57 protein-coding genes and 1 riboswitch (2 of these 58 running past the window's edge) are annotated in these 57,671 nt (G+C 49.2%); of the genes, 48 read left to right on the forward strand and 9 right to left on the reverse strand.

Translation table 11 applies throughout. The features are described from left to right. The 3 genes in view from preA to MH144_RS15340 are tightly spaced (at most 5 nt apart) and all read left to right on the forward strand, a layout consistent with a single transcriptional unit that may run on beyond the window. A protein-coding gene (preA, locus tag MH144_RS15330) for an NAD-dependent dihydropyrimidine dehydrogenase subunit PreA (protein ID WP_239301818.1) crosses the window boundary here: on the forward strand, window positions 1-442 show its final stretch. Its footprint begins 854 nt before the window's first position; the window shows 442 of its 1,296 coding nt (coding positions 855-1,296); the start codon falls outside the window, past its left edge; its stop codon occupies window positions 440-442. Further along, window positions 439-1,878, forward strand: a complete 1,440-nt coding sequence (gene hydA / locus MH144_RS15335; protein ID WP_239301830.1) for a dihydropyrimidinase — start codon at window positions 439-441, stop codon at window positions 1,876-1,878. The genes preA and hydA overlap by 4 nt, the downstream gene beginning before the upstream one ends. Window positions 1,879-1,883: 5 nt before the next feature. Next, window positions 1,884-2,111 (forward strand): hypothetical protein, encoded by a 228-nt coding sequence (locus MH144_RS15340; RefSeq protein ID WP_239301832.1) that lies wholly within the window; start codon window positions 1,884-1,886, stop codon window positions 2,109-2,111. A 12-nt stretch (window positions 2,112-2,123) separates the two neighbouring features. Here the strand turns inward: MH144_RS15340 and MH144_RS15345 are convergent, their stop codons facing one another. The 8 genes from MH144_RS15345 to MH144_RS15375 form a co-directional block, all read right to left on the reverse strand. After that, the gene (locus MH144_RS15345; RefSeq protein ID WP_239301843.1) at window positions 2,124-3,827 is read right to left on the reverse strand and encodes a PucR family transcriptional regulator; all 1,704 of its coding nucleotides are present in this window, start codon (window positions 3,825-3,827) and stop codon (window positions 2,124-2,126) included. Between the two features lie 374 nt (window positions 3,828-4,201). Beyond that, the gene (locus MH144_RS15350; RefSeq protein WP_239301845.1) at window positions 4,202-7,414 is read right to left on the reverse strand and encodes an efflux RND transporter permease subunit; all 3,213 of its coding nucleotides are present in this window, start codon (window positions 7,412-7,414) and stop codon (window positions 4,202-4,204) included. A gap of 35 nt (window positions 7,415-7,449) precedes the next feature. After that, window positions 7,450-8,382: a TetR/AcrR family transcriptional regulator gene (locus MH144_RS15355; RefSeq protein ID WP_239301847.1), complete on the reverse strand. Its 933-nt coding sequence runs from the start codon at window positions 8,380-8,382 to the stop codon at window positions 7,450-7,452. 219 nt (window positions 8,383-8,601) lie between these two features. Next, the gene (locus MH144_RS30795) at window positions 8,602-8,733 is read right to left on the reverse strand and encodes a hypothetical protein (RefSeq protein WP_275440120.1); all 132 of its coding nucleotides are present in this window, start codon (window positions 8,731-8,733) and stop codon (window positions 8,602-8,604) included. Window positions 8,734-8,844: 111 nt separating this feature from the next. Then, window positions 8,845-9,159 (reverse strand): DMT family transporter, encoded by a 315-nt coding sequence (locus tag MH144_RS15360; protein WP_095291169.1) that lies wholly within the window; start codon window positions 9,157-9,159, stop codon window positions 8,845-8,847. After that, the gene (locus MH144_RS15365; RefSeq protein ID WP_239301849.1) at window positions 9,159-9,506 is read right to left on the reverse strand and encodes a DMT family transporter; all 348 of its coding nucleotides are present in this window, start codon (window positions 9,504-9,506) and stop codon (window positions 9,159-9,161) included. The genes MH144_RS15360 and MH144_RS15365 overlap by 1 nt, the downstream gene beginning before the upstream one ends. Beyond that, a complete protein-coding gene (locus MH144_RS15370) occupies window positions 9,503-10,126 on the reverse strand; it encodes a TetR/AcrR family transcriptional regulator (RefSeq protein WP_239301861.1) in 624 nt (207 codons plus the stop codon). Before MH144_RS15370 ends, MH144_RS15365 begins: the two co-directional genes overlap by 4 nt. Window positions 10,127-10,251: 125 nt before the next feature. Continuing rightward, complete coding sequence (locus MH144_RS15375) at window positions 10,252-11,622, reverse strand: phospholipase D family protein (protein WP_481857369.1); 1,371 nt, start codon at window positions 11,620-11,622, stop codon at window positions 10,252-10,254. Between the two features lie 371 nt (window positions 11,623-11,993). On the opposite strand from MH144_RS15375, the gene MH144_RS30990 reads away from it, so the two are divergent. From MH144_RS30990 to fni, 9 genes are all read left to right on the forward strand, one after another. Continuing rightward, window positions 11,994-12,926, forward strand: a complete 933-nt coding sequence (locus MH144_RS30990) for a MerR family transcriptional regulator (protein ID WP_239301865.1) — start codon at window positions 11,994-11,996, stop codon at window positions 12,924-12,926. A gap of 313 nt (window positions 12,927-13,239) precedes the next feature. Next, complete coding sequence (locus tag MH144_RS15385; protein ID WP_239301867.1) at window positions 13,240-14,790, forward strand: phytoene desaturase family protein; 1,551 nt, start codon at window positions 13,240-13,242, stop codon at window positions 14,788-14,790. Continuing rightward, on the forward strand, window positions 14,787-16,250 hold the full coding sequence (locus MH144_RS15390) for a phytoene desaturase family protein (protein ID WP_239301878.1): 1,464 nt from the start codon (window positions 14,787-14,789) through the stop codon (window positions 16,248-16,250). The genes MH144_RS15385 and MH144_RS15390 overlap by 4 nt, the downstream gene beginning before the upstream one ends. After that, window positions 16,247-17,119, forward strand: a complete 873-nt coding sequence (locus MH144_RS15395; protein WP_239301880.1) for a phytoene/squalene synthase family protein — start codon at window positions 16,247-16,249, stop codon at window positions 17,117-17,119. The genes MH144_RS15390 and MH144_RS15395 overlap by 4 nt, the downstream gene beginning before the upstream one ends. Beyond that, window positions 17,119-17,886: a carotenoid biosynthesis protein gene (locus MH144_RS15400; protein WP_239301882.1), complete on the forward strand. Its 768-nt coding sequence runs from the start codon at window positions 17,119-17,121 to the stop codon at window positions 17,884-17,886. The genes MH144_RS15395 and MH144_RS15400 overlap by 1 nt, the downstream gene beginning before the upstream one ends. Beyond that, entirely contained in the window at window positions 17,855-18,616 is a 762-nt protein-coding gene (locus MH144_RS15405) for a lysophospholipid acyltransferase family protein (protein ID WP_239301884.1), read from the forward strand. Before MH144_RS15400 ends, MH144_RS15405 begins: the two co-directional genes overlap by 32 nt. Window position 18,617: 1 nt before the next feature. Further along, window positions 18,618-19,766 (forward strand): glycosyltransferase family 2 protein, encoded by a 1,149-nt coding sequence (locus MH144_RS15410; RefSeq protein ID WP_239301886.1) that lies wholly within the window; start codon window positions 18,618-18,620, stop codon window positions 19,764-19,766. Next, the gene (locus MH144_RS15415; RefSeq protein ID WP_239301888.1) at window positions 19,763-21,241 is read left to right on the forward strand and encodes a phytoene desaturase family protein; all 1,479 of its coding nucleotides are present in this window, start codon (window positions 19,763-19,765) and stop codon (window positions 21,239-21,241) included. Before MH144_RS15410 ends, MH144_RS15415 begins: the two co-directional genes overlap by 4 nt. 229 nt (window positions 21,242-21,470) lie before the next feature. Further along, window positions 21,471-22,538: a type 2 isopentenyl-diphosphate Delta-isomerase gene (gene fni / locus MH144_RS15420; RefSeq protein ID WP_239301899.1), complete on the forward strand. Its 1,068-nt coding sequence runs from the start codon at window positions 21,471-21,473 to the stop codon at window positions 22,536-22,538. A gap of 79 nt (window positions 22,539-22,617) precedes the next feature. Here fni and MH144_RS15425 read toward each other — a convergent pair whose 3' ends face one another. Next, a complete protein-coding gene (locus MH144_RS15425; RefSeq protein ID WP_239301901.1) occupies window positions 22,618-23,052 on the reverse strand; it encodes a hypothetical protein in 435 nt (144 codons plus the stop codon). A gap of 158 nt (window positions 23,053-23,210) precedes the next feature. On the opposite strand from MH144_RS15425, the gene MH144_RS15430 reads away from it, so the two are divergent. From MH144_RS15430 to MH144_RS15605, 36 genes are all read left to right on the forward strand, one after another. Then, the gene (locus MH144_RS15430; RefSeq protein WP_239301903.1) at window positions 23,211-23,681 is read left to right on the forward strand and encodes a GNAT family N-acetyltransferase; all 471 of its coding nucleotides are present in this window, start codon (window positions 23,211-23,213) and stop codon (window positions 23,679-23,681) included. Between the two features lie 107 nt (window positions 23,682-23,788). Then, window positions 23,789-24,889 carry a redox-regulated ATPase YchF gene (gene ychF, locus MH144_RS15435; RefSeq protein ID WP_095291196.1) on the forward strand — a complete coding sequence of 367 codons (1,101 nt, stop codon included), beginning with the start codon at window positions 23,789-23,791 and terminating at the stop codon, window positions 24,887-24,889. Window positions 24,890-25,115: 226 nt separating this feature from the next. Next, window positions 25,116-25,721: an SUKH-4 family immunity protein gene (locus MH144_RS15440; RefSeq protein WP_239301905.1), complete on the forward strand. Its 606-nt coding sequence runs from the start codon at window positions 25,116-25,118 to the stop codon at window positions 25,719-25,721. Between the two features lie 392 nt (window positions 25,722-26,113). Then, a complete protein-coding gene (prfA, locus tag MH144_RS15445) occupies window positions 26,114-27,181 on the forward strand; it encodes a peptide chain release factor 1 (protein WP_239301907.1) in 1,068 nt (355 codons plus the stop codon). Window positions 27,182-27,206: 25 nt separating this feature from the next. Then, window positions 27,207-28,091 carry a peptide chain release factor N(5)-glutamine methyltransferase gene (prmC, locus tag MH144_RS15450; protein ID WP_193723718.1) on the forward strand — a complete coding sequence of 295 codons (885 nt, stop codon included), beginning with the start codon at window positions 27,207-27,209 and terminating at the stop codon, window positions 28,089-28,091. Window positions 28,092-28,176: 85 nt separating this feature from the next. Further along, window positions 28,177-29,397: an FtsW/RodA/SpoVE family cell cycle protein gene (locus tag MH144_RS15455; protein WP_239301909.1), complete on the forward strand. Its 1,221-nt coding sequence runs from the start codon at window positions 28,177-28,179 to the stop codon at window positions 29,395-29,397. A 247-nt stretch (window positions 29,398-29,644) separates the two neighbouring features. Continuing rightward, the gene (locus MH144_RS15460; RefSeq protein ID WP_239301911.1) at window positions 29,645-30,865 is read left to right on the forward strand and encodes an FtsW/RodA/SpoVE family cell cycle protein; all 1,221 of its coding nucleotides are present in this window, start codon (window positions 29,645-29,647) and stop codon (window positions 30,863-30,865) included. 238 nt (window positions 30,866-31,103) lie between these two features. Then, complete coding sequence (spoIIR, locus tag MH144_RS15465; RefSeq protein ID WP_239301925.1) at window positions 31,104-31,766, forward strand: stage II sporulation protein R; 663 nt, start codon at window positions 31,104-31,106, stop codon at window positions 31,764-31,766. Window positions 31,767-32,003: 237 nt separating this feature from the next. Continuing rightward, a complete protein-coding gene (locus MH144_RS15470) occupies window positions 32,004-33,227 on the forward strand; it encodes an L-threonylcarbamoyladenylate synthase (protein ID WP_239301937.1) in 1,224 nt (407 codons plus the stop codon). A 215-nt stretch (window positions 33,228-33,442) separates the two neighbouring features. Continuing rightward, complete coding sequence (locus tag MH144_RS15475; RefSeq protein ID WP_127537248.1) at window positions 33,443-34,003, forward strand: manganese efflux pump MntP; 561 nt, start codon at window positions 33,443-33,445, stop codon at window positions 34,001-34,003. Between the two features lie 125 nt (window positions 34,004-34,128). Further along, window positions 34,129-34,701: a low molecular weight protein arginine phosphatase gene (locus MH144_RS15480; RefSeq protein WP_239301939.1), complete on the forward strand. Its 573-nt coding sequence runs from the start codon at window positions 34,129-34,131 to the stop codon at window positions 34,699-34,701. A gap of 137 nt (window positions 34,702-34,838) precedes the next feature. After that, window positions 34,839-34,920, forward strand: a riboswitch (ZMP/ZTP riboswitch). Window positions 34,921-35,062: 142 nt separating this feature from the next. Beyond that, window positions 35,063-35,656, forward strand: a complete 594-nt coding sequence (locus tag MH144_RS15485; RefSeq protein ID WP_239301951.1) for a TIGR01440 family protein — start codon at window positions 35,063-35,065, stop codon at window positions 35,654-35,656. A gap of 230 nt (window positions 35,657-35,886) precedes the next feature. Beyond that, a complete protein-coding gene (locus MH144_RS15490; protein ID WP_095359965.1) occupies window positions 35,887-37,134 on the forward strand; it encodes a serine hydroxymethyltransferase in 1,248 nt (415 codons plus the stop codon). A gap of 230 nt (window positions 37,135-37,364) precedes the next feature. Beyond that, window positions 37,365-37,994, forward strand: coding sequence for a uracil phosphoribosyltransferase (gene upp / locus MH144_RS15495; protein WP_053782842.1), 630 nt, complete (start codon window positions 37,365-37,367; stop codon window positions 37,992-37,994). A gap of 38 nt (window positions 37,995-38,032) precedes the next feature. After that, complete coding sequence (wecB, locus tag MH144_RS15500; RefSeq protein WP_239301964.1) at window positions 38,033-39,190, forward strand: non-hydrolyzing UDP-N-acetylglucosamine 2-epimerase; 1,158 nt, start codon at window positions 38,033-38,035, stop codon at window positions 39,188-39,190. Window positions 39,191-39,377: 187 nt separating this feature from the next. After that, window positions 39,378-39,632, forward strand: coding sequence for an AtpZ/AtpI family protein (locus MH144_RS15505; RefSeq protein ID WP_024632723.1), 255 nt, complete (start codon window positions 39,378-39,380; stop codon window positions 39,630-39,632). Continuing rightward, window positions 39,625-40,002: an ATP synthase subunit I gene (locus MH144_RS15510; protein WP_095291219.1), complete on the forward strand. Its 378-nt coding sequence runs from the start codon at window positions 39,625-39,627 to the stop codon at window positions 40,000-40,002. The genes MH144_RS15505 and MH144_RS15510 overlap by 8 nt, the downstream gene beginning before the upstream one ends. 45 nt (window positions 40,003-40,047) lie before the next feature. Beyond that, on the forward strand, window positions 40,048-40,866 hold the full coding sequence (atpB, locus tag MH144_RS15515; protein WP_095291222.1) for a F0F1 ATP synthase subunit A: 819 nt from the start codon (window positions 40,048-40,050) through the stop codon (window positions 40,864-40,866). A gap of 79 nt (window positions 40,867-40,945) precedes the next feature. Next, on the forward strand, window positions 40,946-41,170 hold the full coding sequence (gene atpE, locus MH144_RS15520; RefSeq protein WP_017691934.1) for a F0F1 ATP synthase subunit C: 225 nt from the start codon (window positions 40,946-40,948) through the stop codon (window positions 41,168-41,170). Window positions 41,171-41,284: 114 nt separating this feature from the next. Further along, window positions 41,285-41,773, forward strand: coding sequence for a F0F1 ATP synthase subunit B (gene atpF, locus MH144_RS15525; RefSeq protein WP_095291225.1), 489 nt, complete (start codon window positions 41,285-41,287; stop codon window positions 41,771-41,773). Beyond that, a complete protein-coding gene (locus MH144_RS15530; RefSeq protein ID WP_239301975.1) occupies window positions 41,770-42,318 on the forward strand; it encodes a F0F1 ATP synthase subunit delta in 549 nt (182 codons plus the stop codon). The genes atpF and MH144_RS15530 overlap by 4 nt, the downstream gene beginning before the upstream one ends. Window positions 42,319-42,334: 16 nt before the next feature. Beyond that, on the forward strand, window positions 42,335-43,849 hold the full coding sequence (atpA, locus tag MH144_RS15535; RefSeq protein ID WP_095291229.1) for a F0F1 ATP synthase subunit alpha: 1,515 nt from the start codon (window positions 42,335-42,337) through the stop codon (window positions 43,847-43,849). Between the two features lie 130 nt (window positions 43,850-43,979). After that, window positions 43,980-44,852 carry an ATP synthase F1 subunit gamma gene (atpG, locus tag MH144_RS15540; protein ID WP_095359963.1) on the forward strand — a complete coding sequence of 291 codons (873 nt, stop codon included), beginning with the start codon at window positions 43,980-43,982 and terminating at the stop codon, window positions 44,850-44,852. A gap of 95 nt (window positions 44,853-44,947) precedes the next feature. Beyond that, window positions 44,948-46,351: a F0F1 ATP synthase subunit beta gene (atpD, locus tag MH144_RS15545; protein WP_095291232.1), complete on the forward strand. Its 1,404-nt coding sequence runs from the start codon at window positions 44,948-44,950 to the stop codon at window positions 46,349-46,351. A gap of 63 nt (window positions 46,352-46,414) precedes the next feature. Continuing rightward, window positions 46,415-46,819, forward strand: a complete 405-nt coding sequence (locus MH144_RS15550) for a F0F1 ATP synthase subunit epsilon (protein WP_239301977.1) — start codon at window positions 46,415-46,417, stop codon at window positions 46,817-46,819. Between the two features lie 600 nt (window positions 46,820-47,419). Further along, window positions 47,420-47,677, forward strand: a complete 258-nt coding sequence (locus MH144_RS15555) for a DUF1146 family protein (RefSeq protein WP_095291312.1) — start codon at window positions 47,420-47,422, stop codon at window positions 47,675-47,677. A 517-nt stretch (window positions 47,678-48,194) separates the two neighbouring features. Next, the gene (gene murA, locus MH144_RS15560) at window positions 48,195-49,541 is read left to right on the forward strand and encodes a UDP-N-acetylglucosamine 1-carboxyvinyltransferase (RefSeq protein ID WP_239301988.1); all 1,347 of its coding nucleotides are present in this window, start codon (window positions 48,195-48,197) and stop codon (window positions 49,539-49,541) included. A gap of 401 nt (window positions 49,542-49,942) precedes the next feature. Then, on the forward strand, window positions 49,943-51,286 hold the full coding sequence (spoIID, locus tag MH144_RS15565) for a stage II sporulation protein D (RefSeq protein WP_239301999.1): 1,344 nt from the start codon (window positions 49,943-49,945) through the stop codon (window positions 51,284-51,286). Window positions 51,287-52,132: 846 nt separating this feature from the next. After that, complete coding sequence (locus MH144_RS15570) at window positions 52,133-52,867, forward strand: M23 family metallopeptidase (protein ID WP_239302001.1); 735 nt, start codon at window positions 52,133-52,135, stop codon at window positions 52,865-52,867. Between the two features lie 171 nt (window positions 52,868-53,038). Beyond that, complete coding sequence (gene spoIIID, locus MH144_RS15575) at window positions 53,039-53,326, forward strand: sporulation transcriptional regulator SpoIIID (RefSeq protein ID WP_024632710.1); 288 nt, start codon at window positions 53,039-53,041, stop codon at window positions 53,324-53,326. 218 nt (window positions 53,327-53,544) lie between these two features. Beyond that, complete coding sequence (gene mreB, locus MH144_RS15580) at window positions 53,545-54,543, forward strand: rod shape-determining protein (RefSeq protein WP_095291319.1); 999 nt, start codon at window positions 53,545-53,547, stop codon at window positions 54,541-54,543. A 102-nt stretch (window positions 54,544-54,645) separates the two neighbouring features. Then, window positions 54,646-55,530: a flagellar hook-basal body protein gene (locus MH144_RS15585; RefSeq protein ID WP_239302003.1), complete on the forward strand. Its 885-nt coding sequence runs from the start codon at window positions 54,646-54,648 to the stop codon at window positions 55,528-55,530. 30 nt (window positions 55,531-55,560) lie between these two features. Beyond that, window positions 55,561-56,400, forward strand: coding sequence for a flagellar hook-basal body protein (locus tag MH144_RS15590; protein ID WP_239302005.1), 840 nt, complete (start codon window positions 55,561-55,563; stop codon window positions 56,398-56,400). Window positions 56,401-56,411: 11 nt separating this feature from the next. Further along, window positions 56,412-56,639, forward strand: a complete 228-nt coding sequence (locus tag MH144_RS15595) for a DNA-directed RNA polymerase subunit beta (protein ID WP_239302007.1) — start codon at window positions 56,412-56,414, stop codon at window positions 56,637-56,639. Window positions 56,640-57,104: 465 nt separating this feature from the next. Beyond that, entirely contained in the window at window positions 57,105-57,536 is a 432-nt protein-coding gene (gene fabZ, locus MH144_RS15600; RefSeq protein ID WP_239302251.1) for a 3-hydroxyacyl-ACP dehydratase FabZ, read from the forward strand. Between the two features lie 111 nt (window positions 57,537-57,647). Further along, window positions 57,648-57,671 carry the 5' end (the start) of a phospho-sugar mutase gene (locus MH144_RS15605; protein ID WP_239302017.1) on the forward strand. 1,698 nt of this gene lie beyond the right edge of the window, so only the first 24 of its 1,722 coding nucleotides appear in the window; its start codon is at window positions 57,648-57,650; the stop codon falls past the right edge of the window.

The raw sequence follows: 57,671 nt of genomic DNA on the forward strand, positions 1-57,671 counted from the left end.
TCATGGTTTTCGCATCGTGGAGGATATGATCGATGGGCTGAATGATTATTTGGATGAGAAGGGCCTGAGCAGTGTGGCAGAACTTGTGGGCCAGACGGTACCCCGATATTCGGACTGGGGTAATCTGGATCTCAATTACAAAGTGGTCGCCCGCATCAACCGTGATGTCTGCATTAACTGCAACAAGTGCCATATCGCTTGTGAGGACACATCGCACCAGTGTATCGATATGCTGACCGATCCTTCCGGCGCCTATCTGGAAGTGGTCGAGGAAGATTGTGTGGGATGTAACCTATGCTCGATTGTATGTCCGGTGGACGGAGCTATTGAGATGGTCGAGGTAGCACCTGAACAGACCCCATTAACCTGGAATGAACGTCAATCTGCGATTGCTGTGCTGCAATCGATTAGAGATCAATCAACCAAGGAGGCGATATCATGAGTGGGCGCAAACTGATTCAGAATGGCGTGTTGGTCACGGCAGCGGACACATTTGAAGCGGATATACTTATCGAGAACGGGAAAATCATGCAGATTGGCATGGGCATGGTGGCGGATGACCGAACGGAGATCGTGGATGCTTCCGGCTGTTATGTCATTCCCGGCGGTATTGATCCGCATACACATCTGGATATGCCTTTTGGCGGGACAGTGACCGCGGATGATTTTGCAACGGGAACCGCAGCTGCAGCGTTTGGCGGAACAACGACGATCCTTGATTTCTGTCTGACCCAGAAAGGCAAACCGCTCACCGAATCCCTGAAGGAATGGCATGCGAAGGCCAAGGGTAAGGCTGCCATCGACTATGGATTTCATCTGATGATCGGAGAGATGAATGACCAGGTATTGGAGGAACTGCCGCAGGTCATTGAGGAAGAAGGGGTGTCTTCCTTCAAAGTGTTCATGGCCTATAAAAACCAGTTCCAGGCAGATGATGGCATCCTCTATCAGACGCTGCAAAAGGCCAAGGAATACGGTGCACTGGTGATGGTGCATGCCGAGAACGGGGATGTCATCGATCTGCTTGTACGACAGGCGCTCGCCGAAGGGCGGAATGAGCCGATCCATCACGCACGTACCCGTCCTTCCATCCTGGAAGGAGAGGCGACAGGACGCGCTGCACGTCTGGCTGCCCTTGCGGATTCACAGCTGTATGTCGTGCATGTGACGTGCGCCGAAGCGGTAGAGCAGATTGCTCGCATGCGTGACATGGGCTACCGGATCTGGGGGGAGACGTGTCCGCAGTATTTGACGCTGGATCAGTCCATCATGGATCAGCCTGATTTCGAAGGGGCGAAGTATGTCTGGTCCCCGCCTCTCCGGGAAGCCTCCCATCAGGATGTGTTGTGGAACGCACTGAAGAGCGGCCAGTTGCAGACCATTGGGTCCGATCACTGCTCATTTAATTTCAAGGGACAGAAAGATCTAGGGAAGAATGACTTTAGCAAAATTCCGAATGGTGGGCCTGTCATTGAGGACCGTCTTAGCATTTTATACTCGGAGGGAGTTGCGAAGGGACGCATTTCATTGAATCAATGGGTAGATCTGTGTTCTACACGAGCGAGCAAGCTGTTTGGGATGTTTCCGCAGAAAGGGACGCTTGCAGTCGGTACCGATGCGGATATCGTTATTTTCGATCCTTCCCTTTCCCGGGAGATATCGGCCAGTACACATCATATGAATGTGGATTATAGTGCCTTCGAAGGCATGCAGGTACAGGGATGTCCCATCACCGTATTGTGCCGGGGGGAGTATGTCATTAAGGATCGTCAGTTTGCAGGTGCGGCAGGATCAGGCAAGTATGTGAAGCGTGCCAAATACGATGCAGGTGCCCCTATGCCTGGGCGGCAGACGGTTACAACAGTGACAGGAGGTTAAGGCGGATGATGGAGAATGAAGCATTTGAAGCGGAGAAAGTGGAGATAGAACGAATGGTTGCGCTGGGATATCGGATCTATTCGGTACAGGAACATTTGGAGGGTGCCAGTGTCGTGTGGGAACATCCGGATCATCCGGGCGAAAAGAAAGAGCAGCATGTGGGTACAGCGTCCGGACGAAAGTGGTTCGTCCACTTTCTGATCCGGCAGCTTCAGGAACAGCGGGGGGCATAGTCCTCTTGCCATTTATGCAATTGGACCATGGACGTATTCATAAGCGTAGATGGCGAGTTCGATAGCGACGCGTTTCTCGGGGAGGATATAGTCTTCTCCGAGCAAAGCTTCGATTTTGTCGAGCCGATGATAGAGAGTCTGTCTGACAATGAATAGGGCAGTAGCGGTTTCCTGTTTGGAGCAGCACAGCACAAAATATTGCTTGAGTGTGCGCAGCAGCTGCCCGCCTTTCTCTGCATCATGCCGGATGACGGGGCCGAGGTATTCCTCAATAAAATCGTCCAGATTACCGCTCTGCTTCATCCCGGCGATGATGCGGTAACCGTGGAGATTACTGTAAAACGGCTGCTGCATGGGTCCGGTATCCTTTTGAATGCGCAGTGTTTCCTTGGCCGTATCCAGGCTGTCCTTGAGTCGTGACAAATCGGCACAGCTGTGACCAATGCCCAGCAGACCGGAGAACAGACGGTGGGTCTGGTCCGTTTCGTGATGCTGGAGCTGCTCTATGCAGCGCCAGAGATGGCTTTTGCGCTGAGGGCCTGGCTGAGGATCGAGGATGATCAGAATAATCTGATGATTCAATACCGTGCTGAACAGGGAGAACCCTTCCCTGGAGAATACAGAGCGGGCGACGATATTGCGCTGTATGAGCAGCTTCTGCAGCTTGAGGCTGTCGGTATAACTCGGATTACTGTCAAACAAAACGACGGTGCCTTTACTGGCAGCAAGCAGGGGATTTGCGGACAGGTACTCTTGAATTTCCTTGGCCGTGTGATGTCCGTTCAGCCAGTCGATGACCCACATGTCTTCCTTGTAACGGCGCTTTTCCTCCATGTATTTGGTTCGCATCCAGTCCTGTGCAATAGCAGCCGCGCAGCGCTCCAACGCCTGAATGACAAATTCACCAGTAGGCTTGTGACGCAGTGAATCAGACTCGTGTTCGGGAAGTTTCTCCAGAAAAAGTACCAGGTCCGCGAAGGTGTAATCGAGGGCCTGAACAGGCAGGGTATAGGCATCCATGGGTTGCTCCAGATGATGGGAATGGCTTGATTGTCCTGATTCAGGTGAATGGTTGCGCTGGGTTAACCAAGCCATTCTACGGTTCTCCAATTGCTCTGGCGGGCAATAAGGGACAGCACTGGCTTCTCCCTCAAGAGGATATAACGCAACCGGGTAGCCGGTTGTACGTGATAACAAGCGAAGCAGCGGCTGCACACCGTCTCCGTTTAACAGGAGCTGGTTGAACGAGGTGGTCAGATTGTCGAGTTCGGCAAGCATCCGCTGATGACTGCGAATCAGGGCGAAGTGCAGGTCTTGTGTAATATCAATATAGCGGACTTGTTCATGGAACCAGATCAGTGGAAAATCATCCGCTGCTGCGATTTCCTTCATCGCTCCAAGTTGTGACTTGGTGTGAGTCCCCAGTTCGATACAGAGACCAGCCGCGCCTCGGGCAATTAACTGCCGCAGGAAAGACAAACCTTGCTGCTCATCAGCCTGCCAGCCGATGCCGGTAGTCAGTACCAGTTCTCCTCCGTTTAACAGATCGCCCACATCCGGTACCTCCATAATATGGACCCAGCGGACATATCTCTCCAGTGCCCGTTCACTGGCCAGTACCTCTGCCTTGCGAAATACAGGCCGTTTCAACATGTCTCTCATCTGAAGCTGGAGCGTCGCTTCCCCCATACAACCACCATCCTTCCCCAATTGCATGCCGATTGCAATCCCGCCTCATGATGCAGGTTTCTGAAGAGCGTCTGTTATGTTGGGATGTACGAGCTGGATGACCTGTCTAGAATCCCGTTAACTTACATAATTAAGCTATATTATAAGTGTATTTACTGATGATAGACTGAAATCTAACGCTGATTTGTTTGACTTAACAAAACAGGCTCCTTTTTTTGTAATCTGGTATAATCCGGGTTCGAATTGGTGTCGTTTTACCTGACATTTAGGAAGGAAGCCCGTTAATGGTCAACAAAAAACCTCCTGATCTCATTGAAATGGACAGTCATTCCAATGGAGAACTAGGAGGTTTATTATAATTCCGTATTGCTCTTAATGAATCGAAATCTCAAACGAGCAGTTTAATCTTCGATTCTTTTCTTCTTGAATTTCATCAGGAATTCATACACGATCGGCACAATAACCAGGGTGAGCAGCGTAGAGCTGATCAGACCGCCGATAACGGTAATACCGAGGCCTTTCGAGATGATTCCCGCACTTGCTTCCAGTCCAGTGACGAGTGGCAGCAAGGCGCCAATCGTTGCAAGTGCGGTCATTAGGATTGGACGCAGACGTGTTGCACCTGCTTCAAGCAAGGCTTCACGCGTAGACATGCCGTCTTTCTCCATGTGAATGACACGGTCGATCAGGACGATCGCATTGGTGACTACGATCCCGATCAGCATCAATCCACCCATCATGGCAGAGACGTCAATGGTGCCGCCAGCCAGGAACAGGCCTACCATGATACCAATAACGGTAAACGGCAGGGAGAACAGGATGGCGAATGGTGCGAGTCCGCCGCCAAATGTAACGACAAGTACAAAGTATACAATGGCGATGGCTGCCAGCATGGCAAGACCCAGTTGGGTAAAGGTGTCATTGATCTGTTCGGTTGTACCGCCAAATTTCACCTCAACGCCATCTGGAAGGTCCAGCTTGTCGATGTTATCCTGCAGGGTTTGTGAAGCCTTTTGTACATCGGAAGCCAGGATGGTCGCCGAAACTTGGGCAACGACCTTGCCGTCAATGCGCATAATCGAGTTCGGAGAAGTACCTTCTTCAACGTTTGCAACATCCTTGATCGGTACTTGGATGCCGAGCGGAGAAGTCACTGTCTCATTTTCGATGTCAGTGATGCTGTCGAAAGTTTTCTGATCTGTCTCGACATACACTTTATAGGTTTTGTTATCAATATCCACTTCCGTCAGTACCGGACGTTCCTGTACAGGGCTCAGTGCCATAGCCAATTGGCCTGCAGTCAGACCGAGCGAGCTCAGCTTTTCCTGATCCGCAACGAGAGTATATTGACCATATGTGTCAGAGAGCGTGGTGTCTGCTTTTTCAAAGTTTTCGGTATCTGCTTCAACCAGCTTGAACACTTCATCCGTGACAGGCTTGAGCTGTTCCACGTTGTCGCCGTAAATGGAGATGCTCAGGCTACTGCCTCCCAGACCGCCGGACATATCCAGCTCACTCCAGGTACCAACGGGAACTTCTTTCCGCAAACCTTCTACAAGCTGTTCCTTCACTTGTGTGAAATCCTTGGTATCTTCATTGTATTCAATATAGAAGAGTGCCGAGTTCGAGCTTCCTCCACCCATGCTGCTCAGTGGATTTCCGCCGCCGATGGAATACTGCATTTTCTCCAGGCCAGGCTGCTTCAGCAAATATTTTTCAGCAGCAAGTGCTTCTTTTTCAACGTCTTCACGCAGGGAGCCGGTTTCCGGGCTGTATGTGATCGTCACATATTTGTCCTGCTGTTCTGGCAAGAAGCTTGCACCGATGAACGGATACAGGAACAAACTGCCGACGAGCAAGACCACGGCGATGCCGACGGTAATAATTTTGTGCGAAAGTGTCCAGTTCAGCAGGCGTTTGTAGCCCTCAGCCATCTTCCCTGGTTTTTCCTCATGATTTTGTTTGTTCTTCAGGCCTTTGCGGAACAGGGTATGAGCCAGCATCGGAACGATGGTGATAGCCACGAGCAATGATGCCAGCAGCGCAAATACCATAGTTAATGCAAATGGCATGAAGAGCTCGCCTACCATGCCGCTAACGAGTGCCAGTGGCAGGAACACGGCGATGGTTACAATCGTGGAAGAGAGGATCGGAATGAACATTTCACGAGTTGCTTCCCGGATCAGTTCACGGCCTTTCAGTTTCTCTCCCTTAAGGGTCAATCTGCGATAGATGTTCTCGATAACGACGATGGAGTCATCCACGACCCGTCCGATGGCAACGGTCATGGCGCCCAGTGTCATCATGTTCAGTGTGATGTCCATGAGCAGGAGCGCAGTCAATGCCATAAGCAAGGAAAGCGGAATCGAGATAATCGAGATAATGGTTGAACGAATATTGCGCAGGAACAATAGGATAATCAGGATGGCAAACAGGGCACCGAAGACTGCTTTGCCAAGCATCGTATTGACGGAATCCTCAATTGGCTTACCTTGGTCAAGCAATACCGTCAGTTGGGCGTTTTTGAATTGAGACTGCAATTCTTCCGCTTTGTCTTTAACGGCATTCACGACATCCACGGTATTGGCGTCATTGGATTTCACGATGGAGATACCAATGGACTCCATGCCATCTGTACGTGAAATGGATTCAGCCTGACCGATAACCTCAATGTTCGCGATCTCGCTTAATTTTACTGTAGGAATTCCTGCTGCATTGGCAGCACCGGAAGCACTGCCTGCACTCGCATTTCCACCCGCGGATGGTGCGGCAGATGGGGTCGATCCCTGTGCGGCATCCGGAGCTGTTGCTTGGCCGGCAGCGCCGCCTGCTTGAGCAGATGGATCTGCTGCTGCACCTGCACCACTAGGTACCACAGGAATGGCAAGGTTCTTCAGGTCATCGAGATCAATGATGTTACCATCAACCACAACAGCTTTCTGTGCTTCATCCAGTTCGAACAATCCGAGTGGAACGCGGACAGAGGAACCTTGAACGATGCCGTTAACGGTATCTTCCGTCAGGCCGAGTTCATTCATTTTGTCCTGGTCGAACTTCAGTTGGACTTCCTTGACATACTGTCCGGAAACCTGTACTTGTGCTACACCGTCGATATCTTCGAGTGCAGGCTGAATATCGGATTCAACGAGTCTGGTCAACTGCTCCAGATCTCCGCCGTCCTTATCGGACAAGCTCAGTGAGACAACCGGGAATGAATTGATGCTGAATTTGGAAATGGTCGGTTTCTGTACACCGTCCGGAAGCTGCACTTCATTCAGCGCCTCACGAACAGCTGCAGTAGCGTTGTTCAGATCTGTTCCATAATCAAATTCCAGTGTGATGGAAGCAGCATTCTCCATGGATGTGGAAGTGAGTGTCTTGATTCCCTCCACATTGCGCAGAGTCTGTTCCAGCGGCTTGGTCACATCTTCTACGATACCTTCCGGAGCCGCTCCGGGATCAATCGCCGTAACACTTAGAAATGGCACATTGATGTTTGGAATGGTTTCCTGTTTCATCGTCAGTCCGCTGTACAAACCAGCGAAGGAAACGATAATGGTCAGAATCCAGATCGCAAACTTGTTGTTCAGTGAAAAATTAATGATTCCTTTCATACGATGGTCTCTTCTCCTCTCTGTTCTCCCTGTTTCTATTTGTTTGACGAGTCAGCCTGGATGAACCGGCTATACATGGCATCCAGAATATGCTGAAGCTCGGAGTGCAACGATTCAATGGCTGGAATGTTCTCCAGGTTGCGCATCATGCCCAGGATAATAGCCCGGCGCGGCGTGAATTCCATCATTTCCTGCTTGAGAATGGCGATGGTTTCTAACGCATCGTTTCGGGATTGTCCTGCGGACAGATCGGTAGTCACGATATCCTGCATCTGTTTGATGATATGAATGGGATGACGCATCATGGTGGAATCCGTTTTGGATTCGCTGGTCCATGCCGGCCAGTTTTCCAAGCTAATCAAAGGCTCAGGTCGCTGCTCCAGCAAACCGTACGCTGCATAATCCATCGTTTGCAGCAGATTCGCAGCCATTTTGGATACGGTAAGGGAAGGCATCTCCGTAAACCAGATTTTGACGTAGGACAGGAAAAGGCCGTGTGTCAGCAAAATAAGATCCACAGTATATGGCTCAATCTCGGGACCGTACAGATCCTCCAGCTTATCCTTGAACCAGTGCAGGGTTTTGATCTCCATATCCCTGTGATGCGGGTCACATTTCCTGCTGGGATGTTGCTGCTCATCATCCATCATCATGCTGCGCAGCTGCACCCGAAGGAATTCTTTTAGTTCGGATACATGGAGTAGCAGCGTCTCAATCTGCTTGTGCAGACGTTCTCGTGATGTGAGGCCAGCCTCATGTTCAATCTGTGACATCTCATCCAGCAGGGTATAGATGCAGTACTCCATCGTACTGGCTTCCAATTCCTCTTTGGATTTGAAAATCAGATAGAGGCTTCCCTTGGACATGCCGCATAGCTCTGCAATTTCCTGCATGGACGTTGCAGCACTGCCTTTGGCAGAAAACAGCTTGAGAGCTGTCGTTATAATGAGTTTTTTCTTCTCATTCATTTCATGAATTGGGTTCATTAACGATACCTTCACCTCATCTGCGGAACTTATGAGTTCTTGAATTGACTTTAGGGTCAGAACAAGTATAAACGAAGTGGAAGGGCGAATTCAAATGGGAGGGAATTGGAAATTCGAAGAAACAGAGCAGTTCAGTTTTCAAGAAGGAGAGAGAGGTGGAAATGGGCATTGGCATGAATAAACCTAAGAACGCTTAAAGAGCTATGCTCCATTCCCGAAGGCATGTATGGCCAAAATAATGATGGCTGTCAGTGCAACCAGATAAAAAGCAGCCAGGAGAGTAAGGAATGAATAGCCTGCAAGCGAGCTGAGACGTACCAACCATTTTTTCATACAAGTCATCCTTTCCGCATTCACAGAGTACATATGCCTATTTACATGATATACCAAAAAGACGACTTCCAGATGGAAGTCGCCCTAGTTTATACAGAATGAATACTATTTTTACGTAATCAGTTTCAGACCGACTGCAGCCACCAGAATCATGGCAATGAACAGCAGCCTTTTGGCCTCCTTGCGCTCGCCGAACAGGAACATACCCGTTAATGTGCTGCCAACGGTACCAATGCCTGTCCAGACAGCGTAGGCGGTGCCCATCGGAATGGAGGTCATGGCATAGGACAGCAGTGAGAAGCTGAATACAAAGGAAATGAGCATAAGCACGATATAAGGCCAGCCCTTTTTGGTCGAAGCTCCGTTGATTCCGATTACGCCAAAAATCTCACAGATACCTGCGCCTACGATTGCTAACCATGCCATTATGCCACACCTTCTTTCGCTTCTTCTTGTTGTTGATCCGTCACCAGTTTCAGTCCGATTACACCACAGAGCAGCAGTCCGATCAGCAGGATTTTGGCCAGACGGAATGGCTCTCCGAACAGCAGCATTTCCGCAAGTACGGTGCCTGCGGTGCCGATTCCGGTAAATACGGCATAGACCGTGCCCACCGGCAATCTCTTGGAAGCTGCGATGATCAGGGCGAAGCTGATGATGATAGCTGCAGCGGTTAGCGCCCATTCCCATAGATTGGAGGCATGCTTCAGTCCGCTTACCCAGACAATTTCGATGATGCCTCCGATAAATACGTATAACCAATTGCGGTTCATGATGATGTTTCTCCTTTCGGCACGATCTTCTGTGCCTCTTCGTTCAAATGATGAATGCCATGCCAAAAGACAGGCCATGCCGCTTCAAGGCGTCTCTTATAACGACGCGAGCTTCCATAGATAATCTCCACGGTAATCCCATCGAGAGAAGTCATAAAGGCAATGGCAGCTTGTTCCGTTGGAATCGAAGGTAATTCTCCATGACGTACCGCTCGCTGCAGGAGCCGGTTCAGTGATCTCTCCATGCCATCAAGAAATGGATGCACGATGTCCATGACTTCGTTGTACAGCCCGGGAGGGGGGAAGTAGGACATGCGCAGCATCAAGCGGGTAGAAGCGCTAGCGTTATATTCCTGTTCGAACCAGGGAAACACACCCTTGAGTCTGTCTTCCAGGGGAAGTTCGGCATGATCGCGGAAATATTCCAATGTATGGCGTTTTACTTCTTGAAAAGCATGAGCCAGTGCCTGGAGGAACAAGTCTTCCTTGCCGCTGAAATGGGCATATATGGACGGTTTCTTAATTCCTACATCGTCAGCGATAGCCCGAAGGGATGCCCCTTCGTATCCATCTCTGGCAAAGTGAAACAAGGCCGCGTTTCGTATGGATTGTGCTGTCATTTTGTTCACCTTCCTAACGGTCGTTAGGAGACCATATTTTCATATTTCACATTAGATGTCAAGTCTATTCAAAAAAAGCCGCCTGCAATAATCTCACAGGCGACCAATACACAGCTAAGGGTAGATTAGAACGTGGTAAACCCCAGTATGAGCTGCAATTTATAGAGAATGCCCTTCAGGAACGTGGTTTTCTCCTGGAATTCGTCCAGATCCAGAGTGAACTCGGCATCCTCATTATTCCACACGCGTTCAAAATAATCGGCCACACTGCGGCTGAACTCATTATCTGCAGGCGCAGCTACCCATAGTTCATTTTCAAGATTATAGTCATTCATGTTTCGGGGCGTAAGGTTGGTTGATCCGCCAAGCACAATATGATCCCCGGTGGCCTTGGCAATATACAACATTTTGGTGTGATACTGCTCCTTGGTTGTGTTGTACCAGCGGATTTGGATTTTGCCATCCGATTTATCATGCAGCTCGGCGGCTACAGGCCGATTCGGAATACCGATTTTCTCCTGGCCAAATGCATTCTCGTTTGGATCGAGCACAAGCCGGATATCTACTTCTCGTTTGGAAGCATCAAGCAATGCGTCCAGTACTTTAGGAGAAGCGATGTAGAACATGCCCATCCACAAGGTATCCCCTTTTTCCGTCAGATTGATCTCATGCAATACGGCATCATTCACTTTTCCTTCGGTCAGATAGCGAATCCGCAGATCGCCTTGGTTTGGATCCGTGGAAGGAGCTATGTAGGAAGGGACTTGACCTCCCCCTGATATGTCCAGTACGGCTTGTTCTGAATGAAGTATATCTCCAATGACCGGTCCCGTAACCTCAAACGCCACATTGGAGTGGTAGGCACTAGCATCATGGATATTGCCGGAGGAGACAATTGCTTTTTTCTCACTGGCTACGACCTTGCGGTGATTGGCCTTTACATTAAGCAGCTTAAGGTAAGAGCGCATGGTAACGTCCGGGCCATCGCTTGCCATCAGGTTCGGAATCCAGCCATCACCCGACTGGCCAAACCATTGGAAGAATGTACGCCAGACTGCCGAGTATACAGGCGTCGAATCCCGGAGTGGATCCACATTGGTAATCACAACTTCAATGCCAGCCTGCTTCATTCGCTCCAGAAGTTCATTGGGTGCAGAATTATAATTGGTGTTCACTTCATCCGTAATGAACAGAATCTGCATGTCGGGATGCTGCTTTTTTTTGGCGACCAGAGCATCTGTGAATTCAACGCTAACCGGTGGAAAGTGCTGACCTTTATGCTGATAGTTGTTGAACAGGAACATATCCACCACAACAAATTGCTCCGCCTCTTCCACAATCTGAAGCATGCGCTGAAAAATCTGCTGCTCGTGTTCCATCTGCCCGTCTGCGGACGGATACGTGAGATCATGAAGGAATGCGACCTCGTCTACGCGATATTCCGGGCTTTCATAGGAGATGCCTGCGGGCAGTGATTTATAGGTTTGATATAACATGACGGCCACAAGCCATAGAATAAGTAGTCCAAGAGCTGTTCGTATGTATGGAAAACGACGTCTGGATGTTTGGTGTTCTGATGATGAGCGCCTTGTATTAAACAACGGCATATCCCCTTTCTGTAAACGTGCTGACTACTATTACCACTCTGTCATGAGCATTGACGCAGGATGCGTAGGGGACAGAGAGAAATGTAATTTATGCATATATGATTTGCCTGAATGCAATCGACAGGTGTGTGGCCGTTGTGTATAATGAGTGTATTATTTTTGTAGAATGTTGGGATTTCCATATACCTGACAAGGGCGGAGGAAGTATTCGTTAACCTATTGACGGTCGGGATATTTCAGAAAAGAGAGTAGGTAATCAAGTGTATTCCATCAAACAAGTCGCTGCCATGCTGGACATTCCAACGGTTACGCTCCGGGCTTGGGAGAATCGGTACAGTGCGGTAACCCCTGAACGGACGGATTCGGGTTATCGGTTGTACACGGATGAAAATGTTGAAGATTTGCGTTGGCTGAAGGAGCAGGTTGAACAGCATCAGACCAACATATCAGAAGCCGTACGCATGTTAAAAGAAAACAAGGCAAAAACGCCAGAAGCGGCCATTCCGGCTCCGCTCACCGCGCCTGTTCCTACAATGGAAGAGGCCTACTTACGCATGGCTGATCAGATATACGACTCGCTCTACCATTTCCAAGGTGAACGTGCCAACGGGTTAATTGATTTTGGTTTCACCATGTATGGATATGATTCAATGTTTTACCATGTGCTTGTACCCATTCTCGTTCGCGTGGGGGATGCATGGGAGCAGGGTAGAGCATCAGTTGCACAGGAGCACTTTATGACCCAGTTGATCTCACAGCGGTTCTATCAGTTTTTCCATCTGTTCCCGATCTATCCGCATCTGCCTAAAGTTCTGGCACTCTGTCCGGAGGGGGAGCATCATCAGGTGGGATTGCTGTTGTTCTCATTGTTCATGCGGAAAAATGGAGCCGAAGTATTATATCTCGGTGCCAATACTCCTGAGGAAGGGGTATTTCCCATTATCCGGGAGCAAAAGATCAAGCTGGTCTGTCTCTCCATTACGAATCCAGCCTTAAGCGAGCAGAGTGACCGGCTTGTCGATCGCATTATGACCGAGTTTCCGCATATGCGCTTTATCCTTGGAGGCAAGGGTTATGAGCGCAATGAGAAGGCAGCTTACCCGGAGTGGATCATGCCGGAGGATTCATCAGACTGGCAGGCATGGCTTGAGCGCGAGTATCTGACGGATAATTCAACCCGAACACAGGGCTAAGCCGACGTTTATTGGCCGACAAGTGTGACCGAAGAGCTGAACGAGCGAATGTTCTTCCGTGATAACGTAGGGGCTATTCATGATAAGACATCCTTTGACGCAAGTGCGTTAGGGGGTGTCTTTTTTTTGATATTAACGATAATTTCACAGTTATTTGACCCGTGAGTCATATTTATGTTTACAAGCTCGTATAATATTTGTATTATATTTGTATAACGTTTCGGGTATGATCCGCTTCGATGATTCTTCAATGGTTTAATAATAGATTAAGAATGGTAGAAGTGCGTTTTCGACCATAAGAAAGGTGAGTGGCATGATATCTAATCAGCAACGTAAACGTGCGGCTGTTATTGGTGCTGGTCCAGGCGGGCTTGCAGCGGCCATGTTATTGTCCGGTCAGGGATACGAAGTGGACGTTTATGAGAAACAACCGGTGATTGGTGGACGCTCTGCCAGGCTGGAGCTCGGTGAGTACCGATTCGACCGGGGCGCGACGTTCTTGATGATGCCCGGGCTGCTTGAAGAGATGTTCGAGTTGGTAGGACGCAAACTATCCGATTACGTGGATCTGAAGGAACTGACACCCTTGTATGCCCTGAACTTCGGCGATAAGGTGTTCACGCCGTCTCGTAATCGTGAAGATACTGCTGCTCAGATCAAGGAACTGTTCCCTGGTAATGAAGACAATTACCTTAGGTTCATGCAGGATGAGGAAGTCAAGTTTGGTAAAGTTATGCCTTTGCTGCGCCGGCCTTTCGGCAAGCTGACAGACTATCTGTGCAAGGATGCGGTAACGGCTCTTCCGAAGCTGGACGTGAACAATACAGTCTATGGCATCCTGTCCCGTTATTTTACGGATGAGCGTTTGCGCTGGGCCTTTACGTTTCAATCCAAATATTTGGGCATGTCTGCCTGGGATTGTCCGGGTACATTCACGATTCTGTCATTCATCGAGCATCATTATGGGCTGTTTCATCCAATTGGCGGTGTGAATCGCGTATTCCAGGGCATGGCTGACATTGTAAATGAATATGGTGGACGTATACATACATCCTGTCCAGTGAAGCAGGTCATCGTGCGCAACGGCCGAGCGGAAGGTCTGCTGCTTGAGAACGGTGAACGTATTGAAGCGGATCACGTGGTTGTTAATGCAGACTTTGCCCATGCGGTGAACCATCTGTTCGAACCAGGTGTGCTTAAGAAATATACGCCGGAGAAAATGAAACGCAAGAAGTATTCCTGTTCTACTGCAATGCTCTATCTGGGAGTGGACGGCGAGATTGATCTGCCGCATCACTCGATTTATTTTCCCGAAGATTACCGATTGAACGTGGATGAGATCACGAAGCATAAAGTGTTGTCCGCTGACCCGTCTCTATATATTCATAACCCTTCCAAGCTCGATTCGACACTCGCACCTGCAGGAAAATCTGCATTATATGTGCTCATGCCGTCTCCGAACCTTACAGGGGACATTGATTGGGATGTGGAACGGGAGAATGTACGCGAGGCGATGATGCAGCGGCTTGAGGCGATCCCGGAGCTCGCAGACATTCGGAGCCGCATTGAAGAATCCATGATGTTTACCCCACTTGACTGGGAAAATGAACTGGATGTGTACCGCGGTGCGACATTTAACATGGCCCACAATCTGGGTCAGATGATGTATCTGCGTCCGCATAACCAGTTCGAAGAGCTGAAGGGGGTATGGCTGGTCGGCGGCGGAACCCACCCGGGCAGCGGACTGCCTACCATATTCGAATCTGCTCGAATCAGTGTCAGGTTGATCCAGGAAGAGGATGCCAAAACCCGCTCGAACCGGTCGCCTTATGTGAAGACGGCTGAAGCCGGAGGTCATTCATGAAGCGGGCAGCCATTGTAGGAGCAGGAATCGGTGGGCTGACCTCGGCACTGCTGCTGAATCGGCAGGGCTGGGACGTCACCGTTTACGAACGGGGTTCCCGAGTTGGCGGACGCATCGGCTATGAGCAGAACGGGGAATACCGCATTGATCAGGGGCCAACCATCGTACTTCTGCCCGACATGCTGCATGGCATTTTGGAGGAGGCTGGCGTGGATCGCTCCAAAGTGGAGCTGCTCCGCTGTGATCCGTTATACAGGGTTCATTACAGCAGCGGACGCGTCATGACCAAGATGACAGACCGCGGTCAGCAGGCCGAAGAGATCGAGCGGTTATTTCCGGGTGAGAGCGGAGGATTCACAAGATTCATGAAGGACATGGATACCCTGTTCCCGGCAGGACGGTCTGCTTTCCTGGAAAGAGCCTTCCCGCGGAAAAGGGATTTCTTCACACCATCTCTCATGTCCCTGATGGGCAGGCTCCGAGCACACAAAAGCGTACGTAAAGCCGTAGGAGATTATTTTCATCATGAGGAACTGGTTGATGCCTATTCCCTTCAGAGTCTGTATATTGGCGGTTCGCCGTTCGGGACTCCGGGAATCTATTCCCTTCTTCCTTATGCAGAGCATGAATATGGAATCTGGATGGTGAAGGGCGGATATGCTGCACTACCGGGTATTCTGGAATCAGAACTGATCGCGCGTGGCGGGCGTGTTGTGCTGAATACGGAAGTAACGGGTCTGCGTATTGAAAATGGCGTTTGCCGAGGTGTAGAAACGGCTGCAGGTTCGGAAGAGGTGGACGCAGTCCTCTATAATGGCGATTTCCCCCATCTGACAGGTTTACTGGGAGCCATACCGGAAGCACCACGCAAAAAGAAACCGTATCGTCCCTCATCCGGTTGTGTATTGATATATATTGGGGTCGACAAAACTTGGAAAGATGCAACGACGCATCAATTTTTCCTGCCACCCAGTCTTGATGGAAGCTTGCGGGAAGTATTCAATCAGCGCCGTATTCCGGAACAGTCATCATTTTATGTATTTAACCCGGTAGCTGTTGATGATTCCGCTGCGCCAGCCGGTCAAAGTGTATTGTATTTTCTTATTCCGGTGCCAGACGCGGAAGGTGTGGACTGGTCCAGGGAAAGTGGGGCTCTGGTGGAAAGAGTACTGGAGGAAGCGGAACAACGTGGTTTTCCTGGACTTCGTGCAGCGATCAGGTGGAAGAAGGTACGCACGCCAGCAGATGCCGAGCGGGATGGACTCTACGGCGGTGGAAGCTTCGGTATTGCGCCGATCCTGTTTCAATCGGGCGTGTACCGGCCACAGCCGAAGCCGTTTCCGGCGATACGCGGATTGTACGCAGCAGGAGCATCGGTACATCCAGGCGGTGGCGTTCCGATCGTAATGCAAAGTGCGCGTATGGCCGTCAATCTACTCATGAAGGAGATGGGAACATGAATGAAATGATTTTGAACAGGTGCGAAGAGTTGATGCAGAAGGGATCTTCTTCTTTTTATCAGGCTTTCAGAGGTTTGCCCAGTCCGCGCCGTGAAGCGGTGTATGTGATCTATGCGTTCTGCCGCATCATTGATGACAGTGTGGATGAACCGGAGAATTCCATGTATACCATACATGAGATTCGGGATCATTTTGAATACCTGGAAGAGGCAGAGGGCCACTTTATCTGGCCTGCATTGAGATGGTTATTCTCGAACTTTCCCCACCTGGACAAAGGACCTTTCTTTCGGCAGATGGATGGACAGATGACCGATCTTGAGGTAACTCACTATGCAACGATGAAGGATCTTGAACATTACTGCTATCTTGTAGCAGGAACTGTTGGGGAGATGCTGCTTCCTGTGCTGCGTGATGACAATGGTGCTGAAGTGGCCGTCAACGGCATTGCGCTTGGCAAGGGCATGCAGATCGTCAACATTATTCGTGACGTGGGGGAAGATCGGGCAAGAGCACGCCGTTATGTTCCACTCGAAATCATGGATAAGCATGGGTACTCCGAACAGGATTGGGCAGATGGTATTGTGGACGAACGGTTTGTAGCCATCATTCAGGAATTGAAAGCATCAGCCCTCGAATGGTTCCGTCTTGGCATGGATCGGCTCGAGACTTACCCTACGGAAAGTGCATTTGCCATTGAACTGGCGGCAGCCTTCTACTCCACCATATTACATGCGGTAGAACGTAACGACTATGACGTATATAACAAGCGGGCATTTGTGACCGATGAGCTCAAACTGGAGATGCTAGGAGCCATTGTGAAACGTTATCCGGTACTCGCCTATCAGGCTTCCCGTACGGCGGTCTCCTGATGATTCAGGGGCTGTATTGGGCATGGTACATCATCGGAGCCATCCTGATGCTAACCATCGGAGTACCTGACCTATTATCGTTTTCCAACGGATTGTTTCTTGTGTTCTATGCCCTTTATGTCGTGGAACTGATCTATCAGGGACGAAGAAGAAACGGAATGTCCGACCAGTCAGTCATATGGAAGAAGCCAGGACTGTGGGTATCTTCTGCCATTCTGTGGCTGGGTGGCATGGGGATAGAGTGGATTGGTGTCCATACGAATTGGCCCTTTGGTGAATATGGCTATTCAGACTTCTTCGGTGTTCACTTGTTCAGTGTGCCGGTTACCCTGGGATTTGCCTGGATTGCCGTCGTCGGGAATTCTGCACTGTTAAGCGGTGGGGGTTCGACCTGGAAGGGGAAATTGATTCGGGCAATCAAGACTGGTTTCTGGGCCATTTTGCTGGATCTGGTACTGGATCCGGTTGCGCACGCCAGAGGTTTCTGGCATTGGGAAGCCCCGGGTGGCTTCTATGGCGTCCCTTGGACCAATTACATCAGTTGGTTCATTATGGGTGCGTTCCTGTCGCTCTTTCTTCCAGCCATGCCTGCTGACCGCAGTTCGTTGCTGCGGGCCAAGTGGTTGTATCAGCTGTTCATCCTGCTATTCGGTCTGCTCGCATGGAAAGAAGGCATCACAGGCAGTTTCATCATTGCGCTTGTGGGCATGCTGCTAGCAGAAGGGAGCTGGTTCTATGATTCCCGCCGCAAAATCAAGATCGTTTAACCGAATGTTTTATTTATACAATCAGTATTATTTGCTGCGTCGTCGCTTTCGTTCGTTCACGTTATCGGGGACACTGGATCCACAGTTTGACAGCGTGTCAGGCTCTCCCATTGACCCGAACCGGCCTGTTCTCTATTTCATGAATCATAGCTCCTGGTGGGACGGACTGCTGCTCTATCATGCATCCCGCCGTACTTCAACGGGGGACCATTACGTCATGATGGAAGAGAGGCAGCTGCAGCAATATGCCTTCTTTCGCAAGCTCGGCGCATACTCCATCAACAAGGAGAGTGCTTCGGCGATCCGAAAGACCATGCAGTACACAACAGGGCTGCTTCAATCGGGTAAAAGGGTGTGGATCTTTCCTCAGGGTGAAATTCTGCATCAGGATGCAAGACCCATTCGGTTTCGTCCAGGCATCGGGTTACTGCTTCGCCGTTCTCCGGAGACGCTCGCCGTTCCTGTGACCCTGTGTCATGGTATGGTTCAGCATGATATGCCGGAGGTTTCGATGCTCGCGGGTGCGCCTTTAATGGAAGACTGGCATGTATGGAAGAGCGAGGAGATTGCAGCCAGACTTGGCCGGGTGCTGGAACAGCAGTTAGACGAGCATAAGTCTCAGCTGGTCCGCATCGGACAAGGGATTCTGCCGGGGGCCGTTTCCCTGATCCGTAACGGAAGATCCACAAGTGAAAAATACGATGCAGCACGAAAGCGGGGGGTCCGTTAACATGAGTGCATCCGAAATATTATGGATTATACTGACAACTGCTCTCGGTGTGCAGTTGATTTTTGCTCTCTGGAATGCGACCTGTCTTCCCAGAATTCGTTCGTTCTCTGCAGACCGGCTGCTGCACCAGGATAAGCTCGTATCTGTCCTGATTCCGGCTCGGAATGAAAGACTACATATTGAAGGATGTCTGGAGAGTGTGCTCGCAAGCGACACAACCGGCTACCGGATGGAAGTGCTGGTACTGAATGATCGTTCCGAGGATGAAACGGCGGCCTTGGTTCAGGAGATTGCGAATCGGGATACGCGCGTACGACTGCTTGATGGGGTGGAGCCGCCGGCTGGCTGGATGGGCAAGTCATATGCGTGCCACCAACTGGTTCAGGAGGCTAAAGGCGAGTGGTTTATGTTCGTTGACGCTGATGTAAGGCTTGAGCCAGAGGCTATTCGGCAAACCGTAGCTGCCGGCTGTGAGTTGGGGAGAGGTCTTGTGACCGGGTTTCCCTATCAGGTGGCCAAGACCTGGATGGAGAAGCTGGTTGTACCGATGATGGTATTCACGATCATCAGCCATCTTCCCATCTTCATGATACGCAGATCATCAAGTCCGCTATTTGTAGCAGCAACCGGAGCCTTCCTGCTGATTCATCGTTCGAGTTACGAAGCTTCCGGTGGCCATGCAGCCATCCAGGGAGACCTGGTGGACGACATGAGTCTGGCGAAGGCGGTCAAGCGTGCAGGTCATCCGGTTATGCTGGCTGATGTGCATGAATTGGTCAGCACGCGGATGTATCAGAACGGTATCGAAGTATGGAACGGGTATAAGAAAAACATGTACGAAGGAACGGGACGCAGGGATGTACTCCTGCTGGGTACCCTAGTCATGTATACATTAATGTACCTTGTCCCTCCCCTTGGATTGCTGTTTGGATTACTGTCAGGAAGCTCTGCAGCCATCATGTATGGACTCATTGGCACTCTGCTGGGTATGGGGGTAAAAAGGGTGGCAGATCAGACGGGAGGGCAACCCTGGTGGCTTGCATGTCTGCAATCTGTCAGCATGGCCTGCGTGATTGGTATTGGAATGGCATCCTGGCGGGCTGGTCGCTCAGGGAAAGGATACGTTTGGAAAGGCAGGCGGTATAGTTGAGCAGAAAAGTGGTCATTATTGGCGCGGGCTTCGGTGGCTTGTCCTGTGCCATTCGACTTGCATCACAAGGCATACAGGTAACCATGCTGGAGCGTCAGACACATGTGGGTGGCAAGCTGCAGCAAGTGGAACGGAACGGATATCATTTTGACCGCGGTCCAAGTACGATTACGATGCCTTCCACCTTCCGCTCTGTCTTTGAGCATGCCGGTACCAAAATGGAGGATTACGTCCAGCTGTATGAGCTGGAGCCCCGAACACGCAATGTGTTTGCAGACGGTACCGTGGTGGATCTGTCCGGCAAGCGTGAATGGATGGAGGAACAGATTGCAGCGTACAGTCCGGAAGACGCACTGCGTTATGATGCATTTATGGATGAATCTGCGGCGCTTTATGCGGAAGCCGATCGTCGTTTTCTTGGCAAACTGCTGCTGACCACAAAAGACAAGTACAATCTCCAGATGCTTCGCAGCTTGCTGCGCGTGCGCCCGGCTGTGAAGCTTAATCAGCTGCTGCGATCCTATTTCAGTCATCCCAACACCTTGGCGCTGTTCGGTCGTTACGCGACCTACGTCGGATCATCGCCTTATCAGGCTCCATCCATCTTCGCGATGATGGGCCATGTAGAGGCAGATGAAGGGGTATACGGTGTAAAAGGCGGAACCTATGAGCTGATCAAAGCCATGGCGAAGCTTGCTGAGGAAAAAGGAGTACGGATCATGACTGGCACCGAGGTCCGTCAGATTATCGTTCGGCATGGGAAAGTCATCGGTGTGGATACGGATCGAGGCTTCCATGAGGCCGATCAGGTGGTGGCCAACGGTGATGTGCTCAGTGTAAACCGTCTCCTGATTGCACCGGAACATCGAAAGCAGATGAGTGATGGCAGGATTCGCAAATATGAGCCGTCCATTTCCGGCTATGTGACTCTGGCAGGTGTGCGGAAGCAGTATGACTCCCTGCTGCACCATACTGTCTTTTTCCCGGAAAGGTATGAACCGGAGTTCGAACATATTTTCCGTGAACGCAGGATGCCTTTGGATCCGACCATCTACATCTGTTATTCCGGTTATTCGGAGGCAGGTATGGCTCCGGCAGGAGCGAGTAATCTGTTTATCTTGGTAAACGCCCCGTATCTGTCGGATGCATGGAATTGGGAAGAGCAAACGGAACGCTACGGCGAGTTGGTACTGGATAAGCTTGAACAGCGGGGAATTACAGGATTAAGTCAATCAGATGTGTTAATCCGATATACACCACAGGATATTGAACACGATACATTGGCGCATCAAGGGTCAATTTACGGGATTTCCTCCAATTCAGTGAGGCAGACCTTCTCTCGCCCCGGGAACAAAAGCAGGGATGTACAGGGGTTATGGTACGTGGGTGGAACGACGCACCCGGGAGGAGGAACGCCGATTGTAACGCTATCCGGGCAGCTGGTGGGCGAGCAGCTGGCATCCGTGCTCTTATGATTCATCAGAGATGAACGGGTGCGCCCTTTCATTAGCATGTCCGGAACGGTATACTGGGTAGAGTTGACGGTGGAGGATATCACCGACGACTCTATAGCAATTTTATACATGCAGCATTGTCCGTTACATATAAGCGAAAAATAAGAAAAAAATGGAGTGTTTCAATTGAACGGAACCGGCAGGGGGGCCCTGTCCATCCGCACAATTTCTCACATAAGGAGGTCTCATCATGAATGAACAAGAGCGAGCCGGCAAGCGGCTGCTTCCCGAGGTGGCTACGGGGGAACGGAAGCTGGAGCATGTGCGCCTCTGTCTGGAAGAGAATGTGGCAGGAGAAGGGATCACGAGCGGAATGGAGCGGTACGTATTTCGTCATAATCCCCTGCCTGAACTGAATTTTGATGAGGTCAGTCTGAACACGATGTTTTTGGGAAAAAAGGTTCGTACACCGCTGCTCATCAGCTCGATGACGGGTGGAAGCCAAACGACAGGTGCCATTAACGAGCGGCTTGCCCGTGTGGCCAATGCCAGAGGCTGGGCGCTGGGCGTGGGTTCCATACGGGCAGCAGTGGAACAACCTGAACTGGCGCCGACCTTCGATGTACGGCGCTGGGCCCCTGACATCCCGGTGATTGCCAACCTGGGTGCAGTACAGTTGAATTACGGCTTCAACACGGCTGACTTTCAACGTGCCGTTGAGATCGCTGGTGCGGATGTGCTGGTACTGCACCTGAATGGTTTGCAGGAGATCTTCCAGCCGGAGGGCAATACGGACTTCAGCGGGTTGTTGAACCGGATTGAAGATCTGTGCCGTACGCTGGATGTACCCGTTGGAGTGAAGGAAGTAGGCTGGGGCATTGATGGAATAACGGCACAGCGATTGTATGAAGCAGGTGCGGCATTTATCGACGTGGCCGGAGCGGGAGGCACCAGCTGGGTGCAGGTGGAGAAATACCGGAACAACAATCCGGTTCGCCGGGCTGCGGCCGAGGCCTTTGCTGATTGGGGCATTCCGACTGCCGAGTGTATCCGGGAAGTCAGAGCATTGAATCCCGAAGGGGTTGTGATTGGCAGCGGAGGACTTCATCATGGGGTGGATGCAGCCAAGGCACTCGCGCTGGGTGCAGACCTGGCAGGGTTCGGCCGCTCCCTGCTCGAATCCGCAGTGGCTTCGGATGAAGCGTTGGATGGGCGGCTGGAGCAGGTGGAGTTCGAACTTCGTACGGTCATGTTCGGTATCGGAGCCGGGCGAATCGAAGATTTGCAGCAGACAGAGCGATTGGTCGAGCGGCGTTAATACGGAAGAGGGGCATCCCGTCATGTTCATGCTGATGACATCGGGAAGCCCCTTTTTTGATGTTGAAAAGACAGAAGGATTACAAACACTCTTGTTTAACCGTGATATTGTCATTGGTTACGGTGACGTAGGAATTGCCGGATAGATACTCCGTATAACCACAGACGATTTTGGTATGAATTTCCCCTCGGCTATCTGTAAATTGCAGGTTAACGGATGATTCCCCGGAAGGGCTAAGCCTAGGAGCGAACTTCACTTTTTTACCACTTACGATATCCTTCTTCAGTTTGTACACGGAGCCATCTCTTTCGCTGTTAACCGAGCCTTCACCTTGAACCAGGCTTGCTTTAACATTTGTGAGATCGAAGTCAGATTGATTGTGAATGGTGATCCTGAGCGATCTGAATTGGTCTATGGTTGGGTAAGCCATACCGATGATGATTCCAATAAAAATAACTACACCCGCCAAGAGAAAGATGATTTTCCTTGAAGGTCGTTTGCGACGTCTGTTCATCTTATATGTGCTCCTCTCGTTATGGTTAATAAACAATGGAAGTCTGATAAAAGTTATGCAGATTTTTTTTTACTTCATGTATGATGAACAATAAAACGTTTCAATAAGATAAACCGTTAGAAGATTGAAAACGGAATTGGAACCCGGGAGGGAATACTTTGGAGCTTGTATCCATGAATGATCAGGAGTTTGCGAATTTCCGAAAGCGTTCAATTACGGATTTTGCAGTTGAGAAAGTAGAAGCAGGGGCATGGGCGGAGGAAGAAGCGCAGGAGCTCGCTGAGGCATCCTATGAGCGCTATTTGCCTGAAGGACTGAATACACCTGGGGCCTACATCTATAACCTGGTGCATCCGGTAGACGGTAATGTGGGGTACATCTGGTTTAACATTACGGACAATCGCCGGGGTAAGGAAGCCTTCTTGCTCGATATTGTTGTCGAAGAAGCATATCGGGGCAAGGGGTATGGTACCGAAACGATGGAAGCACTTGAACAAGCGGCACGCCGTCTTCATGTGGATCGAATTGGTTTGCATGTGTTTGGACATAATGTGCGGGCGAGCAGCTTATATCGCAAGATGGGGTACGAGATCACTGATCTGACGATGTACAAGGAACTTAAACGGTAGTCAGGCAGAAACGAAACCCGAAGTTCCTTGATGCCTCCGGGTTTGTCATATATAATGTATAGGATTATCCATACCGAACAAGTAATGAATGAGGAGTTGTCATATACATGGCTTTGAAAGCTGGAATCGTGGGCCTGCCTAACGTTGGTAAATCCACTCTGTTTAACGCAATTACACAAGCAGGTGCCGAGTCGGCAAACTATCCGTTCTGTACGATTGACCCGAACGTGGGGATCGTTGAAGTACCGGACGAGCGTTTGGACAAATTGACAGAACTCGTTGTACCGAAGAAGACGGTGCCAACAGCGTTTGAATTCGTAGATATCGCAGGTCTTGTGCGCGGCGCAAGTAAAGGCGAAGGTTTGGGTAACAAGTTTCTTGCCCACATTCGTGAAGTCGATGCGATTGTTCATGTGGTACGCTGCTTTGTTGATGAGAATATCACACACGTAGATGGCAAAATTGATCCGGTAAGCGACATCCAGACGATTAATCTGGAGCTGATCCTGGCTGATATCGAGAGTGTTGAGAAAAAAATCGATCGCTCCAAGAAAAACATGAAGGGCGGCAACAAGCAGGCTGCTCAAGAAGTGGAAGTACTGGAGAAAGTGAAGGCTGTTCTGTACGAAGATAAGCCAGCACGCAGCATGGAATTGACAGACGAAGAGCGTCTGATCGTACGCGATCTGCACCTGCTTACCCTGAAGCCGGTTTTGTACGCAGCAAACGTAGCCGAGGATGAGATCGGTGATGTGGCGAACAATGCCTATGTGCAAAAAGTAAGAGAATTTGCGGCTGCTGAAAATGCAGAAGTGGTGCCGATCAGTGCAAAAGTCGAAGAAGAAATCTCCGAGCTGGAAGGCGAAGATAAACAAATGTTCCTGGAAGAGCTCGGTATCGAGGATTCCGGCCTGAACCTGTTGATCAAAGCTGCTTACAAACTGCTGGGTCTGTACACATACTTCACAGCAGGTGTACAGGAAGTTCGTGCGTGGACGATCCGCAAAGGTACGAAAGCACCGGGCGCAGCGGGTGTCATTCATACGGACTTCGAGCGCGGATTCATTCGTGCTGAAGTGGTTTCCTACGAAGACCTGGTTGCAGCTGGTTCCATGAACGGTGCCAAAGAGCGCGGACAGCTTCGTCTCGAAGGTAAAGAATATGTTGTCAATGACGGAGATGTTATGCACTTCCGTTTCAACGTATAATCGTTATAACCAATCCAAGCAGTACATGATAGACATTAACAGCCCTGCTGTCTTCTATGAAGATGGCAGGGTTTTTAATTGGGATGAAGGGTGGAACGGCAGATTAGAGGGAGTAGGGTACATAGGAGGGAATGATCCGTGAGGGCAATCCGCTTGTTTTGCTTATACTGGATTGTTTGCGCAGTGTGGATATAATAGAGGAAAAGGGCATGGGGGAGGACGGACAATGGAGGATGCAGTAACTCGTATTCAATATGATGAAGCATATGTGAAAGCGATGCATTTACCGAGAGAGATTACCGATTTGCTTCTTATTGAGGGAATACCCCAGTTTGGTTATAAGGGCAACGATCTGCTGGGTGTCCATTTTCGGTCCATGCCGGAACGAGGCTTGGTTCAGGTACAACATGATGACGGCTTCATAATGCTTCTGCCGATCGGATATGAGTGGGAGGAAACATCCGCCTTGCTCGGTGTGGAGACAGGGACGGGCGCAGTTTACTCGGTAGACGCATCGTCAGGGGAACACGGATTGATTAACACCAGTCTGGTTCGGTTTCTTGAATTTCTCGAGCGTTATGCTCAATTCATTGAGAACTTTTCGGAATTGCATGAGCCCAGTGTTATGACACTGGAAGAAGCCCAAGCCAAACTGGCAGCTTTTCAAAGGGGAGAGCTTACACCAGGAAAGAAAAAGGTTCATGTATCTGGCCGAAAAGAGGCCATAAGCGAACTCCGGTCTTTCTTTGCCGAACAGGATCCGGGTAGTTTATCGAATGAAAAAGCTTGGTGGAGCCTGGTTCTTGAACAGCTTGAAGATGGCTTGTTGTAGCTGATATCCATTGAAGAGTAATGTAATAATGCCATTGTCAGTTGTGCCATAATCTAAAGCAAGCCTGTAGGCAGATGGAAAAGCATCTGTTCAGGATGAGAAGAATATGCTATAATTAAGAGTCGTGTACCTAGGTTGACTCAGCTCGCTTTTTGTCAGACTTAAGCGGGGCTTCTCGTAATGTACATGAGCTCTTTTATATAACTAAAAAGTAAAGGATTTGATGACGTTGTAGCGATGTTGCGTCGGTCATTAATGAATGTTACGGTCAGGGTTCGGTTGGACTGAGAACCTATGCGTTATGAAAATAGATGATATAGATAAATAAACATGGAACGCCTGCTCGGAGACGTGCAGCGTATAACCGAAAATAAATCGTGAGGTGACTATATATGTTGGATAAATTACAGGCATTGGCCGACCGTTATGACAAGCTTAGCGAGCTGCTCTGTGACCCGGATGTGGCAAGCGATAACAAAAAGCTTCGTGAGTATTCCAAAGAGCAATCCGATCTGCAGCCGACGTATGAAGCATACAATGAGTACAAACAGGTAAGTCAGGATCTCGAAGCAGCCAAAGAAATGCAAGGCGAGAAGCTGGATGACGAGATGCGTGAAATGGTCAAAATGGAAATTGATGAACTGAGCGCTCGCCAGAAAGAACTGGACGAACTGATTCGTGTTCTCATGCTGCCGAAAGATCCGAATGACGACAAAAACGTCATCGTGGAAATTCGCGGAGCGGCTGGCGGAGATGAAGCGGCGTTGTTTGCAGCGGATCTATATCGCATGTACACACGTTATGCCGATAATCAAGGCTGGCGCGTGGAACTGATGGATGCCAATACGAATGATGTCGGCGGATTCAAGGAGGTTATCTTCCTTATCAACGGTCGCGGTGCATACAGCAAAATGAAGTACGAAAGTGGTGCACACCGTGTACAACGTATCCCGACAACCGAATCAGGTGGACGGATTCATACTTCCACTTCAACGGTAGCCGTTATGCCTGAAGCTGAAGATTTCGATATCGAAATTCATGATAAAGACATTCGCGTGGATACGTTCTGTTCCAGTGGTGCCGGTGGACAGTCGGTTAATACAACGAAATCCGCTGTACGGGTAACGCACGTTCCAACCGGAATCGTAGCAACGTGTCAGGATGGTAAATCGCAGAACTCGAACAAGGAAAAAGCACTGCAAGTATTGCGTACCCGGATCTTCGATATGATGCGCCAGGAAGAAGAAGCGAAAATTGCAGGGGAGCGGAAGAGCAAAGTAGGTACAGGTGACCGCAGTGAGCGGATTCGTACTTACAACTTCCCGCAAAGCCGTGTTACGGATCACCGCATTGGTCTGACCATGCACAAATTGGATCAGGTCATGAACGGAGAGATTGAAGATATCCTGTCTGCACTGACGATTGCGGAGCAGACCGAGATGATGGATAGAGGAGAATAATGCTGTGACCCGCGCGCAGTTTGTAATGACGCCGGAACAGAGCTGTCGGGAAGCCTTCGTGGAGGCTTCCTCTTTTTTGGAAAAGAGCGGCGTGTACGAGCCGCAGAATAATGCCCGGCTGCTGCTGGAGCATGTACTTGGCGTCTATGGCGCCGCGTATTACATGATGCAGCCGGAACCCTTCCCCAGCGAGCTGCGCAGCCGCTGGGAGGACGCCGTCACGCGCAAGGCTGCGGGTGAGCCGGCGCAGTATATCATCGGCAGCCAGGAGTTCTATGGGCTGCCGTTCGAGGTCACGCCGGCCGTGCTGATACCGCGGCCGGAGACCGAGCTGCTGGTCGAGGCTGTGCTGCGCGAAGCCGACCGTGTGTTTCCCGGCGGCGCTCCGCTTGCCGTCGATATTGGCACGGGCAGCGGTGCGATCGCGGTGACGATCGCCTCGCAGCGCCCGCGCTGGCAGGTCGGCGCCGGAGATATCTCGGCGGCGGCGCTGCAAGTGGCCGCACGGAACGCGGCCGCGAACGGGGTACAGATCGACTTCCGTGAAGGCGATCTGCTGGCCCCGTTCGCAGGGGTTCGGGTGGACATTCTGGTGTCCAACCCACCATATATCCCGGCGGCTGATATCGCCGGGTTGCAGCCCGAGGTGCGCGATCATGAGCCGCGCACGGCACTGGACGGCGGTCCGGACGGACTAGCACCGTACCGGGTTATGCTGGAGCAGCTGGCGCTGCTGCCTGCACCGCCGCAGGTCATTGGTTTTGAACTCGGTCAGGGACAGGCTCGCGACATCGCCGCATTGCTTGAATCAGCCGGACACTGGCCGGAAATTATCATTGTCCCGGACCTTGCCGGGATTGAACGGCATGTCCTGGGTGTTCGTACTTCGGAACAGGTGACGAAAATGTAAGGTTCTGCGGGTTTTCTTTTTGCCGTGAAATCCTCTACAATGGGATATACCGAAGATTGCTGAATGCTTGGGGGAACATAACTACATGCTGCATAAATTCAAAAAGATAGACTACTCGATTGTTTTTATATTGGTTATATTGATGGTTATCAGTATTTTGTCGATTTATAGTACGACCTTTGGCAGGCCAAAGCTGGAGGGACTCACGCAAAGTTCCATTATGTATTATATTTTGGGCTTCGTAGTCTTTTTTGGAATGTCGATGATTAATTACAAATTCATTATCAAAAACTATCTGTATATCTATGGCGTAGGTATGCTCTTGCTTATTTTTGTTATGTTCTTTGGTAAAGAGTATTATGGGGCGAAGGGCTGGTTATCCATATTCGGTGTGAGTTTGCAGCCTGCTGAATTGTTCAAGCTGTGCCTGATTGTGTTCTTATCCGCCTTATTGGCCCGAAAGAAGAACCGTCCGCTTTATTTTGGACGTGATGTCATTCCGGTCTCACTATGTGTTTTGCCACCATTACTACTCGTCCTTCTTCAAAATGACTTGGGGAATGCTTTAAGTTATGTAATCATTCTCGTGGGCCTGTTATGGATTGGTAATATCAAATTCACTCATGCTCTTATTGGTTTTGTTATTGCAGTAGCTGCTTTTGTCGGCGGTATACAGGCTTATATTCATTATCATGATGAGATTGTTAAATTTCTGAAGGACGTTGGGCGTTCACACTGGGCAGACCGTTTCGACCCATGGCTCGTACCAGATCAGACTTCCAGAGACGTGCTCTGGCAGACCTATAACGCGAAGCTGGCAATTGGTTCTGGGGGCATTAGTGGTAAAGGATACTTGGAAGGCACAACGATTCAGTCAAATCGGGTACCGCTGGCTTATGCCGACTCCATCTTTGTACAGATTGGGGAGGAGTTTGGCTTTGTAGGTGCTTCAGTGCTGCTGCTGCTGTACTTTATTCTCATCCACAGGCTGGTACTTATTGCGCTCGAATGTAAAGATCGCGCAGGGCCTTACCTCATTGTCGGCATTATAGCGATGCTGCTTTACCAGATTTTTGTCAACATTGGTCCGTTTATTGGTCTAATGCCGCTCACAGGGATAACGCTGCCGTTTATCAGTTCGGGTGGTACCTCAATCATGATTAACATGATCAGTATGGGGATCGTGATGAGTATCAAGGTCCATACGGAAGAGAACGAGGATATTCTGGGCTCTGCAGAACAACCGGGGATTACGGATATCGTCCTCAAGTTGTTCAGAAGGAAACCGACTCAGCAGGAACAGTAATTCCTCTTATCAGGTACAGGAAACAAAAACAAGTCAGTTATATAACCCTGGAAGATCAATCCAAGCCATTTGGATCTGGTGCTTCCAGGGTTTTTCTTATACTAGATTTTCTCTAATGATTATGTAAGTTGAAATCCGTCCTCCACAAAGTGATTAAAATTTCCAATTTATCTCTCTATTTTATACAATGGAAATAATAAGTCAATTTGGAAAATGCGTATAGGTATCTGAGAGGACGATTGCAGTTATGTTGAGAATGCTGAAAAAGATGGACGGTGTAATTCTTTTTGTATTGTTTTTGCTGATGATCGCAAGTGTGTTTGCCATCTATAGTGGTACGCAGACGGATGCCACTTTGGCCAAGCATCATATCAAAACCTTGTTGTTTTATATCTTAGGATTTGTCGCAGTAGTGGGCATCGGATTAGTAAATTACAAACTGTATGTGAAATATGCTTTTTATCTGTATGCCTTAGGAATCGTTTTGCTTGTTCTCGTCAACTTTGTAGGCGGACCTATTAATAATGCCAATGGCTGGATCAAGCTTGGGGAGAATCTTTCGTTTCAACCTGCGGAGTTGTTCAAGATGATCCTGATTCTATTTCTCGCACATTTGCTTGTGAAGCGCCAGAGAAACACGCTCGGGTTCTGGAGAGATATCATTCCCATCGGATGTTGGGCGTTCGTTCCGTTTGCGCTCGTCATTATTCAGAATGATTTGGGCAACGCACTGGGTTACGTCGTCATCTTGGCCGCGGTATTGTGGATCGGTAACATTAAGCTAAAACATGCAATCATTGGCCTTGTTATTGTAGCTGTAACTTTCTTTGGCTTCGTCAAAGCCTACACGACGTATCATGATGAAATTTTTACCTTTCTCGAAAAGGTAGGCCGTGAACACTGGGCAGAACGGATAGATCCCTGGCTCGTACCGGAGAAGGCCACATCCAAGGCGACATGGCACACCAAAAATGCCGGCTTGGCTATAGGCTCCGGAGGCATTATCGGTAAAGGGTATTTGCAGGGAACTTCCGTCCAAAGTGGACGCGTGCCGTATACCTATTCCGATTCCATCTTTGTCGTTATCGCTGAGGAGTTTGGTTTTGTGGGGGCGTCTGTGCTGTTATTGTTGTATTTCATTCTTATTCACCGAATGGTCCTGATCGGTATGGAGTGCAAGGAACGGGCGGGACCGGTCATTATTGTAGGTATTATTGGAATGCTGTTATATCAAGTGTTTGAAAACATAGGTGCGTTCCTTGGACTAATGCCACTAACGGGGATTACCCTTCCGTTCATCAGTTATGGCGGGACCTCATTGCTCATTAATATGGCTTGTATCGGACTGGTCATGAGTATTAAATTATATGGAGATGAAGAGGAAGACGACCTGCTACTTGGAGAACATAAGGCTGGATTGCCGGAACGGTTATTGCATTTGCTGAGAAAGGAAAAGAGCGCGGTGTAATCAATAAATAGGTACATGCATTAACAGTAAGGTTCGATTGGTTTCTTAAACATGGCTGATGCACACCTGTAACAGGTGTGGTCGGCCTTTTCTTAATCCCGCTCAACACGTTTAAATGAGAGAATAAATTTGCTAGATTTATGATTTTGCTAGGTTTACTTCTGTCTCTTCCGGGCATACTGATAGACATGAGAGAGTTGCAGGGAACATGATCACGGGAGCCGAGGGGGAGAACGGGATGAGCAGAAGAACAGTGAAACAAATTGGACTTATTATCGTTTGTCTTATGATGATTATTATGATGTGGGAAGGTCAGAAGACGGATGCAGCTGTAGCCGCTACAGCGATTCCGGAGCAATCCATCCGATTGCGAATTCTAGCGAATTCGGATGCGCCAGGGGATCAACTGGTGAAACGCGAGATTCGGGATGCTGTGGTTGCCCAGATGAGTGAGTGGGTTACAGAGCTGGATAATCCGCAAAGTCTGGATGAAGCACGTCATGTCATTCGGGAGCATTTGTCTGAAATCAAAGATCGGGTGGGAGAAGAGCTGGCCAGCCGTGGACTGGACTATCCATACCAAGTAGAGCTTGGTGTGGTTCCGTTCCCTACCAAACTATATGGAGGCACGGTATATCCGGCAGGTGATTATGAAGCAGTGCGTATAACACTGGGAGAAGGAAAGGGTCAGAATTGGTGGTGTGTGCTGTTTCCGCCACTCTGCTTCATTGATGCAAGCACAGGGGATGCGCTGGCGAATCCGTCTACGGTATCTGCAGCGGCTGCTGCTGAGCCTGGAGATCCTGAAGCATCCATCCAGGGAACTGCACCGGAAGCACGTTTCTTCCTGGTAGATCTGGCGGTTAAAATATGGGATTGGGTAGCTGGGTTGTTTGCATAATACCATCGGAATATATAGTGAAGGGCGACTTCGACACAGGAAGCTGCCCTTTTGACCCGTTTTCAATGAATTGCTTTTATGCTTAAGCGATGGGGTTTGTAAGAGAGATAGTGTGCCCCTTTTTAGGTTGAATAGATATGCTATAATTATAGGTATTCGAAATGAAAGCAAGACAGCTACCGCCAAGGCTGGGGCCTCGCGGTTAATAACCTATTGAAGTTTAGGGATGATGGATATATGAGTAGAGAACAAGACCAATACACAGGAAATACAGATTTGGACAACCAAGAAGGATTGCTTACCTCGGTGTGGGATGTCAGAGCGCTGATGAGTGAGAAACAGCCACTTGTTGTGGTTAATTTGGTTATGAGTGAGCCTGAGGAACAGGGATCTGATGAGAAAAAAGCGAGCGCCTATCAACAGGCGCTCGCTGACTTGCAGGCTGCCGCAGCCTGCATTCGTCAAGGAGAGACCGTTGCGTTTCCGACAGAGACGGTATACGGTTTGGGCGCGGATGCGCGCAGTACAGCTGCGGTAGAGGCTATATTTGAAGCCAAAGGCCGTCCGTCAGACAATCCGCTCATTGTGCATATTGCACATCGCGATCAGCTCGATTCACTGGTTACGGAAGTGAATGAGGCGGCAGAAGCGTTGATCGAAGCCTTTTGGCCAGGTCCGCTCACGATTGTGCTGCCTGTTAAGCCAGGCGCCGTATCCCCGCGGGTTACAGCTGGCTTGGATACGGTGGGTGTCCGCATGCCGGATCACCCGGTTGCTCTGCAGCTGCTCGCAGCGGCGGCGTGCCCGGTGGCTGCGCCGAGCGCTAACCGCTCCGGGCGGCCAAGCCCGACGCTCGCTTCACATGTGAGCGAGGATCTGGCTGGCCGCATCGGCGGCATCGTGGACGGCGGCCCCACGGGTGTGGGCGTCGAGTCCACGGTAGTGCAGGTCGGTGACGACGGTACCGTCACCATCCTGCGCCCTGGCGGCATTACGGCGGAACAGTTGTCCGCCGTTGCCGCTCGTGTCGCCACGGACCCAGCGATTCTCGCTGAGGGGTCCGCTGGCGATGACAGCCCGGCGCCGCGCTCGCCGGGCATGAAGTACACGCACTATGCGCCCACAGGGGCGCTGTGCGTGGTAGAGGGGCCGCCGCCAGCCGTGGCGGCCTGGATCAGCGCCGCCCTCGCGGAGGCGGCGCAGCGCGGAGAGCGCACCGCGGTGCTGGCATTCGCCGAGCACGCGGAGCAGTACCGCGCCGATGCCGTATTCTCGCTGGGCGATGCCAGCGAGCTTGAAGAAGCAGCGCGCCGGCTGTATGCCGCGCTGCGCAGCTGCGATGAGCAGGGCGCCACATACATTGTCGCTGAAGCCTGCTCACGCGAAGGGCTGGGAGCAGCCGTCATGAACCGACTGCTCAAAGCTGCTGGTCACCAACTTATACAGGTTGGAGACCAGTAACACCATGACCGGAGCTGACGATGTCTCTCCGGTCCATCTAATCGGCAGGCCGTGGCAGCAAGCATCACCACACCACGGCCTGCCGATTAGACCAATCCACTTTTGACACGCCTGCCTGCGTCACCGCCGACTATTCATTCGCTATCACCCGTCATGTTTGTGTCCTTGTCCGCATATCGTGTACAAGAACCTTTACGTGACTTGGGGGTATGGGAATGTGGGATGTATCTGCCCATTTGGGGCAGTTGGTAACCATTTTGATTATGGCCGTCGCCCTCGGGCTGGATGCCTTCTCGCTGGGGATTGGGATTGGCATGAAAGGCATTCGTTTACGTGATGTGCTGCGAATCAGTTTTGTCACGGCCTTATTTCATGTCATCATGCCGCTGATTGGCATGTACACAGGGAAATACGTCAGCTCTCTCCTTGGAGATATTACGACGTATGCCGCAGGTGGACTGCTCGTTCTGCTTGGGGGCCACATGATTTTGAATGCATTTCGTGAAGGTGATACCAAGCTGGTGGATCATCGCTCCATGCTCGGTGTGATTTTATTTTCACTCAGTGTGAGTGTGGATTCGTTTTCCGTTGGGGTGTCCCTCGGCATGTTTAGCAGTGATCTGGTACTGACGGTACTTGCCTTTGGCGCATGCGGTGGAATAATGTCGGTCATGGGTCTGCTGCTGGGAAGACGAGTGAGCCAGAACCTTGGTGATTATGGTGAAGCGATTGGCGGAGCCATCCTGCTTGCGTTTGGACTGTTGTTTATTTTTTAATAGTCATAGAGCGGAACAGTTGCAGCCCGTGTGCAGTCATAACGTGAAACTCTTTAAATTTTCATCATTTTAAATTAAAATATTGCATCATTCGACAACATTTGCGAAATGGGGAGGCCATCACAATGAAACATATTTTGTTTGTATGTACAGGGAATACGTGCCGCAGCCCCATGGCGGAGGGGCTTTTGCGCAAACTGGCATCGGAACGCGGCATTCAGGTAGAGGTCCGTTCCGCAGGGGTGGCGGCAGCATCGGGTATGCCGATTTCTCGTCATGCCGAAGCTGTATTAAGAGATCATCAGGCGGAAGGGCCTGGGCATTCCACGCAGCTTAGCGCGAGCCTGATTGGCTGGGCGGATCTGGTCCTTACGTTGACGCGAAGCCATAAACAGCATGTCATGCAGGTTTTCCCGGATTCGGTACACAAGACGTACACGCTGAAAGAGTATGTGGAGAATGATGACCAGGTTCTGAATGACCTTCAGGAACTGGACAGCCTGTTCGCCACACTGGAATTGAAACGTGCACTGGGTCAGGAGATTCTGGCATCAGAGCGTGAGCGCGTGATCGAGATCCGGCAGCGTATTCCAAGCTTTGATATATCTGACCCGTTTGGCGGCAGTCGAGATGATTACAATATCGCCGCTGCAGAGATCAGAACGGCGCTGGATCGCCTTCTGGACAAGTTGGGATAAACCGGGATTGGGCAGGTCATAGTAATTGGGCAGTGAAGATTGAATTTTCAAATGAATTTGTTATGCAAAAACGAACACGTGGTGTAAATTACCCGTTGATTTTAAGCGTGGGTTGTTTTATGATGAAGGGGAAAACAGGGATCCGGTGTAACTGGCGACGAAGTGGGCACAACCACAATGGAGCACCGGAACAAACGGCCGGTCGCCTGGGCAAAAGAGCAATTCTGCGATACCCGCAGACTGCTCTTTTTTTCGTCTTTCATCTGATTATTCGCTATAATAGTACCTGAAATGCCTTGCATGAATACAAGAGCGGGCAGCCGTGAGGAAGTCAGGCATGATTTTATCGGGAGGCGATAGGATGACTATTGAGTTAGATTCGGATCAACCCGGATTGCAGGAACAGACCGTATCCATTCTGCGTGAACTGGCACTTGCCGGAAAGCTTGGACCTGGACAGATCGTTGTGATCGGTACAAGCACAAGCGAGGTTGCAGGCCAAAAGATTGGTACGAGTGGTGCCATTGACGTAGCACAGCAGCTTCTTGCAGGAATTCGCGAGGTGCAGCAGGAATTCGGCTTCGAGCCTGTGTTTCAGTGCTGTGAACACTTGAACCGCGCCCTGGTGATGGAGCGTTCACTACTCACACGTCTGGGTTTGACTGAAGTGGGTGCCGTACCCGTTCCCAAGGCAGGCGGTTCCATGGCATCCGCAGCATATCGTTCGCTGAGTGATCCTTGTCTGGCTGAATATGTGCAGGCTCATGCAGGAGTGGATATCGGGGAAACAATGATTGGCATGCACTTGCGGCATGTGGCAGTCCCCTTCCGTACATCGCTTCGCTACATCGGGGAAGCCCGTGTGACGACAGCCTTGACCCGTCCGAAGCTGATTGGCGGCGAACGAGCGGTGTATCAGATGGAAGAGCAACCAGATTCGACATTTTGCGACTAAATCTTCAACCTACTATGAAGTGAAAATGATGTTTACACGAAAACGGAGAGTGCAGAACCAATCTGGAGAAACGCAGTGGTCGCATTTATCACCGGATTTCCCCCTTTAAAGTGCATTCGAAAAAATCCGGGGATAACAGCGATCGGAAGATGGTTCTGCAATCGGAGTAAGGAGTGTAACCTTTCAGTTTCGCTTTATAACTTCACTAATATACTGGGAGGAATTTAAACATGGAACAATTGCGTAAGAATGACCCTGCAGTACTTGAAGCGATGAATTTGGAGTTGAAACGCCAACAGAACAACATTGAGCTGATTGCATCCGAGAACATCGTAAGTGAAGCGGTAATTGAGGCACTTGGATCTGTACTTACGAACAAGTACGCTGAAGGATACCCAGGCAAACGTTATTATGGTGGTTGCGAGCACGTGGATGTCGTGGAGGATATCGCACGTGACCGTGCGAAGGAACTGTTTGGAGCTGAGCACGTAAACGTACAGCCTCACTCCGGAGCACAAGCAAATATGGCAGTTTACCTTGCCGCATTGAAACCTGGTGACACGGTACTCGGTATGAATCTTGCCCATGGTGGACACTTGACTCACGGTAGCCCGGTGAATGCATCTGGTTTGCTCTACAACTTCGTGGCATATGGCGTACAGGAAGATACATTCCTGATCGATTATGATGAAGTGCGCAAAGCAGCGTTCAAGCACCGTCCTCGTCTGATTGTAGCAGGCGCAAGTGCATACCCGCGTACCATTGATTTCGAAAAAATGGCTTCTATCGCCAATGATGTAGGCGCATTGTTCATGGTAGACATGGCCCATATTGCAGGACTGGTTGCTGCTGGATTGCATCCGAGCCCGGTTCCACATGCCCATTTCGTAACAACGACAACACACAAAACGCTGCGCGGACCTCGTGGCGGTATGATCCTGTGCCGCAAATCTTGGGCAGCTGCGATTGATAAAGCGGTATTCCCAGGTTCCCAAGGTGGACCTTTGATGCACGTTATTGCTTCCAAAGCGGTGGCATTGGGTGAGGCCCTGCAGCCTTCGTTCAAAACTTATGCACAAAACGTAGTGAAGAACGCTCAGGTTTTGGCTGAAACACTGATTGCCGAAGGACTGAACATTGTATCCGGCGGTACAGACAACCACTTGATGCTGATTGACACTCGCAGCGTGAACATCACAGGTAAGGAAGCTGAGCATGTCCTCGATTCCATCGGTATTACCGTGAACAAAAATGCAATTCCATTTGATCCGACAAGCCCGTTTGTAACGAGCGGCATTCGTATTGGTACTCCGGCAGCTACTTCCCGTGGCATGAACGAAGAAGCCATGGTTGCTATTGGTAAAATTATTGCCAAAACATTGAAAAATCCTAAAGATACAGCGAAACTGGATGAGGCCCGTGCGGAAGTAACGGCTCTGACAGACCAATTCCCGCTGTACACAGATCTGAAATACTAGTCCATCTACGAATGGAATTATTGTACAACTAGAGCAAAAAGGACCGGAACATGCCAAGTTTCCGGTCCTATTTTTATAGTATTCGGTTTTCTGTAATGATTACATGTCCTTTGATGGTGTAATTCGGTGTAGGTGATGATATAATATACAGGATTTATCGGGCCTATGAATGATGATTAGGCATTATTGGAAATGCTGAACATGAAGAACTTACCGGAGGGACAAATTAGATGGGAAAATTAGTAATATGTGATCACCCCTTGATTCAACACAAACTGACGTTTATACGCGACATGCGTACGAATACGAAAGATTTCCGCGAATTGGTGGATGAAGTGGCTACGCTGATGGCTTACGAGATTACAAGAGATGTTGAACTGGAGACTATTGATGTACAAACTCCTGTAGCTGAAACACAAGGCAAAGTTATTTCCGGACGTATGCTCGGACTGGTGCCAATTCTGCGTGCAGGACTCGGAATGCTCGATGGCGTTGTGAAATTGTTGCCAGCTGCAAAAGTTGGACATGTTGGTCTTTTCCGTGATCCGGAAACATTGCAACCGGTAGAATACTACACCAAACTGCCTACAGACGTTACAGAGCGTCAATTGATTGTTATCGACCCAATGCTGGCAACTGGCGGATCTGCCATTGCTGCGATTGACGTGCTCAAAAAACGCGGCTGTACCCAAATCAAAATGATGAACCTTGTTGCAGCACCTGAAGGTGTAAAAGCAGTTCAGGACGCGCATCCGGATGTGGACATCTACGTGGCTGCTCTGGACGATCGTCTGGACGATCACGGTTATATCGTTCCCGGATTGGGAGATGCAGGAGACCGTCTGTACGGCACTAAATAAGCATGCTGCATGCTGAATAGAAAAGGGGCTTTGTTTGAATGTCCAAGAAAATTAAAGTCATGACGATATTCGGAGTTCGTCCGGAAGCCATCAAGATGGCTCCGCTTATTTTGGAACTTCAGAAACATCCCGAATCTATCGAATCCATCGTCTGTGTGACCGCACAACATCGTCAAATGCTGGATCAGGTTCTTGAAGTGTTTAACATTCAGCCGGACTATGATCTGGACGTGATGAAAGATCGCCAAACGCTGAATGAAATCACAATTCGTGTGCTTGGTGGCCTGGAGCCTGTACTGCGCGAAGCAAAACCCGATATCGTGCTTGTTCACGGGGATACGCTGACTACGTTTGTAGCCAGCTATGCAGCGTTTCTGCAGCAGATTCAGGTGGGCCATGTGGAAGCGGGCCTTCGTACGTGGAATAAGCTGTCCCCGTATCCGGAGGAAATGAACCGTCAGTTAACCGGCGTGCTTGCAGATATGCATTTTGCACCGACAGATTGGTCTTTCTCCAACCTTGCCAAAGAAAATAAACCGGAGTCTAGTACCTATGTCACAGGCAACACGGTAACAGATGTGTTTCAATATACAGTACGGCAGGATTACACACATCCGGTACTTGAATGGGCAAAAGGCAAACGCCTTGTGCTGATGACAGCTCACCGCCGTGAATCCCAAGGCGAGCCTCACCGCAACATTTTCCAGGCCGTCAAACGGATTGCCGACGAGTTCGAAGATATTGCCATCGTGTACCCGGTGCATCCAAGTCCTGCTGTGAAGGAGCCGGCTCACGCGATTTTGGGGAATCATCCCCGTATTCAATTAATTGATCCACTAGACGTGGTGGATTTGCATAACTTTTATCCGCATACTCACTTGATTTTGACCGATTCAGGCGGTTTGCAGGAAGAAGCGCCTTCGTTTGGTGTGCCTGTGCTGGTTCTGCGGGATACAACGGAGCGCCCGGAAGGCATCGAGGCCGGAACGTTGGAACTGGTGGGTACGGATGAGGAACGTGTTTATGAACGGACCAAAGCTCTGCTTACGGATGAAACGCTGTATGCAAGCATGAGTCAAGCTGCCAATCCATACGGTGATGGACATGCATCGGAAAGAATTGTCAATGCGATTTTGCACCATTTTGGCGTAAATAGTGAGCGTCCGGAATCATTTCACAGAAAATTCAAAAAATAATTCGTTTTTTCTGACTGAATCATAAAGGGTACAGCATACAGTTAAACTGTACGGTTTACGCGGGTTTATGGGCTCCCGGGGGCCTGTAAACCCGTCGTTTTACCCTTTAAAACGCTAAAATCATTCAATTGACAAAGGCTCTCATCATTCAGTAAAATTAACTGGGATTGCAAGGGTGGCGTGGAAAATGGCCGATTCGAACAAACCAAATTCATCCCGTAACCATGACGATAACGTATGGAAAGCGATGGGACTCGTGACAGCTTTTGGGATCGAGATTGCCATTCTCGCTGTTGCCGGATATTACGCTGGCTCCTGGTTGGACAAGACCATTGGAGGTAACGGAATATGGATCGCCGTAAGCGTTCTCTTTTTCCTGGCCGCAGGCGGCGTGAGCATCTACTTTATCGCGAAAAAATTCATGGGGGAAAGTGATGAGTGAACTAACCAGATACCGCAGATGGATGACTGTTTTCATCATGTACTTTCTTATGATTTGTTTTCTCGCAGCGGCCTTTATGCCACGTGTGGAGACAATTGCTTTGGGACTGGCCCTGGGTACAGGAATTAGCTGGATCAATGCATTTTACCTGGGCTACAAAGTAAGGAAAATGTCTGATGATGCGGCAGAAGGTAACTTGAAGCGTGTGAACCTGGGATTTTTGACAAGAGCGGCACTCGCTGTGCTCGGTATATTCATATCGATGCGCTTTCCGCAGTACTTCAATACATACGCGGTTGCAGGCGGTCTGGTCATTGCGCAATTTTCCTTACTGATTATAGGGATCGTCTATTCCCGCAGAGCAGAATGATGTTAGGTGCTGCAGCTTTCAAGTCGAGAAAGGGGTGAGAAAAATATGCATGAAGCTCCAATTATTATGCTTGGCGGATTTCGATTGGATCTATCGGTTGTGTTGATGCTGGTTGTTACAGGTGCCCTCGTTTTTATCTTTGCTGTACTGGCTACACGGAGGTTGTCCGTTGAAAACCCCGGCAAGCTGCAAAATTTTATGGAGTGGGCAGTAGAATTCGTCCGCAATCTGATTTCCAGTACGATGGATATGAAGAAAGGGAAGCACTTTATCTCTCTCGCTCTTTCCATGATCATGTTCATCTTTGTCGGTAACATGCTGGGTCTTCCGTTCCAGGCAGTAACCGCAGTGGACAGCGCAGAGCATGCGCAGGTGTTTGGTCAGCCGATCGTTACAGCGGTCGATGCGTTTGAAGAAGCGCATGCCAAAGACCCTGAAGCACACCCACACGTTGAATTGGCATGGTGGAAATCACCTACAGCTGATTTATCGGTAACCATGGGACTGGCGCTTGTTGCGTTCATGGTATCTCATGGACTCGGATTGTTCCGCAACACGAGAGGTTATCTCAAGCACTACCTTCAGCCATTCGCCTTGTTCTTGCCCATCAACTTGATTGAGACGGCATCCAAGCTGTTGACACACGGTATGCGTCTATTCGCGAATATCTTCGCGGGTGAGGTACTGATCACAACGATCCTGAAGCTGACGACATTCAAAGTGTTTGGCGCAATTGCTGCCATTCCGTTGCTTATGGTGTGGCAAGGCTTTAGTATCTTTATCGGCGCGATCCAGGCATTTGTTTTTGTAATCTTGATGATGGTGTACATTTCACAGAGCATCGAGACGCACGACGAACATTAAGTTCCAAGCCCGACGAAGATTTCTTCACCAGGCTGAACAATAAAAAAATTCGATTTATAATTTTAAGGAGGATATACAAATGGGAGCAATGGCATTAATCGCAGCAGCAATTGTTGCAGGACTGGGCGCGTTTGGCGCAGGTATCGGTAACGGTATGGTAATCAGCAAGACAGTAGAAGGAATCGCGCGTCAACCAGAAGCAAAATCCACTCTTCAAACAACAATGTTTATCGGGGTAGGTCTGATCGAGGTATTGCCGATCATCGGTGTGGTACTCGCGTTCATGTTCTACGGTATGGCTTAATTAAATTGATAAGGTTTGGCGGGGAAGGCCATAGCCATCCGCGCCTTCTTTTTAGGTAATGTCCGTTCATGCGGATGAACGTTTCAAGGATACCTCCAGGAAGGAGTGAACAGATTGAGTTTCGTATGGGAAAATACGCTTCTTGCGATTATCGCATTTGCAATTTTATATTGGCTGCTTAGCCGTTATGCTTTCGGTCCTTTGTTCTCCATCATGGAAAAACGTCGCGAACTCGTGCTGACGCAGATGAATGAGGCTGCTCAGACTCGGGAACAGGCCATTGCCTATGTGGAGGAACAAAAACAAGCCCTGGAGCAAGCGCGCAAGGAAGCTCACGACATCATTGAACAGTCCAAACAAACGGGCGGCAAACAGGCTGAGTCAATTCTGGCTGACGCAAAAGCTGAAGCTAATCGTCTGAAAGACGATGCGGTACGTGAAATTGAAAGCGAGAAGAACAAAGCGGTTGCAGCGCTTCGCAGCGAACTGGGTACAGCTTCCGTTCAGATTGCTTCCAAATTGATCAAAAAAGAAGTTGAGAACGGTCCAGCACAAGAAGAGCTTGTGAACCAATACCTCAATGAGGTAGGGGGCCGACAATGAGCCGCGATACGATTGTTGCCAAGCGTTATGCGAAAGCATTATTCGAAGTCGCTCTCCAGCAGCAGCAGGTGCTTGAAGTTGAACAGGAACTGCGTGCGGTTGTCAGCGGATTGACTGGGGATGCCGAGATCATCAAGTTCATCGTATCTCCGAACATCTCTGATGAAGCTAAGCGGAACGTGCTTCATGCGAGCCTTGAAGGCAAAGTGTCCGAACCTGTCCTGCGCACGGTTCTGCTCCTGATTGAGCGTGGTCGCGTTGACCTGCTGGAAGCTCTTTTGAGTGATTATCTGAAGATCGAGGGTGACTCGCTCGGCATTGCCGATGCACGCGTTTACTCGACTTATGCATTGAATGATGAAGAAAAAGAAGCGGTAGCCCGTGAATTCGGAGGCCGTGTGAATAAAAAGATTCGTATCGAGAACATTGTCGATTCGACTCTGCTGGGCGGATTGAAAGTCGCCATTGGCGATACGATCTATGACGGCAGCTTGGCTGGCAAGCTCGAACGTCTTGAGCAGTCTTTTAACAGACGAGTACAGTAGATTGGGGTGAGGACACTTGAGTATCAAACCAGAAGAAATCAGTACATTAATTAAGAGCCAAATCGAACAATACAAGACCGATATCGATGTAGTCGAAGTCGGGACGGTTATCGAGGTTGGTGATGGTATTGCTCGTGTATACGGACTTGAGAACGTCATGTCCAACGAGTTGGTTGAATTCCCAAGCGGTGTAATGGGACTCGCCATGAACGTGGAAGAAAGCAATGTCGGTGTCGTTATCCTTGGACCTTACTATGATATTCGTGAAGGCGACCAAGTGAAGCGTACTGGCCAAATCATGCAAGTGCCTGTAGGCGAAGCATTGATTGGACGTGTTGTGAACCCGCTCGGTATTCCTGTCGATGGCAAAGGGCCAATCGCGACAACGGAATTCCGTCCGGTTGAAGGTAAGGCACCAGGCGTAATGGATCGTAAATCCGTTCATGAGCCGATGCAAACAGGTATCAAAGCCATTGATGCCATGGTACCAATCGGTCGCGGACAACGTGAGTTGATCATCGGTGACCGTCAAACAGGTAAAACATCGATCGCAATCGATGCCATCCTGAACCAAAAAGGCAGCGGCATGAAGTGTATCTATGTGGCTATCGGGCAGAAACAATCTACAGTTGCACAAGTTGTGGAAACTCTTCGTCGTAAAGGCGCAATGGAGTACACGATCGTTGTAACTGCAGCTGCTTCCGATCCATCACCACTCTTGTACATCGCACCGTATTCCGGTTGTTCGATGGGTGAGTACTTCATGTACAAAGGCGAGCACGTTCTGGTTATCTATGATGACTTGACTAAACAAGCTTCTGCTTACCGTGAACTTTCCTTGCTGCTTCGTCGTCCTCCAGGCCGTGAGGCTTATCCGGGTGACGTCTTCTACTTGCACTCCCGTTTGCTGGAGCGTGCTGCGAAGCTGAATGATGAACTTGGTGGTGGTTCTTTAACCGCACTTCCGTTTATTGAAACACAAGCTTCCGACGTATCTGCTTACATCCCGACGAACGTAATCTCCATCACGGACGGACAAATCTTCCTGGAAGCCGACTTGTTCAATGCTGGACAACGCCCGGCGATCAACGTAGGTATCTCCGTATCCCGTGTCGGTGGTTCTGCTCAGATCAAAGCGATGAAAAAGGTTGCAGGTTCCCTGCGTCTCGACCTCGCTCAATATCGTGAGCTTCAAGCGTTCTCCCAGTTCGGTTCCGATCTGGATAAAGCCACTCAGGCCCGCCTGAATCGTGGTGCTCGTATGATGGAAATCCTGAAGCAGGGTGTAAACCAGCCTCTGCCTGTTGAACAACAGGTTGTAAGCTTGTACACAGCAGTTAAAGGCTTCCTGGATGAAATCCCTACAGGTGATGTGACTCGTTTTGAACACGAATTCCTCGCGTTCATGGAGAGCAACCATCCGGAAATTCTCGGATCTATCCGTGATACAAAAGAATTGACTGCAGACAATGAAAATGCACTGAAAGGTGCAATCGAGAAGTTCAGAAAGAGCTTCGCTGTCTCTGTCTAAATAGATGATTGCAGCTGCGGAGTTGTTTAACCGATTCCGCATGTCTGCATGTAAAACTTTGACCCCGTCAAAGTAAGATTATGCTTACGAAGTAACTTTGGCTCCGCCAAAGTTTTGAGGTGGTGAAATCATGGCAAAAGGCATGCGCGAAATTAAGCGGCAAATTAAAAGCGTACAAAGCACCAAGCAAATCACCAAAGCAATGGAGATGGTTGCAGCTGCAAAACTGCGTAAAGCGCAGGAAAAAGCTGAGGCAGCCCGTCCGTATTCGGAGAAACTGAAAGAGGTTGTGGCTAGTATTGCGTCAAGCACGCAAGGGATCCAGCATCCGATGCTCGAGAGCCGTCCAGTCAAAAAGACAGCTTACCTGATCATTACATCGGACCGCGGTCTTGCGGGTGGATACAATGCGAACGTTTTGCGTCAGGTCAATCTGACGCTGAAAGAGCGCCATAACTCCCAAGATGACTACGAGTTGTTCGTTATTGGGCGTAAAGGACGCGATTACTTCAGACGGCGCGAAATTGCGATGGCATCCGTTACAACGGATCTATCCGATTCACCAGCATTTGCAGACATCAAATCTATTGCACACGAGGCTGTTCAAGGATTTGAGTTGGCTAAATTTGATGAATTGTACATTTGTTATAACCGCTTTGTGAATGCGTTGACCCAGATTCCTACGGTAGAAAAACTTCTTCCAATGGAAACACCTGAGGTAACTGCTGCAGAAGGACCGACGGCGAGCTACGAATACGAGCCTTCAGCTGAAGCTGTACTGGAAGTTTTGCTACCGCGTTATGCGGAAACGCTAATCTACGGTGCGCTTTTGAACGGTAAGGCGAGTGAGCTGGGTGCGAAAATGACGGCAATGGGTAATGCAACGAAAAATGCATCCAAACTCATTAACGATTTGTCATTGACATACAACCGTGCCCGTCAAGCGGCGATCACGCAGGAGATTACGGAAATTGTGGCAGGTGCCAACGCAGCACAAGGCTAACCGTTTTTTATTTAATGAAGGCTTGCACTGCAAAGATAAACGAACGGAACTTTATTTTTGTCAAAGTAGCAGGCTTGTAGGAGGGGAACGTTAAGATGAACAAAGGACGCGTTGTGAGCATCATGGGTCCGGTTGTTGACGTCGAGTTTGATCGCGGCGGTCTGCCGGAAATCCTCAATGCCATTACGATCACTACAGTAACCGAGAGCGGCGTAAGTGTAAGTCTTACACTCGAAGCTTCGAAACATCTGGGTGACAACCGGGTACGTTGTATCGCGATGTCCTCCACGGACGGTCTCGTACGTGGTATGGAAGCAGTAGATACAGGAGCTCCAATCTCTGTACCTGTTGGGGAAGCGACACTGGGTCGTGTATTTAACGTACTCGGCGAAGCAATTGATACTGGCGGTACTGTAGCTGCTGAACATAAAAACCCGATTCACCGCTCTGCTCCTGCATTCGATGAACTGACGACTCAAGCTGAAATGCTGGAGACAGGTATCAAAGTTATCGACTTGCTGGCTCCTTACGCCAAAGGTGGTAAAATCGGTTTGTTCGGTGGTGCCGGTGTAGGTAAAACCGTTACAATCCAAGAATTGATCAACAACATTGCGCAAGAGCACGGTGGTATCTCCGTATTCGCGGGTGTTGGTGAGCGTACACGTGAAGGTAACGACTTGTATCACGAGATGAGTGATTCCGGCGTTATCAACAAAACAGCAATGGTCTTCGGACAAATGAACGAGCCTCCAGGCGCACGTCTTCGTGTAGCCCTCACAGGTCTGACGATGGCGGAATATTTCCGTGATGAAGAAGGCCGTGACGTGTTGCTCTTTATCGATAACATCTTCCGTTTCACCCAAGCGGGTTCAGAAGTATCTGCCTTGCTCGGTCGTATGCCATCCGCGGTAGGTTACCAGCCTACGCTGGCAACAGAAATGGGTCAATTGCAAGAGCGTATCACTTCCACGAAAAAAGGATCGGTTACATCCATTCAGGCGATCTACGTACCTGCGGATGACTATACGGATCCAGCTCCTGCAACAACGTTTGCTCACTTGGATGCAACAACGAACCTGGAGCGTAAAATTTCCGAGATGGGTATCTACCCTGCGGTAGATCCACTCGCATCCAGCTCCCGGATCTTGGCACCAGAAGTTGTAGGTGAAGAACACTATAGCGTAGCACAAGGCGTTAAACGTATCTTGGCACGTTATAATGAGCTGCAGGATATCATCGCGATCCTGGGTATGGACGAGCTGAGTGAAGAAGACAGAGCGCTCGTTTACCGTGCTCGTAAAATTCAACGTTTCTTGTCCCAGCCTTTCCACGTTGCTGAAGCATTTAACGGTATTCCGGGTAAATACGTTCCGGTTAAAGAAACAGTGCGCAGCTTTAAAGAAATTCTCGAAGGCAAGCATGACGATCTGCCGGAAGCAGCATTCCTCTTCGTGGGTACAATTGAAGAGGCAGTGGAGAAAGCTAAAACACTGGTATAATCTGAATCCAGGATTGTCCTTATGAAGCGAGCTATCCTTCGGATAGTTTCAGGAGGGATGGAATTGAGCACCTTTTTGTTGGAAATCGTAACGCCTGAGCGTTTGGTCTATTCAGAGCAAGCAGATAGCATCATCGCTCGTGGTATTGAAGGGGAACTAGGGATCTTGCCAGGCCATATCCCTATGGTTACTCCATTGCAGATTGCACCGATCATTATCAAAAACGGAAAAGAGAACAAGCAGGTCGCTATTGGCGGCGGCTTTATCGAAATCCGCAAAGATAAGGTTGTTGTTCTCGCAGAAAGTGCCGAATTCCCGGAAAATATTGATGTGGATCGTGCACGTGCAGCGAAGGAGCGGGCAGAACGCCGTCTCAGCAGCCAAAGCAACCAGGACCACTTTGATCACCGCCGTGCAGAGATTGCTCTGCAAAAAGCGGTTAACCGGATCAACGTATACGGCAAATAAACGATTAAAGGAAGCCCGGCGGCTTGGTCTGCCGGGCTTTTTTGCTTTGTTTCGATGAAATGACTTCCATATTCTTATGAAGTAATCTTATTTTTCTGGATGATTTTATGTAGATTCTCCGTTAATTTTTGTAAACAATGATCACCGTTCGTGTGATATTGAATATAGTATAGGACTATAGTAGTGGTGATAGTTACCACTAATAGACCCATTTTTGGCCAGTTCAATCCAAATTATTTCCGAGGAAATGACAAGATCGATATCGAAATAGCGCTCTTTTATGTCGTTTTAGTCACAAAATCCCGATGATTTAAAATTAAAATATTTTCAAAGTGGAAATCAATGTAATTGACAATGTATGATGAAAGAGCCTATATTCCATAGAGTCAGCAGAGATTGTAGCTGCGAAGATGAATTCCATGATCATTCACAGCCAGATTGTGCTGCTCGATGAAAGGGCAACACGAAGGATCTCCATATGGGGTACTTCAGCGGTGAATCAGTTGTGTTGTGCTGGAACAAACCATTCTTATGACTTTTAATTAGGATGACAAGCAAAATTACGCTGGTTGCTGCAACAAATGTGGAGGTAATGAATATATGGATATTGATCTGACGAATCAGTTGAACCAGTCATTAAGCACAAATGGGTTAGTTTCGATTGTCGTCTCGCTATTGTGCATAGCACTCGCTTGGTGGGCGCTGCAGAACCTGAAGCTTGATCTGATTATCAGACAGCCGAAGGGTGCTCAAGGAAGATTGCTGCATTTGCTGCTTGCCATTATTCTGGGTCATGCTGTATCCGGGTTCGTTATTGATTATTTATCATGGACCCAAATGTTGCGTCATTTGTTTTAATGTTGAGATGGTTGGTTAATCATCTGTTAGGTTCTTCATGCAGGCTGATTGTCGAATAACATCGATTGATTGTGTCAACAATTAGAGTATGATCAACCTGTTAACAATTAAGAAAAATGTGTGACGTGTAATTGGTTGAATTGAGATGTTTTATGTAAAAATGCTTGTATCGTACAATTCAAAAATGTTATGATGGAAGTTAGGGAATTAACAATTGTTCACTTTAACCTGAGGTTATAAACGGGATCCCCGGTAGTTTACCGGCTAATAATTATCCCAATCCGTCTGTCCTGATGTTTTGCTGACCTGTAAGCCTTAATTACAAGTTTGCAGGCAATCAGCACGGCAAGTGTTATCATCAATTTTGGATTATAAACCAATTCTTTTCTGAACAGACATCAGGCGTTTTTTGCCGGGCAATGTCGAAATTCCACACACAGCAACAGTCCTTTCTAACACAGAGGGCTTACGTATTCCGGAATGAAGAAAAGGGAATAAAAGCGCGGAGGGAACCATGATGAGCAAATTTATCGTCCGCGGTGGCAAAAGGTTGACCGGAAGTGTCAAAGTTAGCGGCGCTAAAAATTCTGTTCTTCCGATCATCGCTGCCTCTCTACTAGGGGAAGAAGGACAAAGCGTTATTATTGACGCGCCTCCTCTAGACGATGTGATGACGATTAACAAAGTGTTGGAATCGCTGGGAGCGGGTGTTACATACCGGGACGAAGTGATTACCGTGAATGCGGAAAAACTTACTTCCTGCGAAGCCCCGTATGAATGGGTAAGTAAAATGCGGGCGTCTTTTCTGGTCATGGGGCCTTTATTGACGCGTATGGGTCATACAAGAATTTCGCTTCCTGGTGGATGTGCCATCGGAACACGGCCGATTGATCAGCATTTGAAAGGTTTTGAAGCCATGGGTGCCGAGATCAGCTTGGGCCAGGGCTATATCGAAGCTCGCAGCCAAGGACGGTTGCGCGGTGCAAAAATTTATCTGGATGTAGCCTCCGTAGGAGCTACTCAAAATATTATGATGGCTGCAACGCTGGCTGACGGTGTAACCGTGCTGGAAAATGCAGCTAAAGAACCTGAGATTGTGGATCTGGCCAACTTCCTTAACGGAATGGGTGCCAAAGTACGTGGAGCGGGTACAGGAGTTATTCGCATCGAAGGTGTGGAGAAACTCACTGGAGTGAAGCACACGGTTATTCCTGACCGGGTAGAAGCGGGTACTTACATGGCTGCTGCTGCAATTTCTGGTGGCGATGTGTACATCGAAGGTGCAATCTCCGATCATTTGGGTTCGGTTATTGCGAAGATGGAAGAGATGGGAGTGACCATCCTGCCAGATGAGAATGGGGTACGTGTTATTGCTGACCGTCCGCTCAAGGCAGTAGATGTGAAAACATTACCATACCCTGGATTCCCTACTGACATGCAGTCCCAGATGATGGCGCTCTTGCTGGCATCTGAAGGAACAAGTGTCGTAACGGAGACGGTGTTTGAGAATCGCTTCATGCATGTGGATGAATTCCAGTTGATGAATGCGGAGATCAAAGTGGAAGGCCGTTCGTCCATCATTACAGGTAATGCCAAACTGAAGGGTGCCAAAGTTACAGCTACCGATTTGCGTGCGGGTGCTGCACTCATTATTGCGGGTCTGGTTGCTGAAGGTACAACTGAAGTCGGCGGTGTTCATCACATCGACCGTGGCTACGTTCACCTGGCTGAAAAGCTGAATGGACTGGGAGCCGACATTTACCGTATATCGGTTGAAGAACCGAAACTGGACGCAGCTAAGCCTGCAATCGAAAAAGCTGAGGAAGAAGTGCCGATGTTCAAGGTACAACCGACTTGGGCTTAAATCATGTGATTAGTAAAAAGCTAAGCCATCTGGCTTGGCTTTTTTTTATGCCTTTTTTAGACAACACACTGTTAAAGTATGGCCTACAATTCAGTACCTGATTCTATTAATAGCTGGTCTTAATGGAAGAACTGTGGGTTCAATTTTTGAATATACACAACCGAATAAAAGGACATCAATAGAGAATTACGGTGCATGGTTAAGCATATCAAAAATGGCTGTATAGCGGCGGTTTATCCACTATAGCAGAGCAATGTTAATCTAACATTAAAAAGAACCGGATGCTCTTTCTTTCTCTCAAATCAAGTTCTATCAAATCGAAACAGCTCATACCCTAAACTATGGATTTGAACAAAAGGACCGGTCTATGACGGCCTATGTACAACGGAGGGTATGTCGAAATGAAAGAAGCTCGTATACAGGTTAAGGTGCCCCTTGTCCCCCGTCCAATGATGGAGGAGTCCAAGCAGACTTCGGATGCCGGAATGGAGAAAGACAAGCTCGCAGCGATGAATACCCAAAATTCAGCTGCAGAGGCCAAAAGAACAATCAATTCAAACCCAGGAGCATCAGACCAGTCTGAGCGTGAGCCAAGAGGAATCCGCGTACCGGTCATCGAACTCGATCAGTTCCGCCGAGTAAAGAGACGCAGGATGAGGACATTCGGAAGAGGACGCAGGTGGTCAAGCGGATCCAGGCGCTGGCAACCGGCTGCTGCTGTATCAGGACTCTTGGCGCTGGCACTCCTGATCCCTGCTATATTAGTGTGGCCTCGGACAAGTGATCCGGTGAAGCCGGTCCCTGTTGCACCATCAACAGGCAGCGTAACGAACACCCTCCCTGTCCCAGCTGTGCCAGTGACATACCCAGAACCGAATGTAAGAGTGTATCTATCTGCAACGGGAACAACAATGAATCTTCCGCTTGAGGAGTATGTGACGGGTGTCGTTGCAGCAGAGATGCCTGCAGAGTTCAGGCTTGAGGCACTGAAGGCACAGGCCATTGCCGCACGTACCTTTATCGTCAGAAGGCTGGCAGCACATGATACCAGCGGTGTACCTTCAGGTGATGCAGATGTAACGGATACGGTCAGTCACCAGGTGTTTCTTCCGCCGGATCAGGTGGAGAAGGAATGGACACGGTTGGGGAAAGCGGAGGAATGGGAAAAGTTACAGCAGGCCATCCGCGAAAGCCGGGACGCCGTGATGACATATCAGGGTAAGGCCATTACCGCATCCTTTTTTTCAACAAGTAACGGTTATACGGAGAATGCTGAGGATGTATGGGGAAATGTCGTACCCTATTTGAAAAGTGTATCAAGTCCATGGGATCAGAAGTTAGCCCCGGGATTCAAGGAGACCGTCACAATGAAGCGCAGCGAAATTTTACAGAAGCTGAATCTGAGCGGCAGCGCCATCCCGGTTACTGCCCAGGAGAACGGCTCATGGATGGAAGTGCTGTCTACAACAGAAGGTCACCGGATTAAAGAGATGCAGATCGCAGGTTCAACGTTCAGTGGACCAGAGGTGCGCAAACTGCTTGGATTAAGATCCAGTCAATTCAGCTGGAAGGCTGAGGGCGATGAGGTGCAGATTACGACCTACGGATACGGACATGGCGTGGGAATGAGCCAGTGGGGAGCGAATGGTATGGCGCAGGAGGGACACACCGCGACACAGATCCTGAAACACTACTATACAGGTATATCCTTTGGACAGGCATCGAAGATGCTGGCCTCGAAATAAGAGACATCAAGACGTAAGGATTAATGCGGATTAATCTGAATTAATCCGGATATATCCGAATAAATGCGAGTTTATTCGTATGAATACGAATGTACGCAGATGAACAGGTTAGGTTGTACCTTTTGTACACCATTGACTTTAACGAATCTGAGATAACTTGATTGAGCCATATCACTCGATTGGAAATTTTGACGAATCCCAGGCACGTTATATCAATATATATATGCAATTACACCGATACTTCGCCCAAAAGGATAAATTAGAGTGTCAAAGATTCGTTAGAATCCCCAAACTGTGAATTTCTCTCTAATCAGGCCACTCAGGTTCGTTAGAAGTATTCCATTAATCTAATCTCGAGGTTAGATGGAACAGTCATTAGTGCCGGGACCTCACCGTTCTCTCATCTCACTTTAGCGAGCCTAAGGCGCAATAAATCCAATCACATCATATATCATGTCGTGTCGCTTTCAGCCGATAAGCACAATTCACATAGAAGGATTGGTTGACATTACAGTCAATCCTGCTTCTCTACCAACCAAACACCCATTCCGGAGCTTTTGAGATTTGGCTATATCAGTCTGAACCATAGTTACACCGGAACGGAGAGCGCAGAAAAAACCTTTAGAAGCGAAGCGTCCGCCTTTACTCCCGGATTTCACCTTTTAAAAAGGTGATAGAAGAAATCTGGGAGTAACAGTGGTCGAAAGGTTGTTCTGCGCGCGGAGTGGCTCAGTGCAACTCCAATCGGCCTTATATAGCAGTCTCTGAAACCTCCGTGAAAAAAATTAGAGTCGCACGTGTATAAAAGAGTTGCACCCGGTAACACTTGTTACTGAGGTGATCAAGATGAATGAACAAAACAAAAAAACAGTCCAAGAAGAAACTCCTAAAACAACTCAAGGAGTACCGGCCAGCCAGCCCTCTTCATGGAAAAGAGCAATGTCCAAACGTTGGGTCTTCCCGGCAGCCTACATCGCAGCAGCAGGCATTATACTAACATTAGTGTGGGTCTATCAGGGTACAGGCGAGAAAACGCTGAACTCCGATCCTGCTAGTGGAGTAGTAGAAACAGGAGCATCGGGTACAGAAGAAACAGCAGTTGGTGGAGAAGAAAGTGTGGAAGTTGTCGCCCAGTCGGAAAGTTTTGCATGGCCAGTAGCAAGTCCGTCGGAAATTTCTGTGGTTAAACCGTTCTATGAGAACGAAGGCACTACCGAAGAACATGAAGCCGCAATGGTGCAGTACAACGATACGTTTATTCCGAACACAGGCGTAGACCTGGCGCGTGGGGATAACAAATCATTTGAAGTAAAAGCAGCACTCGGAGGTAAAGTGACACGGGTGGAGCAAAATCCGCTGACGGGTCAAGTTGTGGAAATCACACACAGTGATAACCTCAAAACCGTATACCAAAGCCTGTCTGACGTCAAAGTGAAACAGGACGATGAAGTGAAACAGGGAGATGCAATTGCATCCGCTGGCGTAAATGAACTGGAAAAAACGCTCGGCAACCACCTGCACTTCGAAGTATACGAAGACGGTCAACCGGTTAACCCACAAGGATATCTTCCGGAAAAATAAATGATTTTTAACGCAGAATGAAAAGGGCAGAGGGAAATCCCCTCTGCTCTTTTTTGTGCTTTTCTGAAATTATTGGGACCTTCGAAGCTTGTCACACCTCTAAACCGCGAATATATAGGCATGCTCCTCATATAATGTACCAAACTATCCACACAGTAGGGAGGCGGGAGCGTGCACGATTACATCAAGGAACGGACCATAAAAATAGGTCGCTGCATTGTCGAGACGAGGAATACGGTCCGTACCATTGCCAAAGAGTTCGGCGTGTCAAAGAGTACGGTGCATAAGGACCTGACGGAGCGTCTGCCGGAAATCAACCCTGATCTTGCTGACCAGGTGAAACATATCCTGGAGTACCACAAGTCCATCCGCCACTTGCGGGGCGGCGAAGCGACCAAAATCAAATACAAAAAAACAAGCGGCAAAAAGCGTGAAGTACTGGCTTCCGCTAAATCGTAACCATCGCGAAAAGACGTAGGCCAAAAAGCTCACACATGGATTGAATCCCTCCCCTGAAGTATGATATGTTAAAAGCTGGTACAGGATCGAATTATGACATCTTATCAGCCCGATTTTTACATATATATGTTGCACTTTGTCGAACGAGCGGTGACGTGATAAGGGACTCTTTTTCACAGGATACGCTGACCAAATAATATCACTTTGGGGGCTCTTTTATGTTAAGCAAGGATATCGGTATTGATCTTGGCACGGCGAACGTGCTTATTCACGTGAAAGGAAGTGGGGTTGTCCTCGATGAACCTTCCGTCGTGACCATTGAAAGCGATACGAAGCGGGTCCTTGCTGTTGGGGAAGAAGCGCGTCGTATGGTGGGGCGTACTCCGGGTAACATTGTTGCCATCAGACCGCTGCGTGACGGCGTTATTGCGGACTTCGAAATTACGGAAGCGATGCTCAGACATTTCATTAATCGTGTGGGGGCGAGAAGCTGGTACAGCCACCCGCGTATTCTGATCTGTGCACCGACAAACATTACTTCCGTGGAGCAGAAGGCGATCCGTGAGGCTGCGGAGCGCAGCGGTGCCAAAGAAGTATTTCTAGAAGAAGAGCCAAAAGCGGCAGCCATTGGTGCAGGAATGGATATTTTTCAGCCGAGCGGCAATATGGTCGTGGATATCGGCGGCGGAACGACTGACGTTGCAGTCCTGTCTATGGGCGACGTAGTCACCGCCTCTTCTATTAAAGTCGCAGGGGACAAGTTCGACGAAGCAATTATCAAGTTTATCAAAGCCAAGTACAAACTCATGATCGGTGAACGGACTGCCGAGGATCTGAAGATTGCGATTGGTTCCGTAAACCCGGCTGGACGTCAAACCGAGATGGACATTCGCGGACGGGATATGGTATCCGGATTGCCTGTTACGGTAACCGTGTCGGGAAGTGAAGTACAGGAAGCGCTATGGGATTCCGTGCAATCCATTATCGTTGCAGCAAAATCGGTATTGGAGCGGACGCCACCAGAGCTGTCGGCGGATATTATTGACCGGGGTGTCGTGCTGACAGGCGGAGGCGCTTTGCTTAATGGTCTGGACGAGCTTTTGTCCAATGAACTGCATGTACCGGTATGGGTTGCAGAGGATCCGATGCACTGTGTCGTAAAAGGGACAGGCATTATGCTCAATAATTTGGATCAAGTGGTTAAGAAAAAGTTCTGATCTGCCGATATAAGTATCAAAGGTTCGCCTATGCTCGGCATTAGAACGGACAAGCATTGATCCTGCAGTGCAGGACAAGCGCTTGAGGAGAGGGGTTTATTCATGCTAAGAGGTTTGTACACCGCTACCGCGGGAATGATTACGCAGCAACGCCGCCATGACACAGCGACTCAAAATATTGTTAATGCGAACACGACGGGATATAAACAGGTGAACAGCGTAAGCCGCTCATTCCCGGAAATGCTCATTACGTTGGTCGGTGGAGATGCCAATGTTCCGACGAAGCGGCTGGGCAGGCTGAACACAGGGGTGTTCGCAGAAGAGAGTTTGTCCATGAATTTGCAGGGGGCAATTATGGAGAGTGGTCAAAAGAGTGACTTTGCCATCTCGTCCAATCTGTCCGTTAATGATCCGCAGACGGGACAACCTGTCGCTTTTGACGGTTCAGGCAAATTTGTACGAGCTGATGGCACAGTGATCTACCAGCCTCAAGCGTATTTTACGGTGCGGGATGCGGAAGGTAATACAAGATATACACGTGATGGTCACTTCCAGGTTACCGGAACGGGAGAACTATTAAGCTCAACGGGAGCGCAGGTTCTGGATAATAATGGACAGCCCGTTGTGTTGACAGGCTCAGTGGACCAATTTAAAGTGGATGAGCAAGGCCGTCTTGTGGATGCAGTCACGGGTGCACCGATGGGGGTTACGCTTGGAATCAGTGTCATTGATCAGCCTAACCAACTGGTTCGTGAGGGTGACGGTAATTTTAGTCTGTATGACCAGGAAGGTGCTACAGCACGAATGATGGCTGTGGGAGATAATGTGCAGATCCGTCAGGGCTACCTGGAAGGATCGAATGTGGATGCTTCTCAAGCTACCGTGGATATGAATGCCGCTTATCGTGCGTACGAAGCGAATCAGAAGGTCGTGCAGTTCTATGATCGAAGTTTGGACAAAGCTGTCAATGATGTAGGTCGTGTATAACGCGCGGCAATAGAGAGGATGAATTACTAAATGAATAATTCCATGATTAGTGCGAAGGTCTCCATGACCGCGATACAGCAACGTCTGGATGTCATTTCCGATAATATTGCCAACGTGAATACGGCAGGCTATAAAAGCAAGCAGGCAGCGTTCGAAGATGTACTGACCCGGGTGCAGCAGCAGCCGGACAAGTATAAGCTCGATGGACGCTCCACCCCAATGGGATATAATCTGGGATTTGGTGCCCGTTTGACGAGTGTGACGAAGGATATGTCTCAGGGGACACTGAATGAGACAGGCAGTCCAACGGATTTGGCGATCGAAGGCAACGCTATGTTTGCCGTTGAAGCGAATGGCCAAAAAATGTGGACACGTCAGGGAGCATTCCATTTTGTCCCTGATCCAACACCTAACCCGGATCCCAATGCACCTCAGATGATGGTACTGGTTAATGGAGAAGGCTACTTCGCGCTGGATCGTCAAGGTAACCGGATCACTGCTCCGAACAATAGTAAAGTAGCCTTCGATGAGAAGGGCAATCTATTGATCCGTCGCGGCAATGAAGCCAATGCAACGATTGGAGCCCAGCTGCAGCTTGTAGACATCGAACGTCCGGAAGGACTTGTGCAATACGCAGATAATCTGTTTGGTCTGGATGCCGGCTTGACTGAGGATGATGTGTTTGGCGCTAATGCGGCTACACGTGATGCAGTAGCTACGATTCGTGCAGGCTATCTGGAGCAATCCAATGTGGATCTGACACAGGAGATGGCACTATTGATGCAAGGACAGCGGACCTATCAGCTGGCAGCACGTGCACTGACATCAAGTGATTCGATGGCAGGTCTTGCCAACACTATAAGAGCATAAAGGTGAATGCGATGACAGATACACAGAAGCAGAACAGCAAGCCGGAGAAGAAGGAAGTCAAGAAGAAGAAAAAGAGTGGGTGGCGCGTCGCCAGATGGTTCCTGATCCCAGTCTTGCTTGTTCTTGCCCTCGCTGGCGGCATGGTCGCTGGTTATGTGGTACTGGGCAAACAGGATATTGGCTCCGTATTCGAGTGGAGTACCTGGAAACATGTATATGATCTGGTGTTCGCTTCATGATCGTGAAATAGCGAAAACTCCTGCGCAGGCAGGAGTTTTCTTTTTCGCGTTGAAAACAGTATAATGATGGATGACGTTTGACGTCAAAAGAGGCCTCCCCTGCGAAAGACGATTGTCATCGCGAAGAGAGACCCCTTATCTCAACCTTCACTACTGCAGTCATGAAGGATATTAGTAGTGTTAACTGAAAATGCGTTTTTCATACCAAATAAAATAACCACATTTATATGTAATTCATTAGCATAATGGTTTTGTTTTAGCGACGTAGTGGAGGGGACGGAATCGATTCTGAAGAAGCAAAGCGTTCGCCTTTGTCTCCAAATTTTTACCTTCAAAAAATGAATCGAGAAAATTTGGAGACAACAGCGATCGGAAGAACGATCCGTAACCGTAACGGCCACCGCGCACACAAGCAATTATGTTGGTATGATTCACATGTAAATGACACTGAAAGGAGATTACACTGTGCTCGATAGCAAACAGATTCAAGCCATTATCCCGCACCGTCCCCCGTTTCTGCTGGTGGACAAGATTGTAGAAATGGAGGATGGCAAACGCGCCGTTGGTCTGAAAAATGTAACAATCAACGAACCGTTCTTCCTCGGTCATTTCCCGGCATACCCGGTAATGCCAGGTGTGTTGATCACCGAAGCGCTGGCTCAAGTAGGAGCAGCAGCTATTCTTAACGTGGAGAGCAATAAAGGCAAAATTGGCTTTTTGGCGGGACTGGATAATTTCCGATTCCGTGGACAAGTTGTGCCCGGAGATACGTTGATGCTGGAAGTGGAAATTACACGTCTGAAGGGTTCGATCGGTAAAGGCAAAGCGACAGCCCGCGTGGAAGATAAAGTCGTTGCTGAAGGCGAAATCATGTTTGCACTGTCTGACCCAAGCTGATTACAACCATGAGCATTTGCATCAGTCTGGGTGTACATAACGGATTGATGCAGGATGCTGAAGTAGCTCAGCAAACCATTGAATTTATATAGACGGAAGGGGTTTATAGGAATGGAACAGTTAAGCGGAACAGCA

The organism is Paenibacillus sp. ACRRY (assembly GCF_022346995.1).
Taxonomy (GTDB): Bacteria; Bacillota; Bacilli; order Paenibacillales; family Paenibacillaceae; genus Paenibacillus.

What these genes read in the sequence shown, in the direction of transcription:
- hydA (WP_239301830.1), top strand. Translation starts at nt 439, where the DNA reads ATGAGTGGGCGCAAACTGATTCAGAATGGCGTGTTGGTCACGGCAGCG.
- MH144_RS15340 (WP_239301832.1), top strand. Translation starts at nt 1,884, where the DNA reads ATGATGGAGAATGAAGCATTTGAAGCGGAGAAAGTGGAGATAGAACGA.
- MH144_RS15345 (WP_239301843.1), bottom strand. Translation starts at nt 3,827, where the DNA reads ATGCAATTGGGGAAGGATGGTGGTTGTATGGGGGAAGCGACGCTCCAG.
- MH144_RS15350 (WP_239301845.1), bottom strand. Translation starts at nt 7,414, where the DNA reads ATGAAAGGAATCATTAATTTTTCACTGAACAACAAGTTTGCGATCTGG.
- MH144_RS15355 (WP_239301847.1), bottom strand. Translation starts at nt 8,382, where the DNA reads ATGAATGAGAAGAAAAAACTCATTATAACGACAGCTCTCAAGCTGTTT.
- MH144_RS30795 (WP_275440120.1), bottom strand. Translation starts at nt 8,733, where the DNA reads ATGAAAAAATGGTTGGTACGTCTCAGCTCGCTTGCAGGCTATTCATTC.
- MH144_RS15360 (WP_095291169.1), bottom strand. Translation starts at nt 9,159, where the DNA reads ATGGCATGGTTAGCAATCGTAGGCGCAGGTATCTGTGAGATTTTTGGC.
- MH144_RS15365 (WP_239301849.1), bottom strand. Translation starts at nt 9,506, where the DNA reads ATGAACCGCAATTGGTTATACGTATTTATCGGAGGCATCATCGAAATT.
- MH144_RS15370 (WP_239301861.1), bottom strand. Translation starts at nt 10,126, where the DNA reads ATGACAGCACAATCCATACGAAACGCGGCCTTGTTTCACTTTGCCAGA.
- MH144_RS15375 (WP_481857369.1), bottom strand. Translation starts at nt 11,622, where the DNA reads ATGTTATATCAAACCTATAAATCACTGCCCGCAGGCATCTCCTATGAA.
- MH144_RS15385 (WP_239301867.1), top strand. Translation starts at nt 13,240, where the DNA reads ATGATATCTAATCAGCAACGTAAACGTGCGGCTGTTATTGGTGCTGGT.
- MH144_RS15390 (WP_239301878.1), top strand. Translation starts at nt 14,787, where the DNA reads ATGAAGCGGGCAGCCATTGTAGGAGCAGGAATCGGTGGGCTGACCTCG.
- MH144_RS15395 (WP_239301880.1), top strand. Translation starts at nt 16,247, where the DNA reads ATGAATGAAATGATTTTGAACAGGTGCGAAGAGTTGATGCAGAAGGGA.
- MH144_RS15400 (WP_239301882.1), top strand. Translation starts at nt 17,119, where the DNA reads ATGATTCAGGGGCTGTATTGGGCATGGTACATCATCGGAGCCATCCTG.
- MH144_RS15405 (WP_239301884.1), top strand. Translation starts at nt 17,855, where the DNA reads ATGATTCCCGCCGCAAAATCAAGATCGTTTAACCGAATGTTTTATTTA.
- MH144_RS15410 (WP_239301886.1), top strand. Translation starts at nt 18,618, where the DNA reads ATGAGTGCATCCGAAATATTATGGATTATACTGACAACTGCTCTCGGT.
- fni (WP_239301899.1), top strand. Translation starts at nt 21,471, where the DNA reads ATGAATGAACAAGAGCGAGCCGGCAAGCGGCTGCTTCCCGAGGTGGCT.
- MH144_RS15425 (WP_239301901.1), bottom strand. Translation starts at nt 23,052, where the DNA reads ATGAACAGACGTCGCAAACGACCTTCAAGGAAAATCATCTTTCTCTTG.
- ychF (WP_095291196.1), top strand. Translation starts at nt 23,789, where the DNA reads ATGGCTTTGAAAGCTGGAATCGTGGGCCTGCCTAACGTTGGTAAATCC.
- MH144_RS15440 (WP_239301905.1), top strand. Translation starts at nt 25,116, where the DNA reads ATGGAGGATGCAGTAACTCGTATTCAATATGATGAAGCATATGTGAAA.
- prfA (WP_239301907.1), top strand. Translation starts at nt 26,114, where the DNA reads ATGTTGGATAAATTACAGGCATTGGCCGACCGTTATGACAAGCTTAGC.
- prmC (WP_193723718.1), top strand. Translation starts at nt 27,207, where the DNA reads ATGACGCCGGAACAGAGCTGTCGGGAAGCCTTCGTGGAGGCTTCCTCT.
- MH144_RS15455 (WP_239301909.1), top strand. Translation starts at nt 28,177, where the DNA reads ATGCTGCATAAATTCAAAAAGATAGACTACTCGATTGTTTTTATATTG.
- MH144_RS15460 (WP_239301911.1), top strand. Translation starts at nt 29,645, where the DNA reads ATGTTGAGAATGCTGAAAAAGATGGACGGTGTAATTCTTTTTGTATTG.
- spoIIR (WP_239301925.1), top strand. Translation starts at nt 31,104, where the DNA reads ATGAGCAGAAGAACAGTGAAACAAATTGGACTTATTATCGTTTGTCTT.
- MH144_RS15470 (WP_239301937.1), top strand. Translation starts at nt 32,004, where the DNA reads ATGAGTAGAGAACAAGACCAATACACAGGAAATACAGATTTGGACAAC.
- MH144_RS15475 (WP_127537248.1), top strand. Translation starts at nt 33,443, where the DNA reads ATGTGGGATGTATCTGCCCATTTGGGGCAGTTGGTAACCATTTTGATT.
- MH144_RS15480 (WP_239301939.1), top strand. Translation starts at nt 34,129, where the DNA reads ATGAAACATATTTTGTTTGTATGTACAGGGAATACGTGCCGCAGCCCC.
- MH144_RS15485 (WP_239301951.1), top strand. Translation starts at nt 35,063, where the DNA reads ATGACTATTGAGTTAGATTCGGATCAACCCGGATTGCAGGAACAGACC.
- MH144_RS15490 (WP_095359965.1), top strand. Translation starts at nt 35,887, where the DNA reads ATGGAACAATTGCGTAAGAATGACCCTGCAGTACTTGAAGCGATGAAT.
- upp (WP_053782842.1), top strand. Translation starts at nt 37,365, where the DNA reads ATGGGAAAATTAGTAATATGTGATCACCCCTTGATTCAACACAAACTG.
- wecB (WP_239301964.1), top strand. Translation starts at nt 38,033, where the DNA reads ATGTCCAAGAAAATTAAAGTCATGACGATATTCGGAGTTCGTCCGGAA.
- MH144_RS15505 (WP_024632723.1), top strand. Translation starts at nt 39,378, where the DNA reads ATGGCCGATTCGAACAAACCAAATTCATCCCGTAACCATGACGATAAC.
- MH144_RS15510 (WP_095291219.1), top strand. Translation starts at nt 39,625, where the DNA reads ATGAGTGAACTAACCAGATACCGCAGATGGATGACTGTTTTCATCATG.
- atpB (WP_095291222.1), top strand. Translation starts at nt 40,048, where the DNA reads ATGCATGAAGCTCCAATTATTATGCTTGGCGGATTTCGATTGGATCTA.
- atpE (WP_017691934.1), top strand. Translation starts at nt 40,946, where the DNA reads ATGGGAGCAATGGCATTAATCGCAGCAGCAATTGTTGCAGGACTGGGC.
- MH144_RS15530 (WP_239301975.1), top strand. Translation starts at nt 41,770, where the DNA reads ATGAGCCGCGATACGATTGTTGCCAAGCGTTATGCGAAAGCATTATTC.
- atpG (WP_095359963.1), top strand. Translation starts at nt 43,980, where the DNA reads ATGGCAAAAGGCATGCGCGAAATTAAGCGGCAAATTAAAAGCGTACAA.
- atpD (WP_095291232.1), top strand. Translation starts at nt 44,948, where the DNA reads ATGAACAAAGGACGCGTTGTGAGCATCATGGGTCCGGTTGTTGACGTC.
- MH144_RS15555 (WP_095291312.1), top strand. Translation starts at nt 47,420, where the DNA reads ATGGATATTGATCTGACGAATCAGTTGAACCAGTCATTAAGCACAAAT.
- murA (WP_239301988.1), top strand. Translation starts at nt 48,195, where the DNA reads ATGAGCAAATTTATCGTCCGCGGTGGCAAAAGGTTGACCGGAAGTGTC.
- spoIID (WP_239301999.1), top strand. Translation starts at nt 49,943, where the DNA reads ATGAAAGAAGCTCGTATACAGGTTAAGGTGCCCCTTGTCCCCCGTCCA.
- MH144_RS15570 (WP_239302001.1), top strand. Translation starts at nt 52,133, where the DNA reads ATGAATGAACAAAACAAAAAAACAGTCCAAGAAGAAACTCCTAAAACA.
- mreB (WP_095291319.1), top strand. Translation starts at nt 53,545, where the DNA reads ATGTTAAGCAAGGATATCGGTATTGATCTTGGCACGGCGAACGTGCTT.
- MH144_RS15585 (WP_239302003.1), top strand. Translation starts at nt 54,646, where the DNA reads ATGCTAAGAGGTTTGTACACCGCTACCGCGGGAATGATTACGCAGCAA.
- MH144_RS15590 (WP_239302005.1), top strand. Translation starts at nt 55,561, where the DNA reads ATGAATAATTCCATGATTAGTGCGAAGGTCTCCATGACCGCGATACAG.
- MH144_RS15595 (WP_239302007.1), top strand. Translation starts at nt 56,412, where the DNA reads ATGACAGATACACAGAAGCAGAACAGCAAGCCGGAGAAGAAGGAAGTC.